51 protein-coding genes, 1 tRNA gene, 1 other RNA gene and 1 pseudogene (2 of these 54 only partly in view) are annotated in these 55,714 nt (G+C 65.8%); 25 read left to right on the forward strand and 29 right to left on the reverse strand.

Annotated features, from left to right (window positions below; genetic code table 11):
- The 4 genes in view from ACODSM_RS12240 to ACODSM_RS12255 are tightly spaced (at most 5 nt apart) and all read right to left on the reverse strand, a layout consistent with a single transcriptional unit that may run on beyond the window.
- Positions 1-193: the 5' end (the start) of an ABC transporter ATP-binding protein gene (locus ACODSM_RS12240; protein WP_295944423.1), read on the reverse strand. Its footprint begins 629 nt before the window's first position; the window shows 193 of its 822 coding nt (coding positions 1-193); its start codon is at positions 191-193; its stop codon lies beyond the left edge, outside the window.
- On the reverse strand, positions 190-1,029 hold the full coding sequence (locus ACODSM_RS12245) for an ABC transporter ATP-binding protein (protein ID WP_295944422.1): 840 nt from the start codon (positions 1,027-1,029) through the stop codon (positions 190-192). Before ACODSM_RS12245 ends, ACODSM_RS12240 begins: the two co-directional genes overlap by 4 nt.
- 5 nt (positions 1,030-1,034) lie before the next feature.
- Complete coding sequence (locus tag ACODSM_RS12250; RefSeq protein ID WP_209816223.1) at positions 1,035-2,111, reverse strand: branched-chain amino acid ABC transporter permease; 1,077 nt, start codon at positions 2,109-2,111, stop codon at positions 1,035-1,037.
- A gap of 3 nt (positions 2,112-2,114) precedes the next feature.
- Positions 2,115-2,990 carry a branched-chain amino acid ABC transporter permease gene (locus tag ACODSM_RS12255; protein WP_056059365.1) on the reverse strand — a complete coding sequence of 292 codons (876 nt, stop codon included), beginning with the start codon at positions 2,988-2,990 and terminating at the stop codon, positions 2,115-2,117.
- A gap of 289 nt (positions 2,991-3,279) precedes the next feature.
- Between ACODSM_RS12255 and ACODSM_RS12260 the strand changes: the two genes are divergently transcribed.
- The 3 genes from ACODSM_RS12260 (at position 3,280) to ACODSM_RS12270 (ending at position 5,384) form a co-directional block, all read left to right on the forward strand.
- A complete protein-coding gene (locus ACODSM_RS12260; RefSeq protein ID WP_488805446.1) occupies positions 3,280-4,077 on the forward strand; it encodes a crotonase/enoyl-CoA hydratase family protein in 798 nt (265 codons plus the stop codon).
- 107 nt (positions 4,078-4,184) lie between these two features.
- Complete coding sequence (locus ACODSM_RS12265) at positions 4,185-4,670, forward strand: thioesterase family protein (protein ID WP_209816220.1); 486 nt, start codon at positions 4,185-4,187, stop codon at positions 4,668-4,670.
- 153 nt (positions 4,671-4,823) lie between these two features.
- Positions 4,824-5,384: a bactofilin family protein gene (locus tag ACODSM_RS12270; RefSeq protein ID WP_488805447.1), complete on the forward strand. Its 561-nt coding sequence runs from the start codon at positions 4,824-4,826 to the stop codon at positions 5,382-5,384.
- Between the two features lie 73 nt (positions 5,385-5,457).
- Here ACODSM_RS12270 and ACODSM_RS12275 read toward each other — a convergent pair whose 3' ends face one another.
- Positions 5,458-5,880 carry an acyl-CoA thioesterase gene (locus tag ACODSM_RS12275; protein WP_015012492.1) on the reverse strand — a complete coding sequence of 141 codons (423 nt, stop codon included), beginning with the start codon at positions 5,878-5,880 and terminating at the stop codon, positions 5,458-5,460.
- Positions 5,881-6,008: 128 nt separating this feature from the next.
- On the opposite strand from ACODSM_RS12275, the gene ACODSM_RS12280 reads away from it, so the two are divergent.
- From ACODSM_RS12280 to ACODSM_RS12290, 3 genes are all read left to right on the forward strand, one after another.
- A complete protein-coding gene (locus tag ACODSM_RS12280) occupies positions 6,009-7,865 on the forward strand; it encodes an ABCB family ABC transporter ATP-binding protein/permease (RefSeq protein WP_488805448.1) in 1,857 nt (618 codons plus the stop codon).
- A 43-nt stretch (positions 7,866-7,908) separates the two neighbouring features.
- Positions 7,909-8,841 (forward strand): 2-hydroxyacid dehydrogenase, encoded by a 933-nt coding sequence (locus ACODSM_RS12285; protein ID WP_043566012.1) that lies wholly within the window; start codon positions 7,909-7,911, stop codon positions 8,839-8,841.
- A 73-nt stretch (positions 8,842-8,914) separates the two neighbouring features.
- Positions 8,915-9,247, forward strand: a complete 333-nt coding sequence (locus ACODSM_RS12290; protein ID WP_488805449.1) for a nucleotide pyrophosphohydrolase — start codon at positions 8,915-8,917, stop codon at positions 9,245-9,247.
- 178 nt (positions 9,248-9,425) lie between these two features.
- On the opposite strand, the gene ACODSM_RS12295 is transcribed toward ACODSM_RS12290, so the two are convergent.
- From ACODSM_RS12295 to ACODSM_RS12305, 3 genes are read right to left on the reverse strand one after another with little or no spacing between them, the layout of a single operon-like run.
- Complete coding sequence (locus tag ACODSM_RS12295) at positions 9,426-10,463, reverse strand: DctP family TRAP transporter solute-binding subunit (protein WP_422848697.1); 1,038 nt, start codon at positions 10,461-10,463, stop codon at positions 9,426-9,428.
- 39 nt (positions 10,464-10,502) lie between these two features.
- Positions 10,503-11,801, reverse strand: a complete 1,299-nt coding sequence (locus ACODSM_RS12300) for a TRAP transporter large permease (RefSeq protein ID WP_110961432.1) — start codon at positions 11,799-11,801, stop codon at positions 10,503-10,505.
- The gene (locus ACODSM_RS12305) at positions 11,798-12,352 is read right to left on the reverse strand and encodes a TRAP transporter small permease (RefSeq protein ID WP_110961431.1); all 555 of its coding nucleotides are present in this window, start codon (positions 12,350-12,352) and stop codon (positions 11,798-11,800) included. The genes ACODSM_RS12300 and ACODSM_RS12305 overlap by 4 nt, the downstream gene beginning before the upstream one ends.
- A 250-nt stretch (positions 12,353-12,602) precedes the next feature.
- On the opposite strand from ACODSM_RS12305, the gene ACODSM_RS12310 reads away from it, so the two are divergent.
- The 6 genes from ACODSM_RS12310 to ACODSM_RS12335 all read left to right on the forward strand — a co-directional run bounded on the left by ACODSM_RS12310 (position 12,603) and on the right by ACODSM_RS12335 (position 17,942).
- The gene (locus ACODSM_RS12310; protein WP_110961430.1) at positions 12,603-13,535 is read left to right on the forward strand and encodes a LysR family transcriptional regulator; all 933 of its coding nucleotides are present in this window, start codon (positions 12,603-12,605) and stop codon (positions 13,533-13,535) included.
- A 181-nt stretch (positions 13,536-13,716) separates the two neighbouring features.
- Positions 13,717-14,613 carry an amino acid ABC transporter substrate-binding protein gene (locus ACODSM_RS12315; protein ID WP_110961429.1) on the forward strand — a complete coding sequence of 299 codons (897 nt, stop codon included), beginning with the start codon at positions 13,717-13,719 and terminating at the stop codon, positions 14,611-14,613.
- Positions 14,614-14,730: 117 nt separating this feature from the next.
- Positions 14,731-15,630 (forward strand): amino acid ABC transporter substrate-binding protein, encoded by a 900-nt coding sequence (locus ACODSM_RS12320; protein ID WP_060983901.1) that lies wholly within the window; start codon positions 14,731-14,733, stop codon positions 15,628-15,630.
- A gap of 108 nt (positions 15,631-15,738) precedes the next feature.
- Positions 15,739-16,497 (forward strand): amino acid ABC transporter permease, encoded by a 759-nt coding sequence (locus ACODSM_RS12325; protein WP_015012502.1) that lies wholly within the window; start codon positions 15,739-15,741, stop codon positions 16,495-16,497.
- Between the two features lies 1 nt (position 16,498).
- Entirely contained in the window at positions 16,499-17,164 is a 666-nt protein-coding gene (locus ACODSM_RS12330; RefSeq protein WP_015012503.1) for an amino acid ABC transporter permease, read from the forward strand.
- 40 nt (positions 17,165-17,204) lie between these two features.
- Entirely contained in the window at positions 17,205-17,942 is a 738-nt protein-coding gene (locus tag ACODSM_RS12335; protein ID WP_015012504.1) for an amino acid ABC transporter ATP-binding protein, read from the forward strand.
- Positions 17,943-18,049: 107 nt separating this feature from the next.
- On the opposite strand, the gene ACODSM_RS12340 is transcribed toward ACODSM_RS12335, so the two are convergent.
- Entirely contained in the window at positions 18,050-18,970 is a 921-nt protein-coding gene (locus ACODSM_RS12340) for a MurR/RpiR family transcriptional regulator (RefSeq protein WP_309826671.1), read from the reverse strand.
- A gap of 99 nt (positions 18,971-19,069) precedes the next feature.
- On the opposite strand from ACODSM_RS12340, the pseudogene ACODSM_RS12345 reads away from it, so the two are divergent.
- The 6 genes and pseudogenes from ACODSM_RS12345 (at position 19,070) to ACODSM_RS12370 (ending at position 26,095) form a co-directional block, all read left to right on the forward strand.
- A pseudogene (locus ACODSM_RS12345) lies at positions 19,070-20,238 on the forward strand (M20 family metallopeptidase).
- Between the two features lie 56 nt (positions 20,239-20,294).
- Entirely contained in the window at positions 20,295-21,284 is a 990-nt protein-coding gene (locus ACODSM_RS12350; RefSeq protein WP_488805450.1) for a Bug family tripartite tricarboxylate transporter substrate binding protein, read from the forward strand.
- A gap of 130 nt (positions 21,285-21,414) precedes the next feature.
- On the forward strand, positions 21,415-22,455 hold the full coding sequence (gene pyrC / locus ACODSM_RS12355; protein ID WP_116748908.1) for a dihydroorotase: 1,041 nt from the start codon (positions 21,415-21,417) through the stop codon (positions 22,453-22,455).
- Positions 22,440-23,213 (forward strand): DUF3025 domain-containing protein, encoded by a 774-nt coding sequence (locus ACODSM_RS12360; RefSeq protein WP_476016109.1) that lies wholly within the window; start codon positions 22,440-22,442, stop codon positions 23,211-23,213. Before pyrC ends, ACODSM_RS12360 begins: the two co-directional genes overlap by 16 nt.
- Before the next feature lie 183 nt (positions 23,214-23,396).
- Positions 23,397-24,275 (forward strand): protease HtpX, encoded by an 879-nt coding sequence (gene htpX / locus ACODSM_RS12365; protein WP_060983910.1) that lies wholly within the window; start codon positions 23,397-23,399, stop codon positions 24,273-24,275.
- A gap of 236 nt (positions 24,276-24,511) precedes the next feature.
- Positions 24,512-26,095 carry a methyl-accepting chemotaxis protein gene (locus ACODSM_RS12370; protein WP_488805451.1) on the forward strand — a complete coding sequence of 528 codons (1,584 nt, stop codon included), beginning with the start codon at positions 24,512-24,514 and terminating at the stop codon, positions 26,093-26,095.
- 9 nt (positions 26,096-26,104) lie between these two features.
- Here the strand turns inward: ACODSM_RS12370 and ACODSM_RS12375 are convergent, their stop codons facing one another.
- Complete coding sequence (locus tag ACODSM_RS12375) at positions 26,105-27,625, reverse strand: DASS family sodium-coupled anion symporter (protein WP_488805452.1); 1,521 nt, start codon at positions 27,623-27,625, stop codon at positions 26,105-26,107.
- 173 nt (positions 27,626-27,798) lie between these two features.
- The gene (locus ACODSM_RS12380; protein WP_488805453.1) at positions 27,799-28,866 is read right to left on the reverse strand and encodes a GlxA family transcriptional regulator; all 1,068 of its coding nucleotides are present in this window, start codon (positions 28,864-28,866) and stop codon (positions 27,799-27,801) included.
- A gap of 123 nt (positions 28,867-28,989) precedes the next feature.
- On the opposite strand from ACODSM_RS12380, the gene ACODSM_RS12385 reads away from it, so the two are divergent.
- Complete coding sequence (locus ACODSM_RS12385; protein ID WP_488805454.1) at positions 28,990-30,333, forward strand: amidohydrolase; 1,344 nt, start codon at positions 28,990-28,992, stop codon at positions 30,331-30,333.
- A gap of 33 nt (positions 30,334-30,366) precedes the next feature.
- On the opposite strand, the gene ACODSM_RS12390 is transcribed toward ACODSM_RS12385, so the two are convergent.
- The 11 genes from ACODSM_RS12390 to ACODSM_RS12440 form a co-directional block, all read right to left on the reverse strand.
- Entirely contained in the window at positions 30,367-30,909 is a 543-nt protein-coding gene (locus ACODSM_RS12390; protein WP_488805455.1) for a VUT family protein, read from the reverse strand.
- On the reverse strand, positions 30,906-32,624 hold the full coding sequence (locus ACODSM_RS12395) for an NAD(P)/FAD-dependent oxidoreductase (protein WP_488805456.1): 1,719 nt from the start codon (positions 32,622-32,624) through the stop codon (positions 30,906-30,908). The genes ACODSM_RS12390 and ACODSM_RS12395 overlap by 4 nt, the downstream gene beginning before the upstream one ends.
- Before the next feature lie 201 nt (positions 32,625-32,825).
- Positions 32,826-33,842, reverse strand: coding sequence for a lysylphosphatidylglycerol synthase transmembrane domain-containing protein (locus tag ACODSM_RS12400; RefSeq protein ID WP_488805457.1), 1,017 nt, complete (start codon positions 33,840-33,842; stop codon positions 32,826-32,828).
- Between the two features lie 17 nt (positions 33,843-33,859).
- Positions 33,860-35,110 (reverse strand): cardiolipin synthase ClsB, encoded by a 1,251-nt coding sequence (gene clsB, locus ACODSM_RS12405; protein WP_488805458.1) that lies wholly within the window; start codon positions 35,108-35,110, stop codon positions 33,860-33,862.
- Positions 35,107-35,880 (reverse strand): endonuclease/exonuclease/phosphatase family protein, encoded by a 774-nt coding sequence (locus ACODSM_RS12410; protein WP_488805459.1) that lies wholly within the window; start codon positions 35,878-35,880, stop codon positions 35,107-35,109. The genes clsB and ACODSM_RS12410 overlap by 4 nt, the downstream gene beginning before the upstream one ends.
- 186 nt (positions 35,881-36,066) lie before the next feature.
- Positions 36,067-36,984 carry a cysteine synthase A gene (cysK, locus tag ACODSM_RS12415; RefSeq protein WP_488805460.1) on the reverse strand — a complete coding sequence of 306 codons (918 nt, stop codon included), beginning with the start codon at positions 36,982-36,984 and terminating at the stop codon, positions 36,067-36,069.
- Between the two features lie 129 nt (positions 36,985-37,113).
- Complete coding sequence (rtcA, locus tag ACODSM_RS12420; protein ID WP_488805461.1) at positions 37,114-38,202, reverse strand: RNA 3'-terminal phosphate cyclase; 1,089 nt, start codon at positions 38,200-38,202, stop codon at positions 37,114-37,116.
- A 66-nt stretch (positions 38,203-38,268) separates the two neighbouring features.
- The gene (locus tag ACODSM_RS12425; RefSeq protein WP_488805462.1) at positions 38,269-39,486 is read right to left on the reverse strand and encodes an RtcB family protein; all 1,218 of its coding nucleotides are present in this window, start codon (positions 39,484-39,486) and stop codon (positions 38,269-38,271) included.
- A 52-nt stretch (positions 39,487-39,538) separates the two neighbouring features.
- Positions 39,539-40,372: a hypothetical protein gene (locus ACODSM_RS12430; RefSeq protein WP_488805463.1), complete on the reverse strand. Its 834-nt coding sequence runs from the start codon at positions 40,370-40,372 to the stop codon at positions 39,539-39,541.
- A 277-nt stretch (positions 40,373-40,649) separates the two neighbouring features.
- Positions 40,650-41,789, reverse strand: coding sequence for a slipin family protein (locus ACODSM_RS12435; protein WP_488805464.1), 1,140 nt, complete (start codon positions 41,787-41,789; stop codon positions 40,650-40,652).
- 304 nt (positions 41,790-42,093) lie between these two features.
- Positions 42,094-42,166 (reverse strand) — tRNA-OTHER (locus tag ACODSM_RS12440).
- A 346-nt stretch (positions 42,167-42,512) separates the two neighbouring features.
- Here ACODSM_RS12440 and rtcR point away from each other — a divergent pair.
- Together rtcR and rnpB are read left to right on the forward strand one after the other, a co-directional pair.
- Positions 42,513-44,147, forward strand: a complete 1,635-nt coding sequence (rtcR, locus tag ACODSM_RS12445; protein ID WP_488805465.1) for an RNA repair transcriptional activator RtcR — start codon at positions 42,513-42,515, stop codon at positions 44,145-44,147.
- A gap of 10 nt (positions 44,148-44,157) precedes the next feature.
- Positions 44,158-44,497, forward strand: an RNA gene (gene rnpB, locus ACODSM_RS12450) — RNase P RNA component class A.
- A gap of 36 nt (positions 44,498-44,533) precedes the next feature.
- On the opposite strand, the gene ACODSM_RS12455 is transcribed toward rnpB, so the two are convergent.
- The 6 genes from ACODSM_RS12455 to ACODSM_RS12480 form a co-directional block, all read right to left on the reverse strand.
- Positions 44,534-45,757, reverse strand: a complete 1,224-nt coding sequence (locus ACODSM_RS12455; protein ID WP_488805466.1) for a M48 family metallopeptidase — start codon at positions 45,755-45,757, stop codon at positions 44,534-44,536.
- 2 nt (positions 45,758-45,759) lie between these two features.
- A complete protein-coding gene (locus ACODSM_RS12460) occupies positions 45,760-47,025 on the reverse strand; it encodes a YjgN family protein (protein WP_060984208.1) in 1,266 nt (421 codons plus the stop codon).
- Positions 47,026-47,216: 191 nt separating this feature from the next.
- Positions 47,217-48,011 carry an rRNA pseudouridine synthase gene (locus ACODSM_RS12465; RefSeq protein ID WP_488805467.1) on the reverse strand — a complete coding sequence of 265 codons (795 nt, stop codon included), beginning with the start codon at positions 48,009-48,011 and terminating at the stop codon, positions 47,217-47,219.
- Between the two features lie 34 nt (positions 48,012-48,045).
- Entirely contained in the window at positions 48,046-49,743 is a 1,698-nt protein-coding gene (locus tag ACODSM_RS12470) for an MBL fold metallo-hydrolase (RefSeq protein ID WP_488805468.1), read from the reverse strand.
- Between the two features lie 73 nt (positions 49,744-49,816).
- Positions 49,817-50,014, reverse strand: a complete 198-nt coding sequence (locus ACODSM_RS12475) for a hypothetical protein (RefSeq protein ID WP_291437212.1) — start codon at positions 50,012-50,014, stop codon at positions 49,817-49,819.
- A gap of 120 nt (positions 50,015-50,134) precedes the next feature.
- Entirely contained in the window at positions 50,135-50,839 is a 705-nt protein-coding gene (locus ACODSM_RS12480) for a glutathione S-transferase N-terminal domain-containing protein (RefSeq protein WP_488805469.1), read from the reverse strand.
- Between the two features lie 94 nt (positions 50,840-50,933).
- Between ACODSM_RS12480 and dapF the strand changes: the two genes are divergently transcribed.
- The 4 genes from dapF to lepB all read left to right on the forward strand — a co-directional run bounded on the left by dapF (position 50,934) and on the right by lepB (position 54,330).
- Positions 50,934-51,815 (forward strand): diaminopimelate epimerase, encoded by an 882-nt coding sequence (dapF, locus tag ACODSM_RS12485; RefSeq protein ID WP_488805470.1) that lies wholly within the window; start codon positions 50,934-50,936, stop codon positions 51,813-51,815.
- Positions 51,812-52,501, forward strand: a complete 690-nt coding sequence (locus ACODSM_RS12490; RefSeq protein WP_015012535.1) for a DUF484 family protein — start codon at positions 51,812-51,814, stop codon at positions 52,499-52,501. The genes dapF and ACODSM_RS12490 overlap by 4 nt, the downstream gene beginning before the upstream one ends.
- Positions 52,502-52,552: 51 nt before the next feature.
- Positions 52,553-53,530: a tyrosine recombinase XerC gene (locus ACODSM_RS12495; protein ID WP_488805471.1), complete on the forward strand. Its 978-nt coding sequence runs from the start codon at positions 52,553-52,555 to the stop codon at positions 53,528-53,530.
- Positions 53,531-53,649: 119 nt separating this feature from the next.
- Positions 53,650-54,330, forward strand: a complete 681-nt coding sequence (lepB, locus tag ACODSM_RS12500; protein ID WP_488805472.1) for a signal peptidase I — start codon at positions 53,650-53,652, stop codon at positions 54,328-54,330.
- Positions 54,331-54,369: 39 nt separating this feature from the next.
- Here lepB and ACODSM_RS12505 read toward each other — a convergent pair whose 3' ends face one another.
- Positions 54,370-55,714, reverse strand: the 3' portion of a protein-coding gene (locus ACODSM_RS12505; RefSeq protein ID WP_488805473.1) for a methyl-accepting chemotaxis protein. The gene runs 311 nt beyond the window's last position; the window shows 1,345 of its 1,656 coding nt (coding positions 312-1,656); the start codon falls outside the window, past its right edge — the gene reads right to left on this strand; its stop codon occupies positions 54,370-54,372.

Genomic DNA, 55,714 nt, shown 5'->3' on the forward strand with positions numbered 1-55,714 from the left:
TGAGGATGGTGGTCTTGCCCGCCCCGTTGCTGCCCAGCACGGCGGCGATCTCGCCGCGCCGCACCTGCAGGCTTACGCCCCGGATGGCTTTGATGGGGCCGTAGGCGCTCTCCACGTTCTGCAGGCGCAGCAGGGGCTGGTCGGCGGCGTTGGCCGCTGTGATGGTGGCGGGGGTGGACAACACGGCGCTCATGTGCGGACTCCCATGCTGGAACCCGCTGGGCGGCGCAGGTTGCTCACATCGTCGATGGTGCCCAGGTACGCCTCGATCACCCCTGGATGCGTTTGCACCTCGCGCGGCGTGCCCATGGCCACCACCTCGCCCTGGTTCATGGCCAGCACGCGGTCGGACACCTTGGACACCAGCGACATATCGTGTTCCACCATCAGCACCGTGATGCCCAGCTCGTGCTGGATGTCCTGGATCCAGAAGGCCATGTCGTCGGTCTCTTCCACGTTCAGGCCCGAAGAGGGTTCGTCGAGCAGGAGCAGTTGCGGCTCGGTGCACAGCGCGCGGGCCAGCTCGACCACCTTGCGCACGCCGTAGGGCAGGCCGGCCACCATGGTGTCGCGGTAGTGCTGCAGGTCGAGAAAGTCGATGACCTGCTCGGCCTTCTCTCGCGCCTGAACTTCGCCCTCGCGCACCTTGCGCGTGAAGAACATCTCGGCCCACAGGCTGCTGTGCTGCCGGGTGTGGCGGCCGATCAGCAGGTTGTGCAGCACGCTGGCGTGCTCAAACAGCTCGATGTTCTGAAACGTCCGTGCAATGCCCAGGCCCGCCACCTTGTGCGGCGGCTGGTCGGTGAGCGGCAGCATGGCGCCGCCGGGGCCCGCATAGGCAATGGTGCCGGTGGTGGGCGTGTAGATGCGGCTGATAAGGTTGAATACCGTGGTCTTGCCCGCGCCGTTGGGGCCGATGAGGGTGAACACCTCGCCGCGCCGCACGTCAAAGCTCACGTTGTTGACCGCCAGCACGCCGCCAAAGCGGACGCTCAAGTTCTGGGCCGAAAGCAGGACTTCGTTGGTCATCTCTGTCATTTCAACCTGTCGGATTTTTGGAAAGACTTCTGCCGCTTGAACAGGCCCTTGCGATAGAACGGGAACATCTGCAGCCAGGTGCGTACCTTGAGCCAGCGGCCATACAAGCCCATGGGCTCGAACAGCACAAACGCAATCAGCACCGCGCCGTACACCACCGCCTGCAGGCCGGGCGACTGGCCGATGGAGTCCGGCAACCAGTCCTTGCCCAGGGAGATGAGCTGCGGCATGGAGATCAGGAAGATCGCGCCCAAAAAGGCGCCGTGCACCGAGCCCAGCCCACCGATCACGATCATCAGCAGCAGGTCGATGGACTGCAGGATGTTGAACTGGTCGGGCGAGATGAACTGCAGCTTGTGCGCGTACAACGCCCCGCCGATGCCTGCAAGCGCGGCCGATATGGAGAACGACAGCGTCTTGTAGCGCGCGAGGTGGATGCCCATGCTCTGCGCCGAAATCTCTGAATCACGGATGGCGACAAACGCGCGGCCTGTGGGCGAGCGCAGCAGGTTCAGGATGGCGAGCGTGCTCACCACCGCAATCACCAGACACAAGAAGTAGAACGACTCCGTGGTCTCGAACGAGTAGCCCGCGATCTGTGGCGGCACCAGGTGCTTGCCCGAGTTGCCACCCGTTACCGACTCCCATCGCGCGAACACTTCTTCGACGATGAACCCGAACGACAGCGTGGCCATGCCCAGGTAGATGCCCTTCACGCGCAGCGCGGGCAACCCCACCACTACCCCCACCGCAGCCGACAGCCCCGCCGCGCAGGCCAGCGACAGCGCAAACGGCCAGCCCATGCCCGTGAGTACCGCTTGGGTGTACGCCCCCACCCCCAAAAACGCCGCATGCCCTAGCGAGAACAGCCCCGTGAAGCCCGCCAGCAGCATCAGCCCCAGGCCCACGATGGCGTAGATGAGCACAAAGGTGAGCTGAGCCAGCCAGTATTCAGGCGCCACCCAGGGCGCGGCGACGAGGGCCAGGCACAGGAGGCTGTACCAGAACACATGGCCGCCATGCTTGGCGAGGCGAATGTCTTGCTCGTACGAGGTCTTGAAGAGAAAGCGCATGGGTCAGACTTTCTTTCTCAGCTTCTCGCCGAAGAGTCCATTCGGTTTGACCATCAGCATGATCAGCACCACGATGTACGCGGCCGTGTCCTTGAATCCATCGGGCAGGTAGAAGCCCGAGAGCGATTCGACGATGCCGATCACCAGTCCGCCGACGATGGCGCCGGGCAGGCTGCCAAAGCCCCCCACCACGGCGGCCGGGAAGGCCTTGAGACCGATCAGCCCCATGTTGGCGTGCACGAAGGTGATGGGCGCCAGCAGCAGGCCCGCCACCGCCGCCACCGCAGCGGCAAGCCCCCAGGCCAGGCCGTTGAGCCGCTGCACCGGAATGCCCATGTAGTACGCGGCCAGCTGGTTCTGCGACGACGCCTGCATGGCAATGCCCAGCTTGCTGTAGCGGAACATGGCGAACAGCAGCACGCACAGCACGCCCGTGGCGCCAATCACCACCAGCTGCTCGGCGTTGAGCACCAGCGCACCGAGGCGAAACGACAGGTCCTTGTAGGGCACGGGCAGCGTATGCGTCTCGGTGCCGATGTTGGGGATCATGGTCACGAGCCCGCGCAACACGTAGCCGATGCCGATGGTGAGCATGACGATGGAGAAGGCGGGCTGGCCGAGGATGGGGCGAATCACGGCGCGCTCCAGCACCACGCCAAAGCAGCCCATGGCCAGGATGCTGGCCAGCACCGCCACCCAGAAGGGAAAGCCCAGCACCGTCATCAGTGCCAGCCCGCAGAAGGCGCCGAGCATCATGAGTTCGCCCTGGGCAAAGCTCACGGTCTCCGTGGCCTTGTAGATGAGCACAAAGCCCAGCGCGATCAGGCCGTAGATGCACCCCTGGGAGACACCGCTGATCAACAGTTGCACAAATTGCACACTGGCTCTCCAGATTGAGACCTGAGCCGGTGGGCGCAAAGCGTGTGGCGGCTGGCAGCACGCACTTTGTGAAACCCTGTGGGCACAAGACCTGCAGAATATTTTTACAAAGCGATTGCTTTGCATAAATAATGGTGCACGTGCCCGGCACAGACCGCACTCGGGGCTAACCCTGATGGGGGCCTGTGAGCAGGTTGCGGCGCATATTGACGCAGTGCTGCACCCTGCGCAATAGGAATAACGTCGGGTGGGAGCGCAGGTTTTGGGCCCCCCGCCACAGGAGACGCACATGTCGGTAGAGGTTGAAACGCAAGGTGGTGTCACGCTGGTGACATTGCGCCGGCCCGATGTGCGCAATGCCGTCGATGCCGCGACCGCCCACGCGCTGCATGCAGCCTTTGTGGCCTTTGAGCAAGACGACAGTGCCCATGTGGCGGTGTTCCAGGGGGCTGGCGGGCATTTCTGTGCGGGCTGGGACCTGCAATCGGGCGCGCGTTTGCTGGGAGACGGCGTCACGCCCGAGGCGCTCGCAGACACGCTGGACTTCACGGCCGATACCGTCCACCCGCCCGGGCCCATGGGGCCCAGCCGTCTGCAGTTGTCCAAGCCGGTGATCGCGGCCATCGAAGGCGCGGCGGTGGCGGGCGGCATGGAGCTGGCGCTGTGGTGCGACCTGCGCGTGATGGCAGAGGACGCGTACATGGGCGTGTTCTGCCGTCGCTTTGGCGTGCCCCTGATTGATGGCGGCACCGTGCGGCTGCCGCGCCTGGTGGGCCTGTCGCATGCGCTGGACTTGATCCTGACCGGTCGCAAGGTCGAGGCCGACGAGGCCCTGCGCATGGGCCTGTGCAACCGCGTGGTGCCCGCAGGGCAGGCGCGGGAAGCCGCCCTGGCGCTGGCCCACCAGCTGGCTGCCTTTCCGCAGCCCACCTTGCGCGCCGACCGTGCCAGCGCGCTGGCCGCTGAGGGCTTGCCCTTGCAGCAGGCGCTGCTGCAGGAGTGGGCGGGTGGTCGCGAATGCCTGGCCGAGGCGCTGCGCGGAGCCTCGCGTTTTGCGGCCGGGCAAGGGCGCCACGGCGAGTTTTGAGCCAAAATGGCCGCAGGTGCTTGTGTATCAAGCGCCAGCAGCTATAAAAACAGGAGTCATCGGTCTCCGGCAGGCGCAACGCCCCGCCGGGCCGCCCACAGCACACCATGAGCAAAACCATTCCCTCCCAGCCCCAGGCTTTCGAGCCCGAGTTCATTGCCGGGCTCAAGTCCATCTTTGAAGAAAAGATCGTGTTCAACCAGGTCCTGGGGCTCAAGATCACCGCCCTGGCGCCTGACGGTGTGGTGGGCCGCATCGACATGAAGCCCGACCTGGTGGGGCACTACGCCTACAACCGCATTCATGGTGGCGTGATCAGTGCGGGGCTCGACGCCATGGGCGGCCTGGCCGTGATGGCTGCGATTGGCGCCAAGCACCTGGACGAGCCGCCCGAGCAGCGCCTGCACCGCTTTGCCAAGCTGGGCACCATCGACCTGCGCATCGACTACCTGCGCCCGGGCATCGGCAGCCACTTCGAGCTGCGCGCGCAGGTGCTGCGCCTGGGATCCCGTGTTGCCACCACGCGCATGGAGTTTCTCGGGCCAGACGGGCAGATCATGTCGGCGGGGGCGGCCGCGTACATCGTGTCCTGACCCGTGCGCCGTAGGGTGTAACGGCGGGATGTGTGATCCCGCAAGCCCTGCAAGCGCATGCAACCATCGAACCGTTTGGTTACGGTTCTTGCGTAACGAGGGCATTTTTTTGCGCGCCGCAAACCTAGCATGGCCTCTTTTCAAGGAGATCTGATGGCCGTGCAAAACCCCTTCTTTGGCAAGCGTGAACCCGAATCGTTCCAACCCCGCAGCAGCACCACCTCAGGCTCCGTATTGGGGAGCAATGCGGTGAACAACGGTGCCGCATCGGCACAGCCGGTGCCCCCAGCGGCAGCCCCCAAGCCCAGCAGCGCCAGCGACAGCTCAGGCAGCAAGCTCACGGTGGGCCCCAACATCAAGCTCAAGGGCGTGGAGATCACCGATTGCGACACGCTCGTGGTCGAGGGCACCGTCGAGGCCACGATGGACTCGCGCGTGATCCAGATTTCGGAGAACGGAGCGTTCAAGGGCTCGGCCGAGATCGACATTGCCGAGATCCACGGCGAGTTCAACGGCACGCTCACCGTGCGGCAGAAGCTCGTGATCTACAGCTCGGGCAAGGTCAATGGCAAGATCCGCTACGGCAAGCTCGTGGTGGAAGAGGGCGGCCAGCTGGCGGGTGAGATCGAGGCTGGGTTTTCTTCCTCCTCGTCCAGCAGTGCTCAGCGCGCCGCAGCGCCATTGAGGGCAGAGCCCGCCGCGTTGGCGGCCTGATCCAAGCCCTGGGCCGTTGCGCGGGTGGGCGCCGCCCGGCGCGGCCCACCCACCTGGGCTGCTACGAATCCGCTTACGCAGGCGCGTTGTGCTTGGGCACCGGGCGCGGCCTGCCCTGGTGGTCTATGGCGACATAGGTCAGGCGCGCTTCGGTCACCTTCACATACTGCCCCTGGGCAGAAAAACGCTCGGCATACACCTCCACCTCTACGGTGACCGAGGTGTTGCCCACCCGCGTGATGGCCGAGAAGAACGACAGGATGTCGCCCACGCGCACGGGCTGTTTGAAGATGAATTCATTGACCGCCACCGTGGCCATGCGGCCCTGGATGTAACGCGCAGGCAGCACGGAGCCCGCCAGGTCGACCTGCGCCATCACCCATCCGCCAAAGATGTCGCCATTGCCGTTCGTGTCGGCGGGCATGGGGATGACCTTGAGCACCAGCTCCTTGTCGGTGGGCAATGCGGCGGGTGGTGGGCTGAAAACAGCAGACATGGGCACAATCTCGGTTGGGGCTGAGCCAATCCTTGGTGAAACCGGTGGTTTCACCAGGCCTTGCGCCCCGAGAAAAACCACCTGGGCATCAGCCAGGTCGGTAAAAACAACAACCGGAATTGTCCCCCATGCGCCACCACGGCGAAACTGCCCCCACCGCTGCCGGTGCCACTGCCAGTGGCACGGCCGCCAGCCCCGCACCGGTCCAGTCGGACTGGGCCACCCTGCACCGATTGCTGCCCTACCTGTGGCAATACAAGTGGCGCGTGATCGCCGCCATCGTCTTCATGGTGGGCGCCAAGTTCGCCAACGTGGGCGTACCCATCCTGCTTAAGACGCTGGTCGATGCCATGAGCCTGAAGCCGGGTGACCCCACCGCGCTGCTGGTGGTGCCCGTGGGGCTGCTGGTGGCCTATGGCGCGCTGCGGTTGTCCACCTCGCTGTTCACCGAGCTGCGCGAGCTGGTGTTTGCCAAGGCCACCCAGGGCGCGGCGCGCTCGATTGCGCTGCAGACCTTTGAGCACCTGCATGCCCTGAGCCTGCGCTTTCACCTGGAGCGGCAGACCGGCGGCATGACGCGCGACATCGAGCGCGGTGTGCGCGGCATCGAGTCGCTGATCTCCTTCACCCTGTTCAACGTGGTGGCCACGCTGGTCGAGGTGGTGCTGGTGCTGTCGGTGCTGGCCATCAAGTTCGACGCCTGGTTTGCGTGGATCACGCTGGCGGCGTTGGCGCTGTACATCACCTTCACGGTGCTGGTGACCGAGTGGCGGACCCAGTTCCGCCGCGAGGCCAACGAGTTCGATTCGGCCGCGCATTCCAAGGCCGTGGACTCGCTGCTCAACTACGAGACGGTCAAGTACTTCAACAACGAAGGCTTTGAGGCCCGCCGCTACGACGAAAGCCTGGAGCGCCTGCGCCGAGCGCGCCTGAAGAGCCAGACCACGCTGTCCATGCTCAACACCGGCCAGCAGCTCATCATTGCCGTGGGCCTGGTGGCCATGCTGTGGCGCGCCACGCAGGGCGTGGTCGATGGTCGCATGACGCTGGGCGACCTGGTCATGGTCAACGCGTTCATGATCCAGCTCTACATCCCGCTCAACTTCCTGGGGGTGATCTACCGCGAGATCAAGCAAAGCCTCACCGACCTGGACAAGATGTTCACGCTGATGGACAAGGAGCGCGAGGTGGCCGATGCCCCCGGCGCCCAGCCGCTGGCGGGGCTGGACCAGCCCACCGTGCGCTTCGAGGACGTGGTGTTTGCCTACGATCCTGGCGTTATCAGCACTGGCGGGCGCACCATCCTGCAAGGCATCAGCTTCGAGATCCCTGCGGGCAAGACGGTGGCGGTGGTCGGCCCTTCGGGCTCGGGCAAGTCCACGCTGGCGCGGCTGCTGTTCCGCTTCTACGACATCCAGCAGGGCCGCATCACGATTGCGGGGCAGGAGATCCGCAGCGTGACGCAGGCCAGCGTGCGCCAGGCCATTGGCATCGTGCCGCAGGACACCGTGCTGTTCAACGACACCGTGGCCTACAACATTGCCTACGGCCGCCCCGGTGCCACGCAGGACGAGATCGAAGCCGCTGCCCGCGCCGCGCGCATCCACGACTTCATCGCCAGCACGCCCAAGGGTTACGCCACCATGGTGGGCGAGCGCGGGCTCAAGCTCTCGGGCGGCGAAAAGCAGCGGGTGGCGATTGCGCGCACCCTGCTCAAGAACCCGCCCATCCTGATCTTTGACGAAGCCACCAGCGCGCTGGACTCCGCCAACGAGCGCGCCATCCAGGCCGAGCTGCAGGGCGTGGCGCAGAACAAGACCACGCTGGTGATTGCCCACCGCCTGTCCACGGTGGTGGAAGCGCACGAGATCCTGGTCATGGACGCGGGCCGCATCATCGAACGCGGCACGCACGCGCAGCTGCTGGCCTTGGGGGGCCGCTACGCGAGCATGTGGTCCCTCCAGCAAAGCGATGCCTCCGCTTGAACCGCGTCTTTCTCTCTTTCATTTGTTTCGCGATTTGTCATCCATGAAGCCCGTCCTTCTCGCCCTCATGTTTTTGTCTGAAGAGCACATCGCCCAGATGGCCCAGACCTTTGAAGTGATCTACGCCCCTGACGCGCCGCAGGCCGCCGCTGCCATCGCGCAGCACGGCAGCCGCGTGCGGGTCGTGCTCACCATCGGCTCGGTGGGCCTGAGCCCGGCGCAGATCGATGCGCTGCCCGCGCTCACCCTCATCTGCGCACTGGGCGCAGGCTACGAGAACGTGGCGGTGGCCCATGCCAAGGCGCGCGGCATTGTGGTGGCCACCGGTGCAGGCACCAACGACGACTGCGTGGCCGACCACACCTGGGGCCTGCTGATTGCCGCACAGCGCCGCATCCTGCCGCTGGACAAGGCCACCCGCGCAGGCATCTGGCGCACCGCTTTGCCGCTGCCCCCCAATGTGTCGCACAAGCGCCTGGGCATCATCGGCCTGGGCACCATTGGCAAGAAGATTGCGCAGCGCGCCCTGGGCTTCGAGATCGAGGTGGGCTACCACAACCGCAGCGCCCGCACCGATGTGCCTTACCGCTACTTTGCCGATGTGGCAGCGCTGGTCGAGTGGGCAGACTTTCTTGTCATCGCCACGCCCGGGGGGGCGGGTACCAAGCATCTGGTCAACGCAGATGTGTTGAATGCGCTGGGCCCGCGTGGCGTGGTGGTCAACATCGCGCGCGGCAGCGTGATCGACACCGCTGCCCTGGCCGCAGCCCTGCGCGAAGGCCGCATCGCCGCAGCGGGCCTGGATGTGTACGAGAGCGAGCCCGCGCCCCCGGCCGAGCTGCTGGACCTGGACAACGTGGTGCTCACACCGCACGTGGCGGGCTGGTCGCCCGAGGCCGTGCAGGCCTCGGTAGACCGGTTCATGGAGAACGCCCGGCGCCACCTGGCGGGCGAGGCACCGGTCACGCCGGTGTGATGGGTTTCAGGTATTTCAGGCCGCTAGCGCAGGTGGAATATTCGCTTGTAGCTATTGAATCAGGAGCAATGGAATGTCTGTCGATCTGACGGCGCTGCAGGCCCGGTTGCGCGCATTTGCGGCAGAGCGGCAGTGGCAGCCGTTCCACACCCCCAAGAACCTGGCAATGGCGCTGATGGTCGAGGCGGCCGAGCTGGCCGAGATCTTTCAGTGGATGACGCCGGAGCAGTCGCTCGCCGTGCGTGAGGACCCGGCGCTGAAGGAGCCCATTGCCGATGAGGTGGCCGACGTGCTGCTGTACCTGCTGCAGCTCGCGGACCACGCGGGCGTGGACCTGGCCGAGGCAGTGGAGCACAAGCTGCGCAAAAACGCGGTCAAGCACACAGTTCCCGATGATTTGAAGTGAAAGCGGCCGGTAGCGCTAGTGCAATATGCATTAGGTGCTATCAAATGAATAGTGAAATCGCGGGCGCTTCCCCAGCTGTCGCTTTCGCGCCCGCCCAGCAAAAAGCCCCGCCATGGCGGGGCTTTGGCAAACACCGGGCGACTGTCGCGCACCGGTAACGGACGGACCCACTCAAGGGTCACTTCTTGCGTGCAGCAATGGCCTTCTCGGCAGAGCCCACGAGGTCGGCGCCGATCTGGCCCTTCCACTTTTCGTACACGGGGCGCGTGGCCTTCACGAACGCGTCGCGCTCGGCGGCGGACAGCTGCGTGACGGTCACGCCGTTGGCCGCGATTTCCTTGAGCAGGGGCTTGTCGGCCTCGACCATGCCTTTGCGGGCAATAGCGATTTCTTCCTTGCCGGCGTCGATGGCGGCCTGCTTCACGATCTCACGGTCCGCAGGGGTCCATGAAGCCCAGATGTCCTTGTTCACCACGAAAACCAGCGGGTCGTTCACGTAGCCCCACATGGTGATGTGCTTCTGAGCCACGGTGTGCAGCTTGGCGGCCTGATACACGGCGATGGGGTTCTCCTGGCCGTCCACGGCGCCGCTGGCAAACGCGGGCTGTGCATCGGCCCAGCTCATCTGCGTGGGGTTGGCGCCCAGCGCGGTGAAGGTGTCCAGGAACAGGGGCGAGCCCACAACGCGGATCTTCAGGCCCTTGAGGTCGGCAGGGCTCTTGATGGCCAGCTTGGAGTTGGAGATTTCGCGGTAGCCGTTTTCACCCCAGGCGAGGGGCACGACGCCTGCCTTCTCCAGCGTGGTGAAGATCTGCTTGCCCACATCACCCTGCGTCACCGCGTCCACAGCGGCGTAGTCAGGGAACAGGAAGGGCAGGGAGAACAGGTTGAGCTGCTTGACCTGGGGCGACCAGTTGATGGTGGAGCCCACGGCCATGTCGATCACGCCCTGGCGCAGCGCGCTGAACTCGCGCGTCTGGTCGCCCTGGATCAGCGACACGCCGGGGTAGAGCTTGATGTTGATGCGGCCATTGGTGCGCTCGCGCACCTTGTTGGCCCACAGCTCGCCGCCCTTGCCCCAGGGGAAGGCCGTGCCCAGCACCAGCGACATGCGGTATTCGCTCTTGTACGCGGTTTGCGCGATGGCAGCCGGTGCAGTGAAGGCAAGGGCAGCGGCAGCGGCCACGGCCGAAGTGAGGAAGGTGCGCAGTTTCATGGGTTGTCTCCTTGTTGGATGGATGGGTGAGAGTAGAAATCAGTAGCCAAGCTGCTGCGGCAGCCAGAGCGCAATCGACGGGAACACGACGACCAGCAGCATGGCCAGCGTCATGGCCAGCACCAGCCAGATGACCCAGCGCGTGGTCTGCTCCATGCGCACGTTGGCGATCTTGCTGGACACCATCAGGTTCACCGCCATGGGTGGGGTGAACTGGCCGATGGCCACAGTGAGCGTGAGCACCACGCCAAACCAGACCACGTCCCACTGGTAGTGCTGCATGATGGGCATGAGCAAGGGCACAAAGATCAGGAAGATGGAGATGCCATCCAGGAACATGCCGGCGATCAGCAGCAAGACGATCAGCGCGCCGAGCACCCCCTGTTCGCTCAGCCCGGACTGCACGATGGCGCGTGTGATGGGGTCGATGACTCCCAGGGTGGACAGCGAGAACGCAAAGATGCCTGCCAGCGACACCACCACGAGGATCACTGCGGACAGCTCGCCCGCCTCCCGCAAGATGGTGAACAGGTCGCGCACACGAATCGTGCGGTGGATGCACATGCCCACAAACAGCCCGTAGAACACGGCCACCACCGCGGCCTCGGTGGGGGTGAACCAGCCCGCACGCATGCCGCCAAGAATCACCACGGGCGCGGCCAGTCCCCAGGACGCCTCGCGCAGGCTGCGCCAGAAAGGCGGGCGCGGCATGTCGGCCTCTGCGGCGCCCATCTTGTGGCGGCGGGCCAGCCACACGGCCGGCACGATCAACGCAAGGCCCGCCAGGATGCCAGGGAACATGCCTGCAGCGAAGAGTGCGGGCACCGAGGCGCCCGGCACCAGCACCGAGTACACGATGAACGCGACCGATGGCGGAATGAGAATGTCGGTGGCGGCGGCACCGGCCACCACGCTGGCCGAGTAGGCGGCGGGATACCCGGCGCGTGCCATGGCTGCGATCATCACCCCACCCACGGCAGCGGCGGTCGCAGGGCCCGAGCCCGAGATGCCGCCCAGGAACATGGCCACAGCAATCGCCACCAGCGGCAGCATGCCAGGCCCCCGGCCCACGATGGACACGGCAAAGTTCACCAGCCGCAGTGCCACGCCCGAGCGGTCGAAGATCGAGCCCACCAGTACAAACATTGGGATGGCGAGCAGCGGGTATTTGCCCAGGCCGGCGTAAAAGTTCTGTGGCACCGCCAGCAGACCGAACCAGGGCGCCTCGGCATTGGCGATGGCGATGGCGGTAGCACCCGCCAGGCCCAGCGCCGCGCCAATCGGCACGCCCAGAAACATCATGCCCAGAAAGGCGACAAACAGCAGGGTCGCGATCATGGGCGGGCTCCCTGTTCCGCCGATGCGCGCCGCAGCCGGGCGAACAGTTGCAAGGCCCTTGCCGTGGTCAGCGCGCACAGCACCGGCAGCCAGACCGAGTACCACCACTGCGGCACGCCGATGCCGGGGGAGGTTTCTTCAAACCGGTAGTCGTCCCACACCACGCGGATGCTGAGCACCGTGATGAGTGCAAACAGCAGGGCCACCATCAAGGCGCCGAACTGCGCCAGCACCTGGCGCCGGCGCTCGGAGCCGCCATCGGCAAAGAACTCGATACGGATGTGCAACTGCCGCGCCACGGCGGCGGAGCCGCCGACCATGGCCAGCACGATCATCAGGAACACCGAAATTTCTTCGGTCCACGCAAACGATGCATCGGTGAAATAGCGCACCACCACGTTCACGAAGGTGATGAGCGCCAGGGCGGCCATGGTCAAGACGATGAGCCAGTCTTCCAGGCGCAGGGAGCGGGGTTCGTCGAGGGGGGCACTGGGCGCCGCAGCAGGCACTGGAGGCGCAGCAGATGGCCCTTCAGGAGTGGAGGTGGACATGAACGCGGGGAGTCAGAAGAACAGAGGGCCGATGCCGATCTTGCTGCCCGGCGGCGTTGTGCACCTGGGGCGTTGACCGATGATGAGGCGGGATAGACGCGCTGGGTATTATGCGTCGCTTGCTAAGCATGCACAGCATTGGTGCGGTGCCGCAAACGCGGGCGCGGCCTCTGTCGATGCGCCGCGCGCTCTGTAGAAACCCTCATGCCGGCGGCCAGCAGGCTCCAGCCCGCGCGCGGATAATGCGCCGATGGAAACCAAGTGGCTTGAAGATTTCGTCAGTCTTGCGGAAACCCGCAGCTTCAGCCGGTCAGCGCAGCTGCGGCATGTGACCCAGCCCGCGTTCTCGCGGCGGATCCAGGCGCTGGAGGCCTGGGCCGGCACCGATCTGGTGGACCGCAGCTCCTACCCCACCCGGCTGACCCCCGCCGGCAAAACCCTCTACGACCAGGCCCTGGAGATGCTCCAGTCGCTGCAGAACACGCGCGCCATGCTGCGCGCGCACACCAGCGCGGGCAAGGACATGATCGAGTTTGCTGTGCCACACACGCTGGCGTTCACGTTCTTTCCGGCCTGGGTGTCCAGCCTGCATGACAAGTTCGGCCCGTTCAAAAGCCGCCTGATTGCGCTGAATGTGCACGACGCCGTGATGCGGCTGGTGGAGGGCGGTTGCGATTTGCTGATTGCCTACCACCACCCTTCGCAGCCGTTTCAGCTCGATGCCGACCGCTATGAAATGGTCAGCCTGGGGCAGGAGGTGCTGTCGCCCTACAGCAAGGCCGACGCTGACGGCCAGCCCGTGCACCGCCTGCCGGGCCGCGCGGGGCAGCCGCTGCCCTACCTGGGCTACGCGCCCGGTGCTTACCTCGGGCGGGTGACCGAACTTATCCTCAAGCAGTCGCAGACACCCATCCACCTGGAGCGCGTGTACGAGACCGACATGGCCGAGGGCCTCAAGGCCATGGCGCTGGAAGGGCACGGCGTGGCCTTCTTGCCCCACAGCGCCGTGAAGAAGGAACTGCGCTCGCGCCGCCTCGTCAGTGCCGCGCCCCCGGACGCTGAAGGCTTGCAAATGACCATGGATGTGCGCGCCTACCGCGAAAAGCCCAATGGCAAGGACACCCCCAAAGGCACCGCGCAGGCGCTGTGGAGCTACCTGCAGGCCCAAGCGGCCTCATGCTAAGGGTAAATACGGACATAAACAGTTTGCATAGTTGTGCGCGCAAACGGCATTGGAATTTCACCGTAACGACACGTACAGTCTGCGCCATCGCCGGATCGGTGGACAGCAGCGTGTGCCTTGGCAGGGCCCCACGGTGGCACGAAGATTGCAAACCCGGTTCATTCCTTCACAGAGGCATCGTATGAAAGTTCAGCATTGGGGATTGGCCTGGGGCCTCGCAGCACTGTGCTGTGCGGTCGGTGCGTCTGCGCAGGCCAGCGTGCTGGAGCGCGTGGCTGGCGGTGGCAAGCTGGTCATTGCCTACCGTGAATCCTCGGTGCCTTTCTCTTATGTCGACAGCCAGTCGGGCAAGCCCGTGGGCTACGCGCTGGACCTGTGCCTGCGCATGGCCGAGCTGGTGCGCAAGAAGACCGGCAAGAAGGACATGGAGGTCGAGATGGTGCCCGTCACCCCGGCCAACCGCATCGCCATGATCGAACAGGGCAAGGCCGACATGGAGTGTGGCTCCACCACCAACAACGCCGAGCGGCGCCAGAAGGTGGCCTTCACCATCCCTCATTTCATCACCGGTGCGCGTCTCCTGGTCAAGGCGGCCAGCCCCATCGACAAGGTGGAGGACCTCAATGGCAAGAAGCTGGTCTCCACCAAAGGCACCACGCCCCTGAAGGCGGCCGACCAAGCCAACCGCGAACGGCTGATGGGTATCACCATCGTGGAGGCCCCCGACCATGCCAAGGCTGTGGAGATGGTGGAAAAGGGCGAGGCCGACGCGTTTGTGATGGACGACGTGCTGCTGTACGGCCTGGCAGCAGGTCGGCCCGACCCCAAGGCGCTCAAGGTGGTGGGCCGCTTCATGACGACCGAGCCGCTGGCCATCATGCTGCCCAAGAATGACCCCGAGTTCAAAAAGCTGGTGGACGAGGAAATGCGCCGCCTGATCACCAGCCGCGAGATTTATCCGATTTACGACAAGTGGTTCAACAAACCCATTCCGCCCAACAACACGGTGCTGAACCTGCCGGTCAGTTACTTGTTGCGCGACTTCTGGAAATACCCTACCGACCAGGTCCCGTTCTGACTAATATCCCTGGTTGCGAGTTACCCCTTTTTGGAGTGCGGTCCTGACCGGAGACCCCGGGCAGGCCCCTGTCTCTAAAATCCCCCCCTTTTTCGTTTTCAACACAAGGAGATCCCTATGAAGAAACATTTGCTCGCGGTTGCCGTGACCGCCTTGGCTGCTGGCAGCGTATTTGCCCAGGCCAATGACACTCTGGCCAAGATCAAGGCCTCCGGCAGCGTGACGCTCGGCGTGCGCGAGTCTTCGGGTCTTTCGTACACGCTGGGCAACGGCAAGTACGTGGGTTTCCACACCGAAATGGGTGAAATCGTCCTGCACGACATCCAGAAGCAGCTGGGCCTGGCCAAGCTGGACATCAAGTACCAGCCCGTGACCTCGCAGAACCGCATCCCCCTGGTGACCAACGGCACCGTGGACCTGGAGTGCGGCTCCACCACCAACAACGCCGCCCGCCAGAAGGACGTGGCTTTTGCCGTGACCACCTACGTGGAAGAAGTGCGCACCGTGGTGAAGGCCAATTCGGGCATCAACTCCATCAAGGACCTGAACGGCAAGACCGTGGCCACCACCACCGGTACGACCTCCGTGCAGACCCTGCGCAAGCACGAACGTGCAGGCGGCATCGATTTCAAGGAAGTGTTCGGCAAGGACCACGCTGACAGCTTCCTGATGCTGGAAACCGGCCGCGCTGACGCGTTCGTGATGGACGGCTCCATCCTGGCTGCCAACATCTCCAAGTCCAAGAACCCCGCCGACTACAAGATCGTTGGTGAAGTTCTGAGCGTGGAACCCATCGCCTGCATGCTGCGCAAGGACGACCCTGCCTTCAAGAAGGCCGTGGACGATTCCATCAAGCGCCAGATCGCTGATGGCTCGCTGGCCAAGCTGTACGACAAGTGGTTCATGCAACCCGTGCCACCGACCAACACCAAGATCGGTCTGCCCATGTCTGAAGCCACCAAGGCAGCCTGGGCCAACCCCAACGACAAGCCCATGGAAGACTACGCCAAGAAGTAATCTTCGCAACGCTTGTGCCCCTTCGGCCAACCGGTTTGAAGGGGCTTTTTTGTTGGGTGGGCCAAGGGTGGCGCCCAACGCATAACCAAAATTTGAAGGGGTGCTCCTATGAGTTGGGATTGGCAGGTGTTCTGCCAGGACACCATGGACCGGGAAGTCGTGCAAAGCTGCTTTGGCAAGGGCGGCGACATCACGTACCTGGACTGGATGCTGTCGGCCTGGGGCTGGACCGTGTCCGTTTCGCTGCTGGCGCTGCTGCTGGCACTTGTGTTGGGTTCCATCATCGGTACGCTGCGCACGTTGCAGGACCGTCCGATGATCGTTCGGCTGGGTAATGCCTGGGTCGAGCTGTTTCGCAATATTCCGCTGCTGGTGCAGATTTTCCTCTGGTACCACGTGCTGCCCACCCTGTTCCCGGTGCTGCGCGGCGTGCCCGGTTTTGCGCTGGTGGTGTTGGCGTTGGGTTTCTTTACCTCGGCGCGTATCGCCGAGCAGGTGCGCTCGGGCATTCAGGCCCTGCCACGCGGCCAGCGTTACGCCGGCATGGCCATGGGGTTCACCACGTTCCAGACTTACCGCTATGTGCTGCTGCCCATGGCGTTTCGCATCATCATTCCGCCGCTGACCAGCGAGACGATGAACATCTTCAAGAACTCGTCCGTGGCGTTTGCCGTGTCGGTGGCCGAACTCACCATGTTCGCCATGCAGGCGCAGGAAGAAACCTCGCGCGGCATCGAGGTGTACCTGGCGGTGACTACGCTGTACATCCTCTCGGCGTTTGCCATCAACCGCATCATGGCCTTCATTGAAAAGCGTGCGCGCATCCCGGGCATGGTCGTGAGTGGCGCGGCCGGAGGGGGGCATTGATATGAATCTCGATTTCTCCTTCTACAACTGGGACCTGATCTCCAACTTCGTGCTCAAGGGGCTGTATTTCAGCCTGATCCTCACGCTGGTGGCGACCGTAGGCGGCGTGCTGTTCGGCACCGTGCTGGCGCTCATGCGCCTATCGGGCAAGAAGTGGCTGGATGTGCCCGCCACCATCTACGTCAACGGCATGCGCTCCATCCCGCTGGTGATGGTGATCCTGTGGTTCTTCCTGCTGGTGCCGGCCATCATCGGCCGCCCCATCGGCGCAGAAGTGTCGGCGGTCATCACCTTCATCGCCTTCGAGGCGGCGTACTTCAGCGAAATCATGCGCGCGGGTATCCAGTCCATCCCGCGCGGCCAGGTGTATGCAGGCCAGGCGCTGGGCATGACCTACGGCCAGAACATGAAGCTGGTGGTGCTGCCCCAGGCGTTCCGCAACATGCTGCCCGTGCTGCTCACGCAGACCATCATCCTGTTCCAGGACACGTCGCTGGTCTATGCCATTGGCGCCTACGACATGCTCAAGGGCTTTGAAGTGGCAGGTAAGAACTTTGGCCGTCCGATCGAGGCGTACCTGGCGGCTGCGGTTCTGTACTTCGTGATGTGCTACGCGCTGTCCTGGATGGTCAAGCGCCTGCACCAGAAGATCGCGATCATCCGCTGATCGACGCTGGTGCAAAAGAGATTGGATTGAGGAAAAAGAAATGATCGAACTCAAGAACGTATCCAAGTGGTATGGCCCGGTGCAGGTGCTCAACGAGTGCTCGGCCACCATCAACAAGGGTGAAGTGGTGGTGGTGTGCGGCCCGTCGGGCTCCGGCAAGTCCACGCTCATCAAGACCATCAATGCGCTCGAACCCTTCCAGAAGGGCGAGATCACGGTCGATGGCGTGAAGCTGCACGACCCCAGCACCAACCTGCCCAAGCTGCGCAGCCGCGTGGGCATGGTGTTCCAGCACTTCGAGCTGTTCCCCCACCTGTCGGTGACGGACAACCTGACCATCGCTCAGATCAAGGTGCTGGGCCGCAGCGCGGACGACGCCAAGAAGCGCGGCCTCAAGATGCTGGAGCGCGTGGGCCTGATTGCGCACAAGGACAAGTTCCCCGGCCAGCTCTCGGGCGGCCAGCAGCAGCGAGTGGCCATCGCGCGCGCTCTCTCCATGGACCCCATCGTGATGCTGTTCGACGAACCCACGTCGGCGCTCGACCCCGAAATGGTCGGCGAAGTGCTGGACGTGATGGTGGGCCTGGCCAACGAAGGCATGACCATGATGTGCGTGACCCACGAAATGGGCTTTGCGCGCAAGGTGAGCAACCGCGTGATCTTCATGGACGTGGGCGGCAAGATCCTGGAAGACTGCTCGAAGGACGAGTTCTTCAACAACCCCGATGCGCGCCAGCCCCGCACCAAGGACTTTCTCAACAAGATCCTGCAGCACTGAACGCTGCCTTGCACTCCGCGTCGTACGGCGCGGTGCCAATAAAGAGCGCTCCTCGGAGCGCTTTTTATTTATGACCCCCCGGTTGCTGGAGACACGTGCTGCGTGGGCTAGCGCTTGCCCCTTCGACCGGCGGGCGAAGGGCCTTCCACGATGAGCTGGGACTCAAAATCCGTCCACAGGTCGTCGCGCCGTTTCAGCGCTTCGGACACCGCCTTGTGCCGCAGCTGCGCCACGGCCGACACCAACGCATTGCACAGGAAGAACGCGGCGGTGTACGAGTCAAACGGCGACGCGTTGGACGTGCGCACCTGCAGCCGGTGGTGGGACAGCGCGGCCAAGGGCGCAGCGGCGCTGTCGGTGATGGCCAGCACCTGGGCGCCCGCGTCGCGAAAGCGCTGCGCCACTTTCACCGGCCCGCTCGCGTAGCGGCGAATGCTGAAGACCAGCAGGGCGTCCTCAGGCTGAATCCACAGCAGCTGGTCGGTGGCGTCCACCGCGCCAGCCCCCAGCTCGTGCACGCCGGGGCGGCACATGTTCAGGTGCAGCGCCAGCCAGGCGGCCACCGGGGCGCTGTTGATCTGCGCCAGCACAAAAATGCGGCCCTTGCCCTGCGCGATGCGCGCCACCATGGCCTCGAAGGCCGCCATGTCCAGCCCATCGCGTGTGGTGGTGAGGTTGTGCTGGTCGTGCAGCAGCGCATCGTCCACGCACTGCTGCAGGCTGCGCCGGGTGCCGATGGTGACGGGGGCACGCTGCCCGGCCGTTTGCAGCAGGGCGGTGACCTCGGCCCGCGCCTCGCGCTGCGCCTCGGCATAGCTGCCGTAGCCCAGCTTGGCAAACAGCCGCACCACGGTCGACGCACTGGTGCCTGTGCGGGCCGCGAGGGCCGTGGCGGACTCCAGCAGGGCATGGGGGTAGTCACGCCCCAGCGCCTCGGCCAACGCACGTTCGCTGGCGGTCAGGTCGGCGTCCTGGCGGGCCAGCCGCTCGGTCAGCAAGGCGGTGGATTCCTGCAATGATGATTTCATAAAATACTCAATCGTGCAAAATACGTTGCAAAACCCGGAGTCGCATGCAACACTGCGACCCAAATTTTGCCCCCACCCGGGCATTGCCCAAGGACAAAGATGCTCAATACCCCGAACGAAAGCCGACTGCCGGTGCATGCTCAGGTGCTGGACTGGCTGGCCCGGCAGCAGCAGGCCATGCAAGACCTGTTGCAAAAAGTGGTCAACATCGAGAGCGGCAGCCGCAATGAAGCGGGCGTGACGGCGGTGGCGCATGCTTTGGCCGAGCGCCTGCAGGCGGCCGGTGTGCCCGTGCAGTTCGAGCCCGTGCCCGGCTATGGCGTGCTGCTGCACGCGCAGGTCAACCCGGCAGAGGGCGCTGCAGCCGATGGCGCACCCATCATCCTCATGGGGCACATGGATACGGTGTTTCCCGATGGCACGGTGGCCAAGCGCCCCTACCGCGAAGAAGCGGGGCGCGCCTATGGCCCCGGCGTGGCCGACATGAAGTCGGGCCTGGTGCTCAACGTGTTTGTCGCCGAGGCCTTTGCACGCTGCGGTGGGCTGAAGGCCCCGCTGCACCTGTTCTTCTCGTGCGACGAAGAGGTCGGATCGCCCGCCACGCGCGATCTCATCATGGCCCGCGTGCGGTGTTCAATGCCGAGCCCGGCCGCGTGAGCGGCAACGTGGTCACCAGCCGCAAGGGCTCGATGGTGGTGGAATTCGAGGTGCAGGGCGTGGCCGCACATGCGGGCATCAACCACGCCGCAGGCGCCAGCGCCATTGACGCCCTGGCGCGCAAGACCCTGGCGCTGCACGCGCTGACCGACACTGCCACGGGCATCACCTGCAACGTGGGCGTGGTGCAGGGCGGCATCGTGCCCAACATGGTGGCCCCTCACGCGCGTGCCGAGGTGGACTTGCGCTTCACGGCCGACACCAACCTCGACGACCTGCTGGAGCGCGTGCGCGCCATCGTCGAAGAGGAGTCCGTGCCCCGCACCCAGGGCCGCATCACCACCACGCGCCGCTCCCTGCCCATGAAGCCCACGCCCGACTACCTGCTGGCGCTGTACCAGCAGGGCGCCCGTTCACTGGGCTTTGAGGTGCAAGGTGAGTTCACCGGCGGCGCGGCCGACAGCGGCCTCACCGCCTCGGTGGGCGTGCCCACCCTGTGCGCCACCGGCCCCGTGGGCGGCCACCCGCACACCGAACGCGAGTACTGCGAGCTGTCCACCTTCGTGCCCCGCGCACAAGCCGTGGCACTGGCCGTGCTGGCACACCCCTGATTCTTTCCGTTCCTGTTGGACCTGTTTTGACCCGTTTTCTGAGTTCCTTGACTGCCATGACCGCCACCACTTCCCGCCGCCATCTCCTGACCACTGGCCTGGGCCTCGCAGGCCTTGCTGCATTGCCCGCCCTGGCGCAGGACAAATTCCCGTCGCGTCCTATCACGCTGGTGGTGCCGTTCCCGCCCGGCGGGTCGGTGGACATCATGGCGCGCCAGTATTCCGAGCCGCTGTCGCGCGTGCTGGGCGTGCCCATCGTGGTGGAAAACCGCGCGGGCGCCGGGGGCTCGGTGGGCGCGCAGTATGTGGCGCGCTCCAAGGCCGACGGCTACACCCTGGTGGTCTCGTCGCAAAGCAGCCACCTGGCCAACCCGCTCACCCAGCCCAAGATCGGCTACGACCCCATCAAGGACTTTGAAAACATCGCCATCCTGGGCCGCCAGCCCAATGCCCTGGTGGTGCATAGCAGCCTGCCGTTCAAGACCTTCAAGGAGTTCATCGACTACGCCAAGAAGAACCCCGGCAAGCTCAACTACGGTAGCGGCGGCGTGGGCAGCATGGGCCAGCTCAATGTGGAAATGCTCAAGGTCTCCACGGGCGTGTTCACCACGCACATTCCCTACCGTGGGGGCACGCCGCTGATCACGGGCGTGCTGGGCAACGAGGTGCAGTTCATCCTCGACAACCTGGTCATCATGCTGCCGCACATCCAGGCGGGCAAGGTGCGCGCCCTGGCCGTGGCCGCCGACCAGCGGCTGCCGCAGCTGCCGGACGTGCCCACCATGGCCGAGGTGGGCCACCCCGAGCTGAACCTTACCTCCTGGACCGGTCTGGCAGCCCCTGCCGGCACGCCCGAGTCTGTGGTGCAGACCCTGTACAAGGCCGTGCGCCAGGTGGCCACGTCGCCCGCCATGGTGGCCAACCTCAAGGACCGTGGCGTGATCGTGCCGGAAGAGATGCCGCCCGCTGCGTTCGAAAAGATGATGGCCGACCGCATGGTGAAGTTCGGTGCAGTCGTCAAACGCGCGGGCATCACCGCCGAATAAACCGGTCCACCTGCCCGTAGCGCGCCGGTTTTGAGCGATTTTGCTCGGTAGCGCTACGTTCATATGCCTCGACAGCTATGAAAATGAGAGCGTTTGGGAGCCTCTTGCCCACAATGGGACAATCACACCCATGACTGCAGCCCCCCAAACCCTCACCATCACCCGCCCCGACGACTGGCACCTGCATGTGCGCGACGGCGAGCCCTTGCACACCGTCGTGCCGCACACCGCTGCCCAGTTCGGCCGCGCGATCATCATGCCCAACCTGCGCCCACCGGTCACCACGGCCGAGCAGGCCCTGGCGTACAAGCAGCGCATCCTGGCTGCCGTGCCCGCCGGTATGCAGTTCGAGCCGCTGATGACGCTGTACCTGACGGACAACCTGCCGCCCGAAGAAATCGCGCGTGCCAAGGCCGCTGGCGTGGTGGCCTGCAAGCTCTACCCCGCAGGCGCCACCACCAACAGCGATGCGGGCGTGACCGACATCCGCAAGACCTATAAAACGCTCGAAGCCATGCAGAAGGCCGGCATGCTCCTGCTGGTGCATGGCGAGGTGACCAGCAGCGACATCGACCTGTTCGACCGCGAGGCCGTGTTCATCGAGCAGCAGCTCATCCCGCTGCGCCGCGACTTCCCCGAGCTGAAGATCGTCTTCGAGCACATCACCACCAAGGACGCGGCCGACTACGTGATGCAGGCCGACCGCTTCACGGCCGCCACCATCACCGCGCACCACCTGCTGTACAACCGCAACGCCATCTTCATCGGCGGCGTGCGGCCCCACTACTACTGCCTGCCCGTGCTCAAACGCGAAACGCACCGCGTGGCCCTGGTGCAGGCCGCCACCAGCGGCAGCAGCAAGTTCTTTCTGGGCACCGACAGCGCACCGCACCCCGCGCACCTCAAGGAGCACGCCACCGGCTGCGCGGGCTGCTACACCGCCCACGCCGCCATCGAGATGTATGCCGAGGCATTCGACAACGCCGGTGCGCTCGACCAGCTCGAAGGTTTTGCCAGCTTCCACGGACCGGACTTCTACAGCCTGCCGCGCAACACCGGCACCATCACCCTGCGCCGCGAGTCGTGGACACCGCCCGACAGCTTTGCGTTTGGCGAGGCCGAACTCAAGCCCCTGCGCGCCGGTGAAGCCCTGCCGTGGCGGCTGGTGTAAGTCAGCCTTTCGACGCCATCGACTGGAGCGCTCCCTGGCTGGCGCCGTGGCGCGCCCTGGGCCAACCCCTGGCCCAGCAGCTGCTGCAGGATGACCCATCGGTGCACCAGACATTGCAGACCGCAGCGCCACAGGCTGCCCCGGTGGTCTTCGTGCCCCAGTCCGACCTGCCCGAAGGCACCGCCTACGAGCAGTACATCTGGGACACCCGCCGGGTGCCCACGCGCGACAACCTGCACGACTTCTTCAACGGCCTGGTCTGGCTGCAGTTTCCGCGCACCAAGCGGCGCCTGAACCAGCTGCAGGCCCAGGCCATCGCCGCCGATGGCGTGCAGGCCGTGCGCGGGCCGCTGCGCGATGCCGTCACGGTGTTCGATGAAAACGGCGCATTGCTGCAGGCGCCCGATGCCCTGTGGGATGCGCTCCGGGCGCGGGACTGGCAGCGTCTGTTCATCGACCTGCGCCCGCTGTGGGCCGAGGCCCGGCTGGTGCTGTTCGGGCACGCACTGCTCGAAAAGCTGGTTTCTCCGCGAAAACCCATGGTGACGCACGTTTTTCATGCGCCAGTAGCTATTAATTTCATAGCAGATATGGATGGATGGCTGGCCGATCAGGTAGAAGCCTCGGCATGGTCCACCAAGCCCTTCACGCCGCTGCCGGTGCTGGGCGTGCCCGGCTGGTGGCCTGCCAACGAGGCGCCGGGCTTCTATGACGATGCGCAGGTGTTCCGGCCCTTGCGCGCAGCGCCTGTGCCGTAATTCCCGCCAAGCCTTGTGTGATAAGGCCTTGGCCGGGGTTTGCACCTACCATAGCGCGATGCAATCGCGGCCATGGGGCGGGTGCCGTTGTCACCCAGGGTGGCGGCGCTTGAAGCGCGGCCCCCGGCCCCCATCTGAGCCAGCAAACACTTGTTGTTGTTTACCCCACGGAGAAACCATTCCATGAAGCGGATCCTTTTGTTTGTGATGACCAACCTGGCCGTCGTTGTCGTGCTGGGGGTGGTGGCCAGCCTGCTGGGCGTCAACCGCTACCTCACGGCCAACGGCCTGAACCTGGGCGCGCTGCTGGGCTTCGCCCTGGTCATGGGTTTTGGCGGCGCGATCATCTCGCTGCTCATCAGCAAGCCCATGGCCAAGTGGACCTCGGGCGTGCGCGTGATCGACGGCTCCGGCTCGCCCGACGAGCGCTGGATCGTCGAGACCGTGCGCAAGTTCGCCGACCAGGCCCAGATCGGCATGCCCGAAGTCGGCATCTTTGAAGGCGACCCGAATGCCTTTGCCACGGGCGCGTTCAAGAACTCGGCGCTGGTGGCCGTGTCCACCGGTCTGCTGCAGGGCATGACTCGCGAAGAGGTCGAGGCCGTGATCGGCCACGAGGTGGCCCACATCGCCAACGGCGACATGGTGACCATGACGCTGATCCAGGGCGTGATGAACACCTTCGTGGTGTTCCTGTCGCGCGTCATTGGCTACGCGGTGGACAGCTTCCTGCGCAAGAACGACGAGAACAGCTCGGGCCCTGGCATCGGCTACTACGTGACCACCATCGTGCTCGACATCGTGCTGGGCTTTGTGGCCGCGATGATCGTGGCCTGGTTCAGCCGCCAGCGCGAGTTCCGCGCCGATGCAGGCGCTGCCCAGCTGATGGGCCGCCGCCAGCCCATGATCAACGCGCTGGCCCGCCTGGGCGGCATGCACCCCGGCGAGCTGCCCAAGAGCGTGGCCGCCATGGGCATTGCCGGTGGCATTGGCAAGCTGTTCAGTACCCACCCGCCCATCGAAGAGCGCATTGCTGCGCTGCAAAACGCCCAGCAGCAATAACCCGCTGCAGGCGCTGCGCCTGACCGACCCGAGGGCCGCCACAGTCTTGCACTGTGGCGGCTTTTTTTGTGGGTGTGCGGGCGGCTGTTGGGCGGCTGTTGCTTTGGCGCTCCGGCAGGGTGGGGCCTGTTGTGGGCCGGCTCAAGGACTTGTAACCTTTTGTCGATACATTCCCGACGGGTGCCACCCTGAGCGGTAGGCCCGCGTTGTCCCATTCACCCTCACGAGAGCCTCCCATGTCCATCTCCCACGCACGCGTTGCCGTCCGCCTGGCCCTGGCCTTTGGTGTGGTCTGCCTCGTCATGTCCCTGTCGGCGGCGGTGGGCATCTGGCGGCTGGCCGGGCTGCAGGACATCGCGGACGACCTGGGGGGCGCATCGTCCGAGCGCGCGTTGCTGGCGCGCGAGCTGCACGCCATCGTGGTGCTCAGCTCCGCCCGCGCCGAAACGCTGCTGGAGATCGACAACAACCCCACCTATGCGGCGCGCATCGACGCCGACCGCAAGACCACATCAGCCCGCTCGTCCGAAGTCCGCAAGCGCCTGGACGAGCTGGCGGCAGACCCGGAATCGCAAGCCTTGTTCGACGCCATCGACAAGGCCGGCAACGGCTTCCGTACGGTTCGGGACGATCTGGTCAAGCGCCGCAAGGCGGGCGAGGCCTTGCCGCCCGACGCCATTGCCAACCAGCTGCGCCCTGCCGCTGACGCCTATGCCGCCGCCGTGGACAAGCTGGCCGACTACCAGCGCCAGCGCGTGGCCGAGGCGCGCGCCGCTGCGGCCCGCAGCGAGAGCCAGGGCATCACGCTGCTGGCAGCGGGCTCGCTGGTGGGCCTGCTGCTGAGCCTGGCCTGCGCCTGGCTGCTGTCGCGCTCCATCCTGCAGCCCTTGGCCCATGCGTCCGAAGTGACTGACCGCATTGCCGAAGGCGACCTCACCTCCCCCGTGCCCGCGCCGCAGGCGGGTAACCGCGACGAACTGCAAGCGCTGCTGGCGCGCCTGGGCGGCATGCAGGCGCGGCTGGCCGAGCTGGTGGTGGGCATGCGCCAGGCCAGCACGTCGGTGGCCGGGGCCAGCAGCGAGATCGCGGCGGGCAACAGCGACCTGTCGGCGCGCACCGAGCAGACGGCCTCCAACCTCGAAGAGATCGCCGCCAGCATGGAAGAACTGCTGGCCACCGTGCGCCACAGCGCCGACGCCGCTGCGCAGGCCAGCACCCTGGCCGCCGGTGCCAGCAGCGTGGCCCAGCGCGGGCGCGAGGCGGTGGACCGCGTGGTGGGCACCATGGACGGCATTGCCCTGTCGTCACGCCGCATTGCCGACATCACCAGCGTGATCGATGGCATTGCCTTCCAGACCAACATCCTGGCACTGAACGCGGCCGTAGAAGCAGCCCGTGCGGGCGAGCAGGGTCGGGGCTTTGCGGTGGTGGCCAGCGAAGTGCGCAGCCTGGCCCAGCGCTCGGCCACGGCGGCCAAGGAGATCGGCGGGCTGATCAGCGACAGCGTGCGGCAGGTGGACGAGGGCACGCAACTGGTCCACGCCGCTGGGGGCACCATGGGCGAGATCGTGCAGTCCGTGCAGCAGGTGGCCACCATCATTGGCGAGATCAGCACTGCGGCCCGAGAGCAGACCACGGGTCTGAGCCAGGTGGGCGAGGCGGTCTCGCAGCTCGACCAGATGACCCAGCAGAACGCCGCGCTGGTGGAAGAGTCGTCCGCCGCTGCGCAAGGCCTGCGCGTGCAGGCGCAGCAGTTGGCCGAGCTGGTGGAGGCCTTCCGCCTGCCTGCAGCCGCTGGGGGCCAGAAGGCGCTGCGGTAAGCCTGCAGGTCAGGTGCGGGTCACCATCAGCCCCAGCCACGGCCAGTAGGTCAGCGCAAAAACCACCAGCAGGACCACCCCGGTCAGCGTGATCACGATGCCGGTGCGCACGAAGTCGTGCGCGTCGAAGGTGTCGGTGCCGTAGGCGATCATGTTCTGCGGCGCGTTCACCGGCAGGATGAAGCCAAAGCTCACCACGAACTGCAGGATCATCGTCATGCCCACGATGTTGATGCCAGGCGTCTGCACCGTGGACAGCACGCTGATGACGATGGGAATCATGGTGGACGCCAGCGCCGTGGCGCTGGCAAAGCCCAGGTGAATGACGATCAGGAACGCGGACAGCAGCATCAGGATGGCAAAGGCCGATGCCATCTGCAGGCCCAGGTGGCCCACGATGAGCTGGGCCAGCCATCCCGCCGCCTTGGTCTGCAGCAGCGCAGAGCCCACGCTGATGCCCACCGCGAACAGCACCACCGTGCCCCACGGAAAACCCTTTTGCGACTGCTTCCAGTCCATCACGCCGATGCGCGGAAACAGCATCAATGCCACGGCCGCAAGGGTGGTGGAGGTGGTGTCAAAGTCGTGCAGCACTTTCTCGGTGGACCAGAACCCCAGCAGCACCAGCACCACGGCCAGCAGCTTCCACTGGTTCAGCGTCATCGGGCCCAGTTCGGCCAGCTGCTGCCGAATGGTCTCCTGCCCGCCCGCAATTTCCTTCATCTCGGGCTTCATCATGCGCGTCATGATGAAGAACAGCGCGACCGTCATCAGGGCTGCAAACGGGGCGGCTGCCACAAACCATTCGCCCCAGGTGATCTGCGCACCGAGCTGCTTTTCGATGAACCCGATGGCCACCATGTTCTGCGCGGCGGCGGTCTTGACGCCCACGTTCCAGATGCTGGCCGTCTGCGCCGTGGTGATGACCAGCAGCGCGGCAAAGCGGCTCTTGCGGTCTACCTTGAAGGCCAGCACAAAGCCCATCATGATCGGCATCAGGCAGGCCACGCGCGCCGTGGTGCTGGGCACGATGAACGACAGCAGAAAGCCCACCACCATGGCCCCGATCACGATGTGATGGGTCTGGGCGCCGACCTTGGACAGCACCGTGAGCGCGATGCGCCGGTCGAGCCCCGTGGCGGTCATCGCCGACGCAATGAAACACGCGGCAGCGACCAGCGCCACGGCGCTGTTGGCAAAGCCCGAGAGTGCGAGGTTCAGCGCCGCGCCCGTGCCCATGTCCGCGCCATCGGGTTTGGCCACGCTGGGTGCGTAGGCCAGCAAGAACACCATCAGCGCGGCGATCACCACCGCACTCACCGAGTATTCGAGCGCTTCGGTCATCCAGACGATCACCGCGAACGCGAGGATGGCCAGCATGGTCTGCCCCGCTACGGGCAAGCCGGCCGGGGTGGGCAAGGCCAGCACGGCCAGCAGCGCCACCAGGGCGCCGAGCAGGCCGAGCCGCTTGGCGAGGCTCGCCGATGCAGGGGCAGGGGCCGGGGATGTGGTCGGTGCGGCAGTGGACATGGGGTGGCTCCGGTGAAGGCGCGCTGGGCGCGAACCCTTGCGCCGCGCGTGCGAATGCATGGCCGGCCCAAGGGCTTCCAGTGTTGCGCGCTGTCCGCTGCGGGTGTTGATTCAGGTCAAGGAGGAACGGTGGTGGGGCCGCGTTTGCAGCGGGGCGGAGAGGCTGCTGCGTCTCATGCCCCCACATCCACCCGCCAGCGCCTGCGCGGCGCGCGCAAGGCGTGGCGCTTGCGGTACTCCCCCGGTGCCATGCCGGTGTAGCGCACAAAGATGCGGCGGAACGCGGCGGGGTCGCTGTAGCCGCAGGCCACCGCAATGCTGGGCACACTCTCCAGCGTCACCTCCAGCAGCACTTTGGCGCGTGCACAGCGCAGGCTGTGCAGGTGGTCCAGCGGCGACTGCGACAGCTCCTGCTGAAAGTGTCGCAGCAAAGTGCGCGGGCTCACCGCCGCCGCTTCGGCCAATCGGGCCAGCGAGTACGGCTCGTCCAGATGGTTCTCCATCCAGGCCATGGCGCGGGCCAGGGTGCTGTCGCGTGTGGCGGGGATGTGTTGCTGCGCGTTGGCCTGCAGGGCGGCCCGGGCGCGGTCGTGGTCGGGACGCAGCACGCTGGCGCAGGTCTGGGCCAGCGCATCGCCCAGCGCATGGCGCACCAAGGCAATCGCCATCTCACCCAGGCTGTGGGGCAGCGCGCAGCTGAGCCAGGGGCCGTCATCGCTCAGGTCGTGACCTGCGTCCAGCACCACCTCGGGAAAGTCCCGCTCAAACCCGGCCAGGTAGAACCACGGCAGGCAGCCGCGCCGGCCCTGCAGGCGCCCGCTCTGCGCTGTCAGCCAGGCACCATTGCCCACGGTAAGCACCTTGTGCCCGGCATCCAGCGCAATGCCGATCTGGCGTGAGAGGGCGCGGTGGCGCGCCGCCACATCGCGGATGGCCGGGATGTCGGCCGCGTGGAACGAGGGGATGAACCAGGCCTGTGCGGGGCCGTCGGCCGGCGCCGCCGTGGGCTGCGTGTAGGCCGCCAGCGGGCCCGGCTGGTGCGGCAGGGGCTGGCCCTGGGCATCCAGCAGCCGCCAGGCCAGGCGGGGCGAGCCTGCACCGCCCCGCAGGCCGGCCAGCAGGTTGGCGCCGCGCAAGAGGTCGATGAACTGCAGTGCGTTGCCCACCGCTGATTCGGGTAGCAGCGGGATGTCGATGCGAAAAACCGGTGCCGTCGCAGACAGGACAGAAGAACGGGGCATGGCGATATTGGCTCTGTGGATGGCCATTTTCGCTTGACTGCAGCGTGGGGTGGACTCTTAGCATGAACGTGCGTTTTTTTGCTACGTTCCCTTTTGTTTTCACTTCCTGCACGGATCTGCCTCATGCACAAACCCCTCTCTGCCATCTCGCTGGCCACCGGCCTGCTTCTTAGCGGGCTCACGTTCGCATCGTCCGCCCAGGCTCAGGCCCTGGATGCCGCCGGCCTGCAGGCCATCGACGCCGCCGTGACGGCCGTGGCGCCCAAGATGGTCAACTGGCGCCGCGACATCCATTCCCACCCCGAACTCTCGGGCCAGGAAGTGCGCACCGCCAAGCTGGTGGCCGAGCACCTGAAGAAGCTGGGCATGGAAGTGCAGACCGGCGTGGGCGGCACCGGCGTGGTGGGCACGCTCAAGGGCGGCCTGCCCGGCAAGGTGGTGGCCCTGCGCGCCGACATGGACGCGCTGCCCGTGCTGGAGAACACCGGCCTGCCGTTTGCCAGCAAGGCCAAGGCCAACTATCTGGGCAAGGAAGTGCCCGTGATGCATGCCTGCGGCCACGACGCCCACACCGCCATGCTGATGGGCGCGGCCGAGGTGTTGGCGGGCATGAAGGCCCAGCTGCCCGGCACGATCAAGTTCATCTTCCAGCCCGCCGAAGAGGGCGCGCCGGTGGAGCCCGACGCCAGCGGCAAGGTGCCCAGCTTCGGCGCCAAGGCCATGATCGAAGCCGGTGCGCTCAAGGACGTGCAGGCCATCTACGGCCTGCACATCACCTCCAACCTGCCTGGCGGCGTGGTGGGCTACCGCAGCGGCCCGCTGATGGCCGGGTCGGACAACATCACCATCCACGTGGAAGGGCGCGGCGGTCATGGCTCGTCGCCCTGGGCCACCATCGACCCCATCGTTGCCGCCAGCCAAGTGGTGATGGGCCTGCAGACCGTGGTGAGCCGCCAGCTCAACATCAGCCAGGAACCGGCCGTGGTCACCATCGGCCAGATCCAGGGCGGTACGCGCTACAACATCATCCCCGACAAGGTGGAGATGTTGGGCACGCTGCGCACGTTTGACGAAGACATGCGCCAGGAAGCGCTCAAGCGCATCACCACCACGGCCGAGTCGATTGCTGCGGCCAGCGGCGCCAAGGCCAGCGTGCGTTTTGGCCCCGTGGCCTACCCCGTGACCACCAACCCTGCGCAACTCACGCAGGCCTCGCTGCCCGCGCTGAACCTGGCCATGGGCGGCAAGACCATGGTGATCCCGAAGGTCGCTGGGTCGGAGGACTTCTCGGAGTTCCAGAAGGTCGTGCCGGGCTTCTTCTACTTTCTGGGCGCGCCGCCCAAGGGCAAGGAATTTGCCAAGGCCCCGCCCAACCACTCCGCGCTGTTCGACATCGACGAAGACCAGTTTCCCACCGGCGCACGCAGCCTGGCCGCGCTGGCCGTGGACTTTTTGCAGCGCAAGTAAAAAGAAGCGGAAAGAAGAAGGACGCCGCGCGGCTCAGGCCGCGCGGTGGTGCGTTGCCAGCTGGCGGCCGATGAGCAGGCGAAACGGCAGCAGCAGCGCCACCCCCAGCCCTAGCTTCACACCCAGGTCACCCAGCGCCCAGGTGATCCACGGGTCGCTGGTGCCCGCAAATGCAATGCTCCAGAACACGGCGGTGTCCAGCACCGCTGCAAGCAGCGTGGCCACCAGCGGCGCGCGCCACCAGGTGCCGTGGCGCAACCGGTCGAACACGCTGATGTCCAGCCACTGCGAGAGCAAAAACGCGGTGCCCGACGCGATGGCAATGCGCACCGGCGCCAGCACCAGCGAGGCCGTCACGGCCACCGCAAACCCCACCCACGCCACCCGCCGCGCCTGCTGCGGGCCGTGGGCGCGGTTGACCAGCTCGCTGACCAGAAAGGCCACCGGGTAAGTGATGGCACCCCAGGTGAGCCAGTCATTGAGGGGGAATTGGACCAGGATGTTTGACGCCAGCACCACGGCGGCCATGGCCAGGGCCGCCGCTGCAAACTGCAGCGGGGTTGGCGCCCGCATCATGCAGCTGCGCCGAGCAGGCTGCGCGCCACGGCCTCGCCCACCTTGATGCCATCCACGCCCGCCGACAGAATGCCGCCCGCGTAGCTGGCGCCTTCGCCCGCCGGGTACAGCCCCAGTGTGTTCAGGCTTTGCAGGTTGTCGCCGCGCCCGATCTTGAGCGGCGACGAGGTGCGTGTCTCCACGCCCGTCAGCACCGCGTCGTGCATGTCAAAGCCCTTGATCTTGCGGCCGAACACCGGCAGTGCCTCGCGCAGGGCCTCGATGGCGTAGCCGGGGAGGGCTGCGTGCAGGTCGCCCAGGGCCACGCCGGGCTTGTACGAGGGCTCCACGCTGCCCAGCTGGGTCGAAGGCTTGCCCGCAATGAACTCGCCCACCAGTTGGCCCGGCGCGCTGTAGTCACGCCCACCCAGCACAAAGGCATTCGATTCCAACTGGCGCTGCAGCACGCTGCCCGACAGCGGGTGGAACTGCCCGGCCGGCAGTGCCTCCACGCCGTAGGTCTGGCCCAGGTGGGTTTCAAACGCCTGCGCGTCCTGCGGGTAGTCGCGGGGGTCGATGCCCACTACCATGCCCGCATTGGCATTGCGCTCGTTGCGTGAATATTGGCTCATGCCGTTGGTCACCACGCGGTGGGGTTCGCTGGTGGCGGCCACCACGGTGCCGCCGGGGCACATGCAGAAGCTGTACACCGCGCGGCCATTGGCGGCGTGGTGCACCAGCTTGTAGTCGGCCGCGCCCAGCAGCGGGTGGCCCGCGTGGCGGCCCCAGCGGGCGCGGTCAATCACGCCCTGCGGGTGCTCAATACGAAAGCCGATGGAGAACGGCTTGGCCTCCATGGCCACGCCGCGCTCGTACAGCATGGCAAAGGTGTCGCGCGAGCTGTGGCCCAGCGCCATCACCACGTGGTCGGCGCGCAGCTCGGTGGTCTCGCCCGTGGCGTGGTTCAGCACCTTCAGGCCGCGCAGGTGGCGCTGGTCGCCCTTGCCTTCGATGATCACGTCCGTCACGCGCTGCTCGAAGCGGATCTCGCCACCCAGCGCGATGATCTGCTCGCGCAGGTTTTCGACCACCTTCACCAGCTTGAAGGTGCCGATGTGCGGGTGGGCGACGTACAAAATCTCTTCGGGCGCACCGGCGTTGACAAATTCGTTCATCACCTTGCGGCCTAGGTGGCGCGGGTCTTTGATCTGGCTGTAGAGCTTGCCGTCGCTGAAGGTGCCTGCGCCGCCTTCGCCAAACTGCACGTTGCTCTCGGCGTGCAGCTCGCGTTTGCGCCACAGGCCCCAGGTGTCTTTGGTGCGCTCGCGCACGGTCTTGCCGCGCTCCAGCACGATGGGCCTGAAGCCCATTTGCGCCAGCACCAGTGCGGCAAAGATCCCGCAGGGTCCGAAGCCCACCACCACGGGGCGCAGGGGCAGGTCGGCAGGTGCCTGGCCCACGGGGTGCCAGGCCATGTCAGGCGTGGGCTGGATGTGTGGGTTGCCTGCAAACTGGGCCAGCAGCGCGGCCTCGCGCTCGGGCTGGGCCAGCGTCACGTCCACGATATAGACGGCCAGCAGGTCGGCCTTGCGGGCGTCAAAGCTGCGCTTGAAAACGTGCAGGTGGGCGATGTCGGCGTCGGAGATGCCCAGGATGTGGGTAACAGCGGCGCGCAGGGGCGCCTCGGGGGCTTCGGCAGCGGTGAACGGCAGCCGGATTTCGGAGAGTCGGATCATGGTCTTGCGGGCCCGTGTCGATCGGGCGAAAAGCAATGGCGTGGGGCCGGGATGATACGGGGTCTGCGCAGCGGGCGGAACCCCGCCGGCCTACGCGGCCGGGGTGTGGGATGCGCTATCTATATAAAAATGATAGCAATCAAGGCACGTTGCACTAGCGCATCCGGCGGTTTTGGCTGAATTTTTGTTGTCAGGACGTGTTTAGGCTTCCTGGGCAGGCCGCTGGCGCCAGCGCAGCTCGGCCACACCCAGTGCGAAGGCCGCCAGCACCAGCGGCCCAAAGTAGTACAGCGCCCGGTAGGCCAGCAGTGCCGCCAGCACCTGTTCCTGCCCCAATGCGTCGGTGGTCAGCAGCGCCACGCCCACGGCCTCCAGCACGCCCAGGCCTGCAGGCACGCGCAGCACCAGCCCGGCCACGGCCCCCAGCAGCACCGTGGCCAGGGCGGCGGGGTAGGGCACCTGGTGTTGCAACACCGTCCACAGTGCGGCGCCCATCAGCATCCAGTTGGTGGCCGATGCCGCGATTTGCCACAGCGCCACGGGCCAGCGCGGCAGTGGAAAAGCGTGGCCCCGCAGCGTGATTGCACGGCCTCTGCGCACCGCGCACAGTGCCAGGTAAACCAGCGGCAAGCAGCCCAGCACCGTGCCGCCCAGGCGCCACTGCCAGGGCGTCACCGCCCACCCGGCCACCGCTGGCGGCTGCCACAGCCAGGCCAGCACCCCGGCCAGCAGCAGGTAGCCCACCCAGTTGGTCACGATGCTGGTGCCCACCACCTGGCCGATGGTGCCGGGGTCCACGCCGCGCCGGGCGTACAGCCGGTAGCGCACGCCCACGCCGCCAATCAGCGAGCCCAGGTTGAGCGTGAACGGATAGCTCGTCATGGCGATGGCCAGGGTGGTACCACGCGGCAGGCGGTGGCCGCTGCAATGGCGGCCCACCCAGTCAAAGCTGCCGTAGGTGAAGTGGCTCAGCAGCGCCAGCGCGCCGCCCAGCGCCAGTGCGGCGGTGGGCAGATCGCGCAGGGCTTGCAGCACGGCGGGCCAGTCCACCGTGCGCGCCTGCCGAAAGATCAGCGCGGCAACCACCGCAAAGAAGGCGATGGCGACCCCCCGCGTGAGCCAGGGCCACCAGGCCTGCTGTGACCAGTGGCGCCAGCCGCTGGTGGTGTGCCGTTTGCGGCCCACCTGGGTGTCCGCGTGCAGCGTGGGGGTGGCCATGGGGTGCGCCTGCCCGCTCAGGTGGCGGGGCTGCCTGCGGGCTCTGCGGCACCCGGGTTGGCGAGCGTGATGTGGGGCTCGTGCCGGGGCAGCCAGCCCGCCCAGGCGGGGAACCAGCGCAGCAGATGGAACACCGCATAGCTGCGCAGCAGGCGCAGGCGGTTCCAGCGGCTGGGCGCTGTGGCTTCGACCTGCTTGCAGCTGTGCTCCATCAGGTGCGACAGGCGCCTGTGCAGGTGGGTGTTGAAGGCGCGGTCCTGGATGATCACGTTGGCCTCCAGGTTCAGCGACAGGCTCAGCGGGTCGAGGTTGCTGGAGCCCACGGTGGACCAGTCCTCGTCCACCAGCGCCACCTTGCCGTGCAGCGGGCGGTCGCAGTATTCGTACACCCGCACCCCTGCGCGCTGCAGGTGGTCATACAGCAGGCTGGCCGCCGTCTTCACGATGGGCATGTCGGGCTGGCCTTGCAGGATGATGCGCACATCCACCCCCCGTTTCGCGGCGCGCCGCATCTCGCGGATGAAGCGGTAGCCGGGGAAGAAGTAGGCATTCGCAATCACGACCCGGCTGCGCGCTGCGCGCAGGGCCACGCGGTAATGGCGCTCGATGTCGTTGGTGTGCTGCTGGTTGTCCCGTGTCACAAACATCGCGTGCGCGGTGCCCGCGTGCGGGCGCCCGGTGATGCCGGCAGCCTGGTGGCGCTTGCGCTCCTGGCGGCTCAGAACAGCCTCGCGAGTGAAGTGGTGCATCTGCGCCACGATGGGGCCGCGCACCTGCACGGCGTAGTCCTGCTTGGCCTCGGGGCCAAAGTCGGCCACATGGTCGGCCGAGTAGTTGATGCCGCCAATGAACCCCAGGTGCCCGTCCACCACCACGATCTTGCGGTGCATGCGGCGCAACATATTCAGCCGCTGGCCCAGGAAGCGGCGGCCCGGGTCAAAGATGCGAAAGTGCACGCCCGCCTCCACCAAGCTGCCGACAAACCGGTCCGACAGGTCGGGCGAGCCAAAGCCGTCCACCAGCACATGCACCTCCACGCCCCGCTGGGCGGCCGCCAGCAGCGCGGCGTGCAGTTGCTGGCCGATCTTGTCCTCGAACAGGATGAAGGTTTCCAGCATCACCTCGCGCCGGGCGTCGGCAATGGCCTGGAACACGCGGGGAAAGAACTCCTCACCGTTTTCTAGCAACTCAAAATGGTTGCCGGGCACCCAGCGCGAGGACCGGGGTGCGCGCAGGGCGCGGGGCGTGCTGAAGGCAGGGCGTTTCATAGCAGGATCTCCGCAGCCAGGGGCGCATGGTCCGAGAGCTTGTCCCAAGGCTTCTTGGGCAGCGTCAGCGGCGAGTGCACGGTGGCGTTGCGCACATAAATGCGGTCGAGCGCCAGCAGCGGCATCGCCGCGGGAAACGTGCGCACCGCCCTGCCAAAGGCCTGCACGAACACCTCCTGCAAGCCGGCTTCGCGGTGCAGGATGTCGTGTGCGCGGTGGCGCCAGTCGTTGAAATCGCCGGCCAGCACTACGGCCTCATTGGCGGGAAAACTGTTGACCAGATCGCACACGCGGCGCAGCTGGTGCTGCCGGTGCGACTCCTGCAGGCCCAGGTGCACACACACGGCATGCACGGGCAGGTGGTGCCCAGGGGGCTGCAGCACACAGTGCAGCATGCCGCGCCGTTCGGGCCCGCTCACCGAAATGTCGTGGTTCTCGTAGTGCGTGATCGGAAACTTGGACAACAGCGCATTGCCATGGTGGCCGTTGTCATACACCGCATTGCGCCCGTAGGCGTACTGCGACCAGAGGGTGTCGGCCAGAAACTCGTAGTGCGGCACCTGCGGAAAGTTGGCGAACCGGCTGGCGTGTCGGTGGTGCGTGCCCAGCACTTCTTGCAAGAACACCAGGTCCGCCGCCACGTCGCGCACGGCCTCGCGCAGCTCATGCAGCATGAAGCGCCGGTTGAAGGTGGTGAAGCCCTTGTGCACGTTCACGGTGAGCACCTTGAACGCAATAGGCTGAGAGTCTGTCGCGGAGTTCGGGGCCATGGGCAGTTGCAATCGTTGGAAGGGGCTCCGGCGAAGCCACCGCAAAGGTGGGCCGATGCGAACCTTGATTGTTCTGGCCCGAGCGCGTTATCGCTGTAGGACGGCTGGCCGTGGCCTTGTGCTGCGCTGCCCAAAAAAAAGGGCCCCGAAGGGCCCTGGTGATAGCGCGGGGCGCGTCGGCGGCCATCAGGCCGGCAGGAAGCCTTCCACCGACAGGTAGCGCTCGCCCGTGTCGTAGTTGAAGCCCAGCACCTTGGCGCCTGCGGGCAACTCGGGCAGCTTCTGGGCAATGGCGGCCAAGGTAGCGCCGGACGAGATGCCCACCAGGATGCCCTCTTCGCGCGCAGAGCGGCGGGCGTATTCGCGGGCCGGTTCGGCATCGACCTGGATCACGCCGTCGAGCAGGCTGGTGTCGAGGTTCTTGGGGATGAACCCCGCGCCAATGCCCTGGATGGGGTGGGGCGACGGCGCGCCGCCCGAGATCACTGGCGAGGCCGTGGGCTCCACCGCAAACACCTTGAGTTGGGGGAACTTGGCTTTGAGCACCCGCGCCACGCCCGTGATGTGGCCACCCGTGCCCACCCCCGTGATCAGCACATCAATGCCGTCGGGGAAATCTGCCAGGATCTCCTGCGCCGTGGTGCGCACATGGATATCGATGTTGGCGGGGTTCTCGAACTGCTGCGGAATCCACGAGCCAGGCGTCTGCGCCTGCAGCTCTTGGGCACGGGCAATCGCGCCCTTCATGCCCTTTTCGCGCGGGGTCAGGTCAAACTGAGCGCCATAGGCCAGCATTAGGCGGCGGCGCTCAATGCTCATGCTGTCGGGCATCACGAGGATCAGCCTATAGCCCTTGACGGCCGCCACCAGCGCCAGGCCGATGCCGGTGTTGCCCGAGGTGGGCTCGATGATGGTGCCGCCGGGCTTCAGCGCACCGGACTTTTCCGCGTCCTCCACCATCGCCAGCGCAATGCGGTCCTTGATGGAACCGCCGGGGTTGCTGCGCTCCGACTTCACCCACACATTGGCGCCAGGGCCAAACAGGCGGTTGATGCGCACGTGGGGCGTTTTGCCGATGGTTTGCAGAATGTTGTCAACTTTCATGGCGTCTCCTGTTAAGCGTTGGGTTGGGCACAAAGTGGAAGGTCTGTGACGCGCATTCTGAACCACTTGTTCTACGGCTCTGGCCATATGGATATAGTCAGGGTATGGGGCGGGCCGCCGCAACGCCCATCACGGCAGGGGTGATACCTCCACGCGCATAGCGCCCGCTGCGGGCGTGATCTGCACCCGCACCGGCAGGCCCATCCCAATGGTCTGCGCGTTGGTGGCCGTGTGCTGCGTCACTTCACTGCAGGTATAGCTGGCGGCCTGCCCGCTGCGCCACACCGCCAGGGCCAGCGGCAGCATCCACTGGTCCGCCAGGTGCGGGCCCAGCGCGCCGGTGCTGCGCTGGTAGGCGCGCACTTCGTCCACCAGCCGCTTGGCCACCTGCTCGGCCGACAGGCCGCGTTCGCCCAGCTGGCAGAACACCTCGGTCACCTGCGCGTACTCCAGCGTGGCGATCAGCGCATTGCCCGGCCCTTCGTTCTGGCGCGTGGGCGGCTGGCGCAGCTGGCCAGCTTCAAACGTCCAGCCCATGCGCTGACCCAGCGCCGCCAGCTCCCGCGTGGCAATGTGGCGCGCCAGGCCGGGCACCAGCGCCTCGCCCCAGGCGTCTTGCAGCTCGCCGCGCTCCAGCACATCCACCGGCGCCAGAGGTCGGGTGGATGGGGCAGGCGTGATGTGCGCCACCAGCTCGCCGCCCCCGGCGGGGTAAAAGCCCCGTCGCTGCAGTTGCAGTTCCAGCCCCACCCCTAGCCGCCGCGCCAGCGGCGCAAAGGCGCGTTCCAGAAAATCAAACGGCGGCGCCATCGGGTTGTGCGTGCCGCCCGCCAGCTCGACCTTGCTCGGGCCATCGGCCAGCATCAGCGCGGGCAGCACCGTCTGCAGCACCAGCAGGCAACTGCCTGCGGTGGCGATCTGAAAACGGTAGTCGCCTGCACGCACGTTGCCGGGTGTGAACACCAGCGTTTGCGAATTCAGCTCCGCGCCCTCGGCCTGCCCGCCGCACACGGCGACCGCTGCCTGCGTGCAGGCCAGGTGCTGGCGCATGAGGCCCGGCTTGGGCCGCCCGGCGCGGATGCGCGAGATGTGCAGCGGGCGGCCGGTGACCATGGACAGGGCCAGGCCGGTGCGCAGGATTTGCCCGCCACCTTCGCCGGTGGAGCCGTCGAGAACGAGGGGTGCAGAGGTGATTTTCTCCGGATTATTCTTGTGCATAAAAAGCAGCTACTGCGCCCAATGGACAAGCGCAAGCAGCTATCAAATCAATAGTTACAAAGGGTGTCACCCCTTCACACACACCACCTGCTTGAGCGTGTACACCACCTCCGCCAGGTCTTCCTGCGCCGCCATCACCGCATCGATGTCCTTGTACGCCATCGGAATTTCGTCAATCACGTCTGCATCCTTTCGGCATTCCACGCCTTCGGTGGCCTTGATCTGGTCCGCCACAGTGAACAGCTTCTTGGCCTTGGTGCGGCTCATGGTTCGCCCTGCGCCGTGGCTGCAGCTGTTGAAGCTCTCGGGGTTGCCTTTTCCGCGCACGATGAAGCTCTTGGCCCCCATGCTTCCCGGGATGATCCCCAGCTTGCCTTGCTCGGCACTCACCGCGCCCTTGCGGGTCACGAACACGTCTTGCCCGAAGTGCGTCTCGCGCTGCACGTAGTTGTGGTGGCAGTTCACCGCCTCAATGTGCGTTTCGAACGGCTTGGTGATCACCTTGCGTAGCGCGGCAATCACACGTCCCATCATCACTTCGCGGTTGGCGGCGGCAAACTTTTGCGCCCACCCCACGGCCTTCACGTAGTCGCCGAAGTACTGCGCGCCTTCCTCAAAGTACGCAAGGTCTTTATCGGGCAGGTTGCGCTGGTTCATCTCGGCGTCTTTCTTGGCCAGCTCGATGAAATGGGTGCCGATGGCGTTTCCCACCCCGCGCGAGCCGGAGTGCAGCATCACCCACACGCTCTGGTGCTCGTCCAGGCAGATCTCGATGAAGTGGTTCCCCGTTCCGAGCGTTCCCAGGTGCTTGTAGTTGTTCGTGTTCTTGATGCGCGGGTGCGCTTCGCAAATCTCGTCGAACTCATCCACCAGCGCAGCCCAGGCGCGGTCGGTCTCGGCGGGCGGCGTATCCCAGCTCCCCTTGTCGCGGCCGAAACGCTTGGGGGTCATCCCCACGGGCACGGCGCGTTCAATGGCGGTGCGCACGCCAGACAGGTTATCGGGCAGATCGCTCGCGGTCAGCGTGGTTTTGCACGCCATCATTCCGCACCCCAGGTCCACCCCCACCGCAGCGGGGATGATGGCCTTGAGGGTGGGTACCACCGAGCCGATGGTCGCGCCGATTCCCAGGTGCACGTCGGGCATCACCGCCACGTGCTTGAACACGATGGGCAGGCGGGCAATGTTGCGCAGCTGGTTCTTGGCGTCTTCTTCCACGGGCACGCCGTTTGTCCACATCTTCACGGGCACGCCGTTCGGGATTTCGAATTGTTCGTAGTTCATGGTTCTTTTCTCGTTGTGTCTTCGTTGTATTTCGTTTGAGCGACGATGTTCGTCATCCAGCCATTGCATCAAAGACCGCGCTGATCCGCTCTGGGAGCGGGTAGCACTGATGGTCCACGGCCCCCGCTGGCAACCAGGAACTGGTGGGGCCCGCATCCACCAGCCGCATGAGCTTTTGTGTCCAACGCGCTTTGGTGGCGGGCCTGTTCAGCCATTCCTCCATGATGCGTTTGTATTCGACCTCATCCGTGGCAAACGCATTGCCCATCTGGTGGGCATTCCACACATAGTCCCAATAGCACGCGTCCACAAAGTTCAGGGTCGATGCGTCGCTTTCGCAGTCCAGCCAGTGTTGCAGCAGCGGTTCCAGCGGCACGCGGGCATAGGCCCACATGAGCAAGATGGAGAAGGCGTTATCGCCCTGGAAGAGAGAATCGCTGGCGGCTGGCCATTGCTCCAACCCTTGTGCAAAGTACGCCAGCGCAAAGCCCTGCAGCGCAGCCTGTTCTGCCGCTGAAAACGAACCGGGCTCGCACCGCCCCAGTCGGTCCAGGTACAGCTCGGTGGAGTGGTGCAGTCGGGCACCTTCGGCGAGCAGTTCCAGCAGCCGTGGGGCCAGGTATTTGATTTCATCCGCGGGCTGGACTTGGCTCTTGGCCGAATCGTTGTACTCGTAGAAATGCCTCTGGGTCAGTTGGCGCAGAGGAAGGTGTCGCATCTCACGCTCCAGCTCGGCATTCATGCAGCAGGCGGTACACACGTCCAGCAGGTGATCCGGTGCTTGGTAATGCGCAAACGCTTTGTAGGCCGCTTGTGTCGCGGCTTCCAGCGCATTGCTTGGTGTGTATTCCAATACTGCGTTGGCTCCGTTTTTCTTCTTTTTCATGGCAGTTCTCTTTTCTGCTTTGTCTGGTGGACGCGAAGGGATTCGAACCCGCATCAATACAGCGACCAGGGTGCTTGAATCCACTGGCCCAGTGAACGGTTGGAAACGCGCGCCAGTGGCAGACCCGTCATCGGAGCCAGCACCTGCATCCTCAACCTTGCCCGTTCACCGACTCTCCCGCTGTACTCGGTGTTACCCGAGCTGCCGGCAATAACAACATTTTTGGCAGTGGCGCTCCCTTCTGTGCCAGCGCGCCCATATCCTTTTCACCCGTGGCTCAGCGCATCTTGACCAGGCCGTTCAGCACCTGGTCCAGGCCGCCAAACACCGAGATCTTGTCGATGCGCTCGGCCACACGTTCCAGCGTCTCCAGCTCTTTCATGCGCAGGGCGACGGGGTTGTCCTCCATCACCTTGGCGGTGTTGAGTAGCGAGCGCGTGGCGGCGGTTTCTTCGCGGCGGCGGATCACGTTGGCCTCGGCCTGCTTCTGGGCTTGCACTACCTGGGTCAGGATGATTTTCATCTCGCCGGGCAGCACGATGTCCTTCACGCCCACGCTTTCCAGTTGCATGCCATAGGGCAACAGCTTGGCGGCCATGTGTGCTGTCACCACCTCGTCGATCACTGTCTTGTTCTCCAGCAGCTCATCGAGCGTGCGGGTGCCCACGGCGGCGCGCAGCGCAAACTGCAGCTCGCGGTACAGGTAGTCGGCAGGCTTTTGCAAGTGGGCATAGGCTTGCAGCACATGCACAAAGCGGTAGGTGGCGCACAGGTTCAGGCGCAGGCTCACCTTGTCGCGGGTCATGATGTCCTGGCCCGACACTTCCACGGCTTGCAGGCGCAGGTCCACCATCTCCACGGCCACGGTGCGGCCATACTTCCAGAAGGCGTAGGTGCCTGCGGTCAGCAGGCGTTCCACCTTGCCGTCCACCGTCAGCAGGCCGCACTGGCCCTCGGGCACCTGCACCTGCAGCACACCGGCCAATCCGGTAACGCTGCGCTGGCGCAGCTGGGCTTGCGTCAATCGCGCCACCAGCGCGGCGGGCAGTTCAGCGCCTGCTTGCAGATCCACCACTTGCACGCTCACATCCACCAAGCCTTTCCAATAAAGACGGCGGGTGCCAGGGGGCAGGATCTCGACCAGCACGCCATTTTCGCTGCGCAGGCCCACTTCGGTTTCCGACAGGCTCACCTGCACAAACTCGGCTGCCACCACGGCGGGCTCTTGCGCCATCAGGTACTCGGCCAGGCCGTGGGTGAAGGCGGGTTGTTCGAGGGCGAAGGTCTCCACGCGCAGCGCGTCTGTGCCCGCAAACAGCCAGTAGGTGCCGCTGTGCAGCACGCGGTCAAAGCTGCCATTGCGCAGCAGCAGGGCGCGTTCGTTTTTCTTCACGGTGGCGCGTTGGAATATCTTCATCAGCATCTCTTTTTCCTCTTCTTTCTTCTTCGTTGTCGTCACTCGTCACATATCGGGTTGCCGTTACAGCGATGGCGGGGTGCCAGGGGGCGCAGCCTGGGCCGTGCAGTGCGCCGTGGTGGCTGCCCCCATCCCCGCGGGAAGGGCGGCAGCGCGGCTGGCTGCGGGCGCGGGCTGTGCCGGGTGCTGGCACAAACCGCCACCGGCTGACGGGGTGAATCCCTTGCGGTTGCAGCGCAACCTGGGGGCTTCTCCCCGCGTTCGGCGGGTGGTCTTTCGACCGGTACTTCCAATCAAGGTCTTGCGACCGTGGGCAGGAATCGAACCTGCGACAACCGCCTTTCGGCGGGGCTCTACCAGACTGAGCTACCAGTGGTGGCACGCCTGGAGTCGAACCAGGCAGTTCCTTTCGGAGTGGTCACCACGACCGTGCCGTCGTTACCCAGCGTTTGCGATGTGCGGCATGCAGAACGTCAACAGAACCCGAAGGCCCCGGATGCCCGGCACCGGTGGGGCGAACGTTGGTCCTAACCCCGACCTGTGAGTGGTCACCGCTTGCGCTGGATGCATCTTCTATTGCCAGATGCATGCCAGCTTGCAATGCAGGGCGTTAATGCGTTCAAGTTGTTGATTTGTATGGGGTATTTTCCTTTTGGCGAAATTGATTGGGTGTTTAGATGCCAAGATAATTAGAATGAAAGCTAGTTAAGTAGATAAAAAAATATGCGCAAAAACAAGGTGGTCATCGGCTTCCTGGGCACCCAGCTGGACTCTGGCAAGGGCGCAGGTCGGTGGGAGAAATGGCGCCCCACGGTGTCCCTGGTGCAGCATGAGGATGTGGTGATCGAGCGGCTGGAGCTGCTCTACACCCCGCCGCACCGCGAGCTGGCCCACCAGGTGCGCGCGGACATGGCCACCGCCTCGCCCGAGACCTCGGTGAACCTGGTGCCCCTGCCCATTGCCGACCCCTGGGACTTTGGTGAGGTCTATGCCCAGCTGTACGACTGGACGCAGGCCTACCGCTTTGACACCGAGCGTGAGGCGTACTGGACGCATATCACCACGGGCACGCATGTCGCGCAGATCTGCCTGTTCTTGCTGGTGGAGTCGCGCCGCATTCCGGGCGTGCTAGTGCAGACCTCCCCGCCCAAGCGTCAGCGCATCGGCGACCCCGGCAGCTACACGCTGATCGACCTGGACCTCTCGCGCTACGACGTGATCGCGCAGCGCTTTGGCGCCGAGCAGCAGGACGCAGTGCAGTTCCTCAAAAGCGGCATTGCCACGCGCAACGCCCGCTTCAATGCACTGATCGACGAGGTGGAGCGGGTGGCGGTGCGCTCGCGCGCGCCCATCCTGTTCACGGGGCCCACGGGCGCGGGCAAGTCGCATCTGGCGCGGCGCATGTACGAATTGAAGAAGGCCCGCCACCAAGTGGAGGGCGAGTTTGTGGAAGTGAACTGCGCCACGCTGCATGGTGACGGCGCGGCGTCCACGCTGTTTGGCCACAAGAAAGGTTCGTTCACCGGCGCGGCGGCCGACCGCGCGGGCCTGCTGCGCACGGCGCACAAGGGCGTGCTGTTCCTCGACGAGATTGGTGAGCTCGGCGCAGACGAGCAGGCCATGCTGCTCAAGGCCGTGGAAGAAAAGCGTTTCTACCCCCTGGGCAGCGACCGCGAGGTGGAGAGTGACTTCCAGCTCGTGGCTGGCACCAACCGTGACCTGCGCACCGAGGTGGCGGCCGGGCGCTTTCGTGAGGACCTGTTTGCGCGTATCAACCTCTGGAGCTATGTGCTGCCCGGCCTGGCCCAGCGACCCGAAGACATCGAGCCCAATGTGGATCACCTGCTGCAGCGAGCGGGCGAAGAGCTGGGCCGCAGCGTGCGCTTTTCCAACGAGGCGCGCGCCGCCTACTTGCGCTATGCACAGTCGCCCGAAGCGCTGTGGACCGGCAACTTCCGCGACCTCTCGGCCAGCGTGACACGCCTGGCCACGCTGGCCGACAGCGGCCGCATCGGCCTGCCGCTGGTGGAGGCTGAGATCGACCGACTGCGCTGGCTGTGGCAGACCGCGAGCGACGCACGCCATGGCCTGGCTCCCGCTGCAGGAGCGGTAGGGCGCGACGAACTCGCGGCCTTGCTGGGTGACGTGGTGGTGGAGTCCATGGACCTCTTTGACCAGTTACAATTGGCCGCTGTGCTGCAAGTCTGCCGCCAGTCGCGCACCTTGTCGGACGCGGGGCGCCTGTTGTTCCAGGCCTCGCGCACGCAGCGCACCGTGGTCAACGATGCGGACCGGCTGCGCAAGTACCTGGCGCGGTTTGGGCTGGATTGGGAGCGGGCATCGGGTGCTGGGCGATAATCTCGCCCGTGAAGCACGCCAGACCGCCGCTGGTGCAATCTGGGAAACCAGGCACTGGAGGAACGTCCGGACTGCACAGGACAGCGTAGCAGCTAACGGCTGCCCACCGTGAGGTGAGGATCAGAGCAACAGAGACGAGTCCCGGGGGAGTGCCGCAAGGCAAACCACCGGGGGTGAAACGGGCAATCTCTACGCGCAGCAATACCAAGTAGGCCAGCGTTGATGTGGTTCCGCAGAGCTGGCGGGTAGGTAGCACCGAGCCGTGGTGGCGACACCCGGCCCAGATTAATGGCGGTCACACTGCGGGCAGCCGTGGTGCACAGAATCCGGCTTATCGGCGTGCTTCACACTTTATTTCTACCCTGGCGCCTTTGGCGCAGGCGGGTTCAGCCTTTCGCGCAATGGGGCGCGTGCCCCCGCTCCAGCTCTGTCGCCCGCTCCACCGTGTCGGGATGGCTGCTCAGAAGCGACCAGACAGGGTGCGATCCGATCTCCTGCGCCGTCTTGCGTTGGCGTGCTGCATCGGGTGTGCTGGCACCAGACGCGGGCACCGAAGCCGCGGCGGCCTGGCCCTTGCCTGGGTCTTTTTTCTGGGCGTCTTCGTTGTCCTCGTCACGCGCAATCGCCAGCAGCAGCTGGCCCATGGGCGCGGTGGGCAGTGCAGCGTGGCGCATCACGGCGATGGCGTAGCAGTCGGCCTCGCGCTCATGGCTGCGGCTGTAGGCCAGGCCGGTGAGCAAGGATGCGCCAGTAGAGACGATGCCGGACACATCACCCAGCGCCAGCCCCAGGCCCATGTTCAGCACCCCCTGCTGCACCACCATGCGCGTGGTGTGGCGTTGCACCACATGGCCCACCTCGTGGGCCAACACGCCCACCAGGGCGTTGTCGTCCAGGCCCTTGTCGGCAGCTGCCTTCACGATACCGTCGGTCATCACGATCTTGCCGCCGGGCAGCGCAAACGCATTGGCGCCCATGCCGGATCGGAACTCCAGGGACAAAGGCGGCCGATAGCCGGCGTAACGCTGCAGGCCGGGGGGCGTTTGTTCCACCAGGGCGTCAAAGCGGGCCTTGAGCTGGTCTTGCCGCTCCTTGGGGAGCTTGCTGGGCTTGAGCGTGCCTTCATCCATCTGTTGGAGCACGTTCTCAGCCACACTGGTTTCCCAGCCCAGGGGCACAAACCGCGTGAGTTGCGTGGCGGCCCAGGGCGTGCCGTAGCGGTAAAACAGCGTGAGTCCGATGACGGCGACGGCCGTCACGCCCAGCAGCACGGGCCAGCGGGTCTGCATGCGTTGTGCGATGCCGGGGCGCTCGCCCACAGCGGCCAGGGCCGCACGCCACTCGGTCACGGCGTCGATCTCCACGCTGCCATGGTCGCGCAGATCAATGACCACACGGGGCTGCGGCTTGCGTTCGTTCCAGGCCTCCGGCCAGCCCACCTGCTTCCAGGCAAAGACCACCGGTTCAGTACCCGGCTGCGAGAGCGGATGCAGTACCAGCGATGGGCCTTGCGGTGTGGACCGCAGGCTCACCACCACCGGACGGGCCTTGCTGCTCTGGCCGTCAAACCAGCGCCCGGGGACCAGGGCAGGGTGCTCGGGCGCCGACATGATCAACCGATGAGGTCGAGGCCAGCGGCATCCGCCAGCGCATCGCCCAGGCCACCCTGCTGCTGGCGCACCATGGCGCCGGTCACCTGCTCCACGCCACCCTTGACGTGCAGGGTGACGGACTCGCACTTCATGCGGTATTCACTCACCCGCGCAAACGGGCGGTACAGCCCCAGCGTCAGCAGGGTGAGCAGCATGTTCTTGATGCGCAGCCACACGTATTGGCCGCTTTTCAGGTGGCACTTGAAGCGCGCCACATGGCTCACGCCGATGTTGTTCCACATCAGCTGGAACATGCGCGCCTCGCGGTACGCGCGGGCGGGGGCCGACGCCAGGATCAGCATGAAGATGCCGGCGATGATGGACACGATGATCACCACAAACATCCACAGGCCCAGCCGGTTGCTCTGGCTGGCCACCAGGGCGATGGAGCTGCCTGCCAGGATGCCGATCAGGGCCGAGAAACCCACCACGCACAGAATGAAAACGGCCACGGTGGCCATCCACACCTTGACGAAGTCCATGTACACGGGCTTCCAGCGGCCTTTTTCGGCGCCGACCTGGGCCTTGAGCACCAGCAGGCTCTTGAAGTTGTACTCCATGCGGATCACACACAGCACCGACAGCACCAGGCCCAGCAGCACCAGACCGCCCATGGCGGGGGTGAACGAGGGCATGGGTTGCTTCTTGCCTTCTTCCTCGATGGTCTCCAGCGCCTGGGCCAGGTCGGGCGACAGCAGCTGCAGGCCATAGAACACGCCAAACCACACCAGCGCCAGTGCAAACACGGGCCAGCTGGCGAGGTAGACTTCTTTCCAGCTCGCGGTGAACTGCAGTCGCAGCCCGCGCCAGCGTGTGGCCCCCAGGCGAAAGCGCATGGCGCTGGCCCAGATGAAGGGCGCCAGCGCCGCGCCCGCCAGCAGGAACAGGCCCACGGCCGTGTCCTGGCCGGTGTTGGCGGCCAGGTTATAGGCAATGGTCAGCAGCATCAGCAGCACAAAGCCCATCACCATCTTGCGCTGCTGCGCGGTGAATTCGAGGGGGCTGCCGGCCACCAGCGTGTGGCTGTAGAAATACTGGGCGGTGCGGCGGCGCGCCCAGGGGGTGTAGATGCCCAGCGTGACGATGGACAGCAGCACGTTGACGATCCAGACCCGGAAATACTCGCCCCCGCTGCCCGTGAACTCGAGCGGGTGGGCATCGATGTTCATCGGCATGAAGGTGGACATCGGCCCCGCAGCGCCGCCAGACGATTGGTTTGTGTTCATGAACTCCCTCCAGAGTGCTGCGCAGTGTAGCAGCGGCGTGGATCGAAGGAGTTCAAATGGAAAAGGCCTGAAGCGCTTGTTGTAAAAGCGCTGATAGCTATGTTTTCAGGAGCATATGTGTGTCGCCTGTCGCCTGTCGCCTGTCGCCTGTCGCTTGCGCATCGGCAGTGCGCCGCTGTGCCGGTAAGCCCTTAGAACTTCTCCCACGGCTGCAGGTAGCGCCACTGCCCCTCGGGCACCTTGGCCAGCGGCACGCGGCCGATGCGGATGCGCTTGATACCCACCACCGTCAGGCCCACTACTTCGCACATGGCCGGGATCTGGCCCGGCCGGATGCCCTTGAGTGCAAAGCGCAGCTTGGTTTCGTTCTGCCAGCTCACCTTGATGGGGGGCAGGGGGCGGCCGTTGAACGTGAGTCCGTGGCACAGGCGCTGCAGGCCATTGGGCGCGATGTCGCCCTTGACCTCGACGATGCATTCCTGCTCCAGCGACTCGATGTCTTCGGCCAGCTTGCGCGCAATGCGTTTGTCTTGCGTGTACACCACCAAGCCGCTGGCCTCGGTGGGCAGGGGGGTGAAGCATTCGAGCTGCTTGAAGTGGCGCTGCAGCACGCGGATGCCCGACGCGTCTTCTGGCAGATGCGACGCGGCATTGAGCAGCGTGAGCGCCTGTGGCGCCCCCTGGCTGCGGCTGGCGTGGGCCGCTTGCCCTGTGGCTGCGCCCGGCAGGCCCAGGCCGGCTTCAAACCCTGCTGGCTTGTGCAGCAGCAAGGTCACCGGCGTCAGCGCCAGCAGACTGGCATCGGGTGCGACCGTCACGGCCTGATCGGGGCGCACACGCGCGCCGGGGGCTTCCTCGATCTGGCCGTCCACGCTCACAAAGCCGCCCTCGATGAATTGCTCGGCCGTGCTGCGCGAGCAGTTCAGTTGTTCGGCCACGCGTTTGGCCAGGCGGATGTGGGTAGGGTCGGGGTGCTTGTCGGTCATTGAATATTGAAGGCGGTCTTGGTGTTCTTGGTGCTCAGTTGTTGCCGGGCTGCAGCGAGCGGATGCGCTCCACATGCGCCAGCAGCGAGCGCTGGGCCACGGGCCACATGCGCGGCGGCACATCGTCGTAGGCGTGGCGCACCCAGTCGTCCATGCTGCCTTGCGGCAGCGCCTGCATGGCGGCCAGCACCTTGGCCTCACGTGCCAGGCGGTGGGCCTTGAGCTTGGCGATGGCATGGCGGGCCCCCAGGACCGGGCCCCCCAGCACGTAGCCATGCGCGGGAAGGATGAACTCCACGCCGTGCGCGGCGCAGACCGCATCCAGCCGGTCTAGCGAATCCAGGTAGTCGGCCATATTGCCGTCGGGCGGGTCGATCACGGTGGTGCTGCCGTTCAGGATGTGGTCGCCGCTGAACAGCAGCGCGTCCTCCACCAGCAGCAGGCACAGGTGGTTGGCCGCATGGCCCGGGGTGTGGATCACCTGCAAGGTGTGGGTGATTTTGCCCTCAGGCGCTAGTCCTTCAAGCACGAGCAGCTCATTATTTTGTAGCGCCCGGTCGGGGGTGAACTGGCTGGCCGCGCGGGCCGTGGGGGCAGACGGCAGGCCCAGAACGGGCGGGCGCGCCTTGCCGGCCTGCACACACATCGCCTGCAGCGGCGCGGCGCCGGGTGAATGGTCGGCGTGCGAGTGGGTGCACACAATCATGCGGATGTCGCCCCCCGCTGCACGCCAGAGCTTGTCCAGGTGCTCGGCGTCGGCCGGGCCGGGGTCGATGGCGATGAAGCCCGTGGCCGGGTCGCCCACCAGGTAGCTGTTGGTGCCGGGGCCGGTCATCACGCCGGGGTTGGGCGCGGTCAGGCGCATCACGTTGCGCAGCAGCGGCACGGGGCGCTCGGTCTGCCAGTCCAGCGGGTGCACGATCTGCCCGTCGGGGCACACCAGCGCCAGCTCGCCAAACGGCATGTCGTCTTCCATGTAGCGCGCTTCCTTGCCCGCCAGCAGGCCTGCGCGTGGGCAGCTCACCCACAGGGGCTGCTCGTGCGCCACGGCGTCCAGCACCGCCTGGGTGCTGGCAAATTGGGCCAGGCGCTGCAGCGTGCGGATGGTGGGGAAGATCATGAAGAACTGCCCCGCCTCGTGCCGCGCCAGCGCGTCGGCCGGGCGCACCCACACGGGCTCGAACTGCTCGGCCTCGTCGGCCACGGGCTCCTGGCCCTCGGGCATGCGGGCCACCAGAAAAGGCACTTCAAAGCGGCGGGCCAGGTCCCGGTCGGCCGTCCAATGGGCCAGCAGGTACACCCCATCGGCCGCCAGGCGCAGTCCGCGTGCGGTGCACTGCGCAGCAAAGGGCTGGTGGCGGTCGATGGCGGCAATGTCCTGCGCATCGGCCATCTGCCCTTGGCGGGGGCCTTCTGCATGGCGCGCCAGCAATACGCCCAGCTCTTCAAAACTCTCGCGGATGGCGGCAATCGCCTGGGTGAGGTGCTGGTCGCTCTGGGTAGGGCGGCGGTCCGCAGCGGCGTGCGTGGCGGGTGCTGCGTCCAGCGCATCAATGCCCCCGCCGGGGAACACATACGCGCCAGGCGCAAAACTGGCCGTGGCCGAGCGCCGGGTCATGAGGACTTCGAGCCCGCCGCCGCCAGGCACATCGCGCAGCAGCAGCACGGTGGCGGCGGGGCGGGTGGCGACGGGTTCGCGGTGGGGGTGGAGTTGTTGGCTGGAGCGGGGCATCAAGCCATTATCGAGGCCCTGTGCGTGCACTGCCTACTCGCCAGTCACATCAGGCTTTGCGTGGCCCGATAGCTCAGCGCAACGCGCGCAGTTGCTGCAGGCGCTGCAGCACGGCGTCGATGACGGCGTTGGCGCCCTCCACATCGCAGCTCCACAGCATTTCCAGCAATTCGATCAGCGCGATGGCGTTGGTTTCCTGCAGCGCTGCGCGGGCGGCAGCCTGCAGGTCGTGCAGGTCCAGATCCTGAAGAACATCAACGGTCAATCCCATGGGGTGCTCCCTGTTTTTTTTGAGGAGGCCCATGGTAGGTGCGTGGCGCCCGGGTGCCGGGCTGCGCGGCATGATCAAGATCAAGGGCGGATGAGAAACCCGGCGCCCTAGCGCCAACCGTCAGCCGCGTGCCGGAATCGCCAGCCCTTGGGCCACGGCCGGACGCGCCACGAAGGCGGCGAGCACGCGCTGCACCTCCTTGAACTGGTCAAACTCCACCAGGTCGCCCGCGCCGTAAAAGCCCACCAGGTTGCGCACCCAAGGCAGGATGGCGATGTCGGCGATGGTGTACTGGTCGCCCATCACCCATTGGCGGCCCGCCAGGCGCTCGTCCAGCACCTTGAGCAGGCGCTTCGATTCAGCGACGTACCGGTCGCGCGGGCGTTTGTCTTCGTAGTCCTTGCCCGCAAATTTGTGGAAAAACCCGAGCTGGCCAAACATGGGGCCCACACCGCCCATCTGCCACATCACCCACTGCAGGGCTTCGTAGCGCCCGGCGGTGTCCTGTGGCATCAATTGGCCGGTCTTGCTGGCCAGGTACACCAGGATGGCACCGGACTCGAACAGCGCCAACGGCTGGCCGTCCGGGCCGTTCGGGTCCAGGATGGCCGGGATCTTGTTGTTGGGGTTGAGCGAGAGGAATTCGGGCGTGGTCTGGTCGTTGGTTTCAAAGCTCACCAGGTGGGGCTCGTAGGGCAGGCCCAGTTCTTCCAACGCTATTGACACCTTCACGCCGTTGGGCGTGGGCAGGGAATACAGCTGGATACGGTCCGGGTGTCGGGCGGGCCACTTGCGGGTGATGGCAAAAGCGGAAAGATCGGTCATGCGAGGTTCCTGAAAAGCCGGTGGAATCGAGAGAAGCTGCCAAGCGTAAGCCCGTGCGCGGTTTGGCGCAGGGGCGGGGCCATAATCCCGTCCCATGAAGATTCGCTTCACCAAAATGCAGGGCGCGGGCAACGATTTTGTGGTGCTCGACGAAACCCAGGGTCGCCTGGAGCTCAGTGCCGCCCAATACCGCTTCCTGGCCGACCGCCATTTCGGCGTCGGCGCCGACCAGATCCTCACCGTGCGGCCCTCGCCGGGGGAGGGCATCGACTTTGAATACGTGATCCACAACGCCGACGGCGGCGAGGTGGAGCAGTGCGGCAACGGTGCGCGCTGTTTTGCACGCTTTGTGCACGACCGGGGGCTGTCGGGCAAGGACACCATCCGCGTACAGACCAAAAGCGGCGTGATTGCCCCCCGCCTCACGGGTGACGGCCGCGTCACGGTGGACATGGGCCGGCCCGAGTTCGACCCCGCCAAGGTGCCGTTCGACACCACCGGTCTTACGCCCGTGCAGCAGGGGTCGGGGCAAAAATGGCCGGTAGCGCTAGAGGAATTTGCCTCGGGTGCTTCTGTTTTGGTAGCGGTGGCCTCCATGGGCAACCCGCATGCGGTGCAACTGGTGGACAACGTGGACACGGCTCCCGTTGCGCAGACCGGACCGCTGATCGAGCGCCACGCGCGCTTCCCCCAGCGGGTGAACGCGGGCTACCTGCAGATCGTGGACCGCTCCCATGTGCGCCTGCGGGTGTTCGAGCGCGGCGCGGGCGAGACGCTGGCCTGCGGCACGGGCGCCTGCGCGGCCGTGGCCAGCGGCATCCGGCTGGGGCTGCTCGACCCCGAGGTGCAGGTGGACACGCGCGGCGGCCGCCTCACCGTCGCCTGGAGCGGCCAGGAGGCTGATTCCGTTTTCATGACCGGCCCGGCCACCACGGTGTTCGAAGGCCAGATCGATATTCCCGACACGCTCGTATGACTACCCACATCCCTCCGATCACCGAAGACGATATCGCCCAGTTCCTCACCAACACGCCGGGCTTCTTCGAGCGCCATGCCGAGGTGCTGGCCAGCGTGCAGATCACCAGCCCGCACGGAGCGCGCGCCGTGAGCCTGCAGGAGCGCCAGGCCGAGATGCTGCGCGAGAAGATCAAGGGCCTGGAGCATCGGATCATGGAAATGGTGCGCAACAGCACCGAAAACGCCGCCATTGCCCACAAGGTGCACCAGTGGACCGGCAGCCTGCTGCAGGTGCGCGACCCGTTCGACCTGCCCCAGGCCGTGGTCGATGGCGTGCGCACCCTGTTCGATGTGCCCCAGGCGGCCGTGCGGGTGTGGGCGGTGGCAGCGCCCTACATCGACGCCGACTTCACCCAGGGTGCGAGCGAAGACGCGCGGGCATTTGCCTCGTCGCTGACCATGCCCTTCTGCGGCCCCAACCTGGGCTTCGAGCCCGCTGGCTGGCTGGCGCAAGAGGGCGGCGAGCCCGCCCAGTCCCTGGCCCTGCTGCCGCTGCGCGCGGGCGCCATCGACAGCGCCACGCCAGCGTTTGGCCTGCTGGTGCTGGGCTCGCACGATCCGCAGCGGTTTGATGCCACGATGGGCACCGACTTTTTGTCGCGCATGGCAGAGCTGGCCAGCGCAGCACTGTTGCGGCTGCAGTAACCCGCCTTCTGGCAGCCCGTGCCAACCTAGCGGCGTCTCGGCGACGGCTCCATGTCTGAAGCGCCCGCAGCACCCACCACGCTCGACCCTCAGGTCGTGCGCTATTTGGAGCATGTGCGCGTTGAAAAGCGGCTGGCTGCACGCACACTCACGCTCTACACCCTGGACCTCGAAAAGCTGGCGCAGTTTGCGGCTGGCGTGAACGTGCCGCTGCTGCAGTTGCAGACCGCTCACATTCGCCGCTTTGTGGCGCAGATGCACAGCGGCGGGCGCAGCGGGCGGGGCATTGCGCTCATCCTCTCGGGCTGGCGCGGCTTCTTTATCTGGGCCGGGCGGCAGGGGCTGATTCCGCACAACCCGGTGCAGGACGTGCGCGCGCCCAAGGCGCCCAAGCCCTTGCCCAAGGCGCTGGGCGTGGACGACGCCGTGCGGCTGGCCGAATTCGACAACACCGGCGCCGACCCCTGGCTGGAGGCGCGCGATGCGGCGATGGTGGAGCTGCTGTACGGCTGCGGCCTGCGCGTGGGCGAACTGGCGGGGCTCGATGCCATCCCCAACGCCGACACCCAGCGCCAGGGCCGCGGCTGGGTGGACCTCCAAGCGGGCGAGGCCCACGTGTTCGGCAAGGGCAGCAAGCGCCGCAGCGTGCCGGTGGGTGCGGCCGCCACGGCCGCGCTGCAGGCCTGGTTGCAGCTGCGGGCCACGCCGTTTGGTGGCGAGGGCTCTGCACGGCTCGACACCGCCCTGTTCGTGGGCCAGCGCGGCAAGCGTCTTACCGCCCAGTCCATCTGGCTGCGCCTGCGCCAGCGGAGCCAACTGGCAGGGCTGACCACGCCGGTGCACCCGCACATGCTGCGCCACTCGTTTGCCAGCCACCTGCTGCAAAGCAGTGGCGACCTGCGCGCGGTGCAGGAGCTGCTGGGCCACGCCAACATCACGACCACGCAGGTCTACACGCGGCTCGACTTTCAGCACCTGGCCAAGGTCTATGACGCCGCCCACCCGCGTGCGCGGAAGAAGTCCCCCTGAGCCGCCGCGCGGGCCTCCGCGAAAGCGAAGCAACCGCCCGCCCGCCGCGCGGAACCAAGTGGCCGTCCGGCGCCTCCGATCCATCTGCCGCCCGCCGTGGGTGCCCTGGAGTTGTCGTGATGCTGCTGAACTGGATCCAATCGAACCTCAAATCGAACCGGTGGTTCATCGTGCTGCTGTTGTGCTTTGGCGTCTTTCGCACTGCCGTGGCCGACTGGAATCCCATCCCTTCGGGCTCGATGCGGCCCACGCTGCTGGAGGGGGACGTGGTGCTGGTCAACCGCCTGGCCTACGACCTCAAGCTACCGCTCACGGACATGATCCTGGCGCACATTGATGATCCGCAGCGCGGCGATGTGGTCACCTTCTCGTCCCCGCTGGATGGCACCCGCCTGATCAAGCGCATTGCGGCCTTGCCCGGAGACACGGTGGAGATGCGCAACGAGGTGCTCTACATCAACGGCCAAGCCGCCGAATACGAGATGCCCGATTCTGTGCAGGAGCCGGTGCTGCCAGGTCACACGCTCACGGCCACGCGTTGGACAGAGCGCCTGCTGGGGCATGAGCGCCGTGTGCAGTGGCTGCAGGGCGTGACTGCGCGCAGCAGCTTCGATCCGGTGCAGGTGCCCGAGGGCGAATATCTGGTGCTGGGTGACAACCGGGACAACAGTGCCGACTCGCGCTACATCGGCCTGGTGCCACGCCATCTGCTCATCGGGCAGGCGCACCGCGTGCTGCTGTCGGCCGATGTGCTGGGCCACTGGGCGCCGCGCCTGGAGCGTTTTGGCAAGGCGCTGTAGCCAGGTTCATCTAGGGCGCAGCCTGCCAGGTCACGCCGCTCAGGCGGCCGCCATCGGCAGATGGGCGTGACCCAGCAGGGGGCGGCGTACCGGCCGGTGTTGCACGACAGCGCGTGGCTCTTGCACGGGGACCTGGGCTTGGTCCTGGCCATCAGGCAGCTTGAAGGTGGCGACCGTCTGGACCAGTTCGCCCGCCTGCTGGTTCAGGCTGGCAGCGGCTGCGGCCATTTCTTCCACCAGGGCGGCGTTTTGTTGGGTGGCGTGGTCCATCTGCGTTACCGCTTCGTTGATCTGATCCACTCTTTGGCTTTGTTCGGTGCTGGCGGCACTGATCTCGCCCATGATGTCGGTGACACGGCGGATGGAGGCAACGACCTCACTCATGGTTTGACCGGCGCGGTCCACCAGGGCCGACCCGGCTTCCACGCGCTCCACACTGGTCCCGATCAGGCCCTTGATCTCGCGGGAGGCCTCGGCCGAGCGGCTCGCCAGCACGCGCACCTCGGTGGCCACCACGGCAAAGCCCCGGCCCTGGTCGCCGGCGCGTGCGGCCTCCACCGCCGCGTTCAGCGCCAGGATATTGGTCTGGAATGCGATGGAGTCGATGACGCCAATGATCTCGGAGATCTTGTTGCTGCTGTCGTTGATGTCCCTCATGGTGCGCACCACGTCAGCCACCACCTCGCCACCCTGCACTGCGATCGAGGTGGCGGTCTGGGCCAGCTGGTTGGCCTGGCGGGAGTTCTCGGCGTTCTGGCGCACAGTGGCGTTGAGCTGCTCCATGGAGGCTGCGGTTTCCTGCAGTGCGCTGGCCTGCTGCTCTGTCCGGGCCGAGAGATCGTTGTTGCCCTGAGCGATTTCGGCCGATGCGTAGGAGACGCTGTCACTGTTGGTCCGCACCTGGCCGACCAGATGCACCAGTGACTGCTGCATCTCCTGCAGCGCCTGCAGCAGTTGTGCGGTTTCGTTGGTGCCACGGTAGGTGATGGGCAGGCTCAGGTCCCCGGCCGCCACGGCGCGGGCGGCATCCACTGCGCGGCGCAGGGGAGCCGTGGTGGAGCGCACGATGCCAAAACCAATCGCCGCACCGGCCACCAGGGCCAGCGCTGTGAGCGCCAGCACCGACACGTTCAGCGTGGACACCGCCGCCACGGCATCGGCTTGAGCCGTCTTCGCCAGCGACTCCTGGAATTCGATCAGGCCGTCGAGAGCATCAAAGTACGCCTTGCGCGGCGCCGCCATGGACCCTGTCAGCACGGCCCGTGCATCGTCCATGCGCCCGGCGGTCAGCAGTTCAGAGTAGCGTGACAACTGCGCCGCGTACTCACCGCGTGCGCGCAGGGTTTCGGCCAGTGCGGCTTTGCCTTGGGGCGTGGTGATCTGC

This window comes from Acidovorax sp. FG42 (genome assembly GCF_057809195.1).

What these genes read in the sequence shown, in the direction of transcription:
- ACODSM_RS12460 (WP_060984208.1), bottom strand. Translation starts at nt 47,025, where the DNA reads ATGAACACAAACCAATCGTCTGGCGGCGCTGCGGGGCCGATGTCCACC.
- ACODSM_RS12290 (WP_488805449.1), top strand. Translation starts at nt 8,915, where the DNA reads ATGTCTGTCGATCTGACGGCGCTGCAGGCCCGGTTGCGCGCATTTGCG.
- ACODSM_RS12470 (WP_488805468.1), bottom strand. Translation starts at nt 49,743, where the DNA reads ATGCCCCGCTCCAGCCAACAACTCCACCCCCACCGCGAACCCGTCGCC.
- ACODSM_RS12315 (WP_110961429.1), top strand. Translation starts at nt 13,717, where the DNA reads ATGAAAGTTCAGCATTGGGGATTGGCCTGGGGCCTCGCAGCACTGTGC.
- ACODSM_RS12395 (WP_488805456.1), bottom strand. Translation starts at nt 32,624, where the DNA reads ATGATCCGACTCTCCGAAATCCGGCTGCCGTTCACCGCTGCCGAAGCC.
- ACODSM_RS12340 (WP_309826671.1), bottom strand. Translation starts at nt 18,970, where the DNA reads ATGAAATCATCATTGCAGGAATCCACCGCCTTGCTGACCGAGCGGCTG.
- ACODSM_RS12425 (WP_488805462.1), bottom strand. Translation starts at nt 39,486, where the DNA reads ATGAACTACGAACAATTCGAAATCCCGAACGGCGTGCCCGTGAAGATG.
- ACODSM_RS12480 (WP_488805469.1), bottom strand. Translation starts at nt 50,839, where the DNA reads ATGACCGATCTTTCCGCTTTTGCCATCACCCGCAAGTGGCCCGCCCGA.
- pyrC (WP_116748908.1), top strand. Translation starts at nt 21,415, where the DNA reads ATGACTGCAGCCCCCCAAACCCTCACCATCACCCGCCCCGACGACTGG.
- ACODSM_RS12400 (WP_488805457.1), bottom strand. Translation starts at nt 33,842, where the DNA reads ATGGCCACCCCCACGCTGCACGCGGACACCCAGGTGGGCCGCAAACGG.
- ACODSM_RS12270 (WP_488805447.1), top strand. Translation starts at nt 4,824, where the DNA reads ATGGCCGTGCAAAACCCCTTCTTTGGCAAGCGTGAACCCGAATCGTTC.
- ACODSM_RS12325 (WP_015012502.1), top strand. Translation starts at nt 15,739, where the DNA reads ATGAGTTGGGATTGGCAGGTGTTCTGCCAGGACACCATGGACCGGGAA.
- ACODSM_RS12490 (WP_015012535.1), top strand. Translation starts at nt 51,812, where the DNA reads ATGACTACCCACATCCCTCCGATCACCGAAGACGATATCGCCCAGTTC.
- ACODSM_RS12375 (WP_488805452.1), bottom strand. Translation starts at nt 27,625, where the DNA reads ATGTCCACTGCCGCACCGACCACATCCCCGGCCCCTGCCCCTGCATCG.
- clsB (WP_488805458.1), bottom strand. Translation starts at nt 35,110, where the DNA reads ATGAAACGCCCTGCCTTCAGCACGCCCCGCGCCCTGCGCGCACCCCGG.
- ACODSM_RS12330 (WP_015012503.1), top strand. Translation starts at nt 16,499, where the DNA reads ATGAATCTCGATTTCTCCTTCTACAACTGGGACCTGATCTCCAACTTC.
- ACODSM_RS12280 (WP_488805448.1), top strand. Translation starts at nt 6,009, where the DNA reads ATGCGCCACCACGGCGAAACTGCCCCCACCGCTGCCGGTGCCACTGCC.
- ACODSM_RS12245 (WP_295944422.1), bottom strand. Translation starts at nt 1,029, where the DNA reads ATGACCAACGAAGTCCTGCTTTCGGCCCAGAACTTGAGCGTCCGCTTT.
- ACODSM_RS12475 (WP_291437212.1), bottom strand. Translation starts at nt 50,014, where the DNA reads ATGGGATTGACCGTTGATGTTCTTCAGGATCTGGACCTGCACGACCTG.
- ACODSM_RS12300 (WP_110961432.1), bottom strand. Translation starts at nt 11,801, where the DNA reads ATGATCGCGACCCTGCTGTTTGTCGCCTTTCTGGGCATGATGTTTCTG.
- ACODSM_RS12310 (WP_110961430.1), top strand. Translation starts at nt 12,603, where the DNA reads ATGGAAACCAAGTGGCTTGAAGATTTCGTCAGTCTTGCGGAAACCCGC.
- ACODSM_RS12285 (WP_043566012.1), top strand. Translation starts at nt 7,909, where the DNA reads ATGAAGCCCGTCCTTCTCGCCCTCATGTTTTTGTCTGAAGAGCACATC.
- ACODSM_RS12350 (WP_488805450.1), top strand. Translation starts at nt 20,295, where the DNA reads ATGACCGCCACCACTTCCCGCCGCCATCTCCTGACCACTGGCCTGGGC.
- ACODSM_RS12410 (WP_488805459.1), bottom strand. Translation starts at nt 35,880, where the DNA reads ATGGCCCCGAACTCCGCGACAGACTCTCAGCCTATTGCGTTCAAGGTG.
- ACODSM_RS12390 (WP_488805455.1), bottom strand. Translation starts at nt 30,909, where the DNA reads ATGATGCGGGCGCCAACCCCGCTGCAGTTTGCAGCGGCGGCCCTGGCC.
- ACODSM_RS12320 (WP_060983901.1), top strand. Translation starts at nt 14,731, where the DNA reads ATGAAGAAACATTTGCTCGCGGTTGCCGTGACCGCCTTGGCTGCTGGC.
- htpX (WP_060983910.1), top strand. Translation starts at nt 23,397, where the DNA reads ATGAAGCGGATCCTTTTGTTTGTGATGACCAACCTGGCCGTCGTTGTC.
- ACODSM_RS12265 (WP_209816220.1), top strand. Translation starts at nt 4,185, where the DNA reads ATGAGCAAAACCATTCCCTCCCAGCCCCAGGCTTTCGAGCCCGAGTTC.
- ACODSM_RS12495 (WP_488805471.1), top strand. Translation starts at nt 52,553, where the DNA reads ATGTCTGAAGCGCCCGCAGCACCCACCACGCTCGACCCTCAGGTCGTG.
- ACODSM_RS12465 (WP_488805467.1), bottom strand. Translation starts at nt 48,011, where the DNA reads ATGACCGACAAGCACCCCGACCCTACCCACATCCGCCTGGCCAAACGC.
- ACODSM_RS12260 (WP_488805446.1), top strand. Translation starts at nt 3,280, where the DNA reads ATGTCGGTAGAGGTTGAAACGCAAGGTGGTGTCACGCTGGTGACATTG.
- ACODSM_RS12250 (WP_209816223.1), bottom strand. Translation starts at nt 2,111, where the DNA reads ATGCGCTTTCTCTTCAAGACCTCGTACGAGCAAGACATTCGCCTCGCC.
- cysK (WP_488805460.1), bottom strand. Translation starts at nt 36,984, where the DNA reads ATGAAAGTTGACAACATTCTGCAAACCATCGGCAAAACGCCCCACGTG.
- ACODSM_RS12370 (WP_488805451.1), top strand. Translation starts at nt 24,512, where the DNA reads ATGTCCATCTCCCACGCACGCGTTGCCGTCCGCCTGGCCCTGGCCTTT.
- ACODSM_RS12455 (WP_488805466.1), bottom strand. Translation starts at nt 45,757, where the DNA reads ATGTCGGCGCCCGAGCACCCTGCCCTGGTCCCCGGGCGCTGGTTTGAC.
- ACODSM_RS12295 (WP_422848697.1), bottom strand. Translation starts at nt 10,463, where the DNA reads ATGAAACTGCGCACCTTCCTCACTTCGGCCGTGGCCGCTGCCGCTGCC.
- ACODSM_RS12430 (WP_488805463.1), bottom strand. Translation starts at nt 40,372, where the DNA reads ATGAAAAAGAAGAAAAACGGAGCCAACGCAGTATTGGAATACACACCA.
- dapF (WP_488805470.1), top strand. Translation starts at nt 50,934, where the DNA reads ATGAAGATTCGCTTCACCAAAATGCAGGGCGCGGGCAACGATTTTGTG.
- ACODSM_RS12305 (WP_110961431.1), bottom strand. Translation starts at nt 12,352, where the DNA reads ATGTCCACCTCCACTCCTGAAGGGCCATCTGCTGCGCCTCCAGTGCCT.
- ACODSM_RS12335 (WP_015012504.1), top strand. Translation starts at nt 17,205, where the DNA reads ATGATCGAACTCAAGAACGTATCCAAGTGGTATGGCCCGGTGCAGGTG.
- ACODSM_RS12380 (WP_488805453.1), bottom strand. Translation starts at nt 28,866, where the DNA reads ATGCCCCGTTCTTCTGTCCTGTCTGCGACGGCACCGGTTTTTCGCATC.
- ACODSM_RS12275 (WP_015012492.1), bottom strand. Translation starts at nt 5,880, where the DNA reads ATGTCTGCTGTTTTCAGCCCACCACCCGCCGCATTGCCCACCGACAAG.
- rtcR (WP_488805465.1), top strand. Translation starts at nt 42,513, where the DNA reads ATGCGCAAAAACAAGGTGGTCATCGGCTTCCTGGGCACCCAGCTGGAC.
- ACODSM_RS12385 (WP_488805454.1), top strand. Translation starts at nt 28,990, where the DNA reads ATGCACAAACCCCTCTCTGCCATCTCGCTGGCCACCGGCCTGCTTCTT.
- rtcA (WP_488805461.1), bottom strand. Translation starts at nt 38,202, where the DNA reads ATGCACAAGAATAATCCGGAGAAAATCACCTCTGCACCCCTCGTTCTC.
- ACODSM_RS12435 (WP_488805464.1), bottom strand. Translation starts at nt 41,789, where the DNA reads ATGAAGATATTCCAACGCGCCACCGTGAAGAAAAACGAACGCGCCCTG.
- lepB (WP_488805472.1), top strand. Translation starts at nt 53,650, where the DNA reads ATGCTGCTGAACTGGATCCAATCGAACCTCAAATCGAACCGGTGGTTC.